Genomic DNA, 57,671 nt, shown 5'->3' on the forward strand with positions numbered 1-57,671 from the left:
TCGCCCCGAAGAAGACCGGGATCATTTGCAGGAACCGCCGGACGATGTACCAGGCCATCAGCCCGCCCCGCCGTCGGAGGGATGATACGTGTGAGTCTGCATGAGTCCTTTGCCTGTTCGCTCTGATGTGCCGCCGTCGTGGAAAAGCCCGCGGGGCCCGGCCAAAGGGCCGGACCCCACGGGCCGCTCGGGCTACTTGCGGGTGATCTGGTGGTAGATCGGGACGCCGTTCCAGGCGGTGTCGACCTTGTCCACGTTCTCGCTCCAGCCGACCTGGCGCACCTGGTACCACAGCGGCACCGCGGGCAGGTCCTGCAGCAGGATTTCCTGGGCCTCGTTGAACGCCGTGGTCCCGGCCTCCGGGCTCTTGGCGGACAGTCCCTCGCGGAGCTTGGCGTCGAACTCCTTATTGGAGTAATCGCCGTCGTTGGAACCGGCTCCCGTCCCGAAGGTCGGGCCGAGGAAGTTGTACAGCGACGGGTAGTCGGCCTGCCAGCCGGTACGCAGCGCGCCCTCAAGCTGCTTGGACGTGGCAATCTCCCGGACCTCGGCGAAGGTCGCGTAGGGCTTCCCCTGTGCGTCGATGCCCAGCTCGTTCTTGATGCTGTTCGCCACCGCGTCGATCCACTCCTTGTGGCCGCCGTCGGAGTTGTACGAGATCGTGAACGCCTTGTCGCCCCACGGCTCGATCTTGTCCGCTTCTGCCCAAAGCTTACGGGCCTCCTCGGGATTGAACTTCAGCACTTCGCTGCCCTTGATATCCGCGTCGTAGCCGTCGATCACCGGCGCGGTGAATTCGGTGGCAGGCTCGCGGCCGCCGGAGAAGATCACCTTCGTGATTTCGGGACGGTTGATCGCCATGGAGATAGCCTTGCGGCGCAGCTCGCCGGCCTCTCCCTTCCACTCGTCGAGATACCCGGGAATGGTGATGGCCTGGTTGCCCGCATACGGCTTCTCCAGGTAGCGTCCCTCGCCGAGGTCCGTCTTGAAGTTCTTCAGGGAACTCGGCGGAATCGTGTCGAGCAGGTCGAGGTTGTTGGCCAGCAGGTCCTGGTAAGCCGCCTCGAAGCCGGAGTAGATTTTGAAGGTGATGCCGTCGTTCTGGGGAGCGCGGGTGCCGGTGTAGTCGGGATTCGGCACCAAGGCGATCTCGACGTCGTGCTGCCAGGCGCCGTCACCGGCAAGCTTGTACGGACCGTTGCCCACCGGATTCTCGCCGAAAGCCTTCATGTCCTGGAAGGCGGCCTCGGGAAGCGGCGAAAAGGCCGTGTAGCCCAGGCGCAGCGGCCAGTCGGACTCAGGCTGGGCCAGCTCCACGGTGAAGGTCTTGTCATCGACAACCTTCAGCCCGGACATCTCCTTCTTCTTGCTGTCCTTGGCGCTGACCTCGTCATAGCCGGCGATGCTGTCGAAGAAGTACTCGTTCAGCTGCGCATTCTCTGCCGCAGCACCGTAGTTCCAGGCGTCCACGAAGGAACTGGCGGTGACCGGGTCGCCGTTCGTGAACTTCTGGTCCGGCTTCAGGGTGATCGTGTAGTTCTTCGAATCCTTGGTCTCGATGGATTCAGCGACCTCGTTGACCGGCGCGCCGGAAGCGTCGTAGCTGATCAGGCCTTCGAAGAGCAGGTCGACGACGCGGCCGCCACCGACCTCGTTCGTATTGGTGGGCACGAGCGGATTCTGCGGCTCGGTGGTGTTGGCGGTAATGACTGCCGAGGCATCGGCACCGTCCGTTCCCCCGCCGCCGCCCCCGCAGGCGCTCAAAGCCAGCGCGGCCGCGGCCGCTAGGCCAACAATTTTGGAAGTGCGAGCAAATCGCATTCCGCCTCCTCAGTAGCTAGTCAGTTCCCGGGCGGAATACGGCGCCGGGTGGATCGTCGCGTTTCGGTGTCCCTCCAGCGCCGAACTCGGCGGCCACGTCAGAAGTGACCCGGGTTACAGTATGTGTTTTACAGCTTGCCCGCAATTCCGGCCCGGCGGCTCGCCGGGAGACCGGATCCCTTCCCTGTGAAGCGTCGCTCCGGCCTGCAGGCCGCCCGAGGGCGGACAGGCGGAATAACGATTCATTGGGAAGGGCGGCATACGGCCCGGATCCGGATCGCGGCATGCCTTCCCCTAGGCCCGCGGCACCATGAAGGACGCTGTCCGGACTGCTGCCGTCCGTTGACGCTCGAAGGAATACATCCTGGTCAGCCCTTCGCCAGAGGCCGGAGGCGCTGGATAGTGCCCCCGGGGTTCAGTGTATCCCCGGCCTCCGGGCATCCGCAGCTAAGCCGGATGAGTGATGCCTGATCGCAATACGGGCCGGAAATTGCCGTCCGGCGGTTCGGAATGCCGTGCTCCTCGCTGCGGTACGCCTTCAACTCCCCGATTCAGCTCCCCGACCCGAGCAGCTGTTCCCGGAGCTCCCTGCGCTCGCGCTGCAAGACGGGATCAGGCAGCGGAACTGCCGCCAGCAGCCGCTGTGTGTAGGCCTCCTGGGGATTGCGCAGGATCTCGTCGCGGGTTCCTTGCTCGACGATGCTGCCGTGCCGCATGACGCAGATCCGGTCCGCGAGCACGTCGATGACCGCCAGATCGTGGGTGACGAACAGGCAGGCGAAGCCCAGTTCCCGCTGGAGATCGCGGAACAGCTCCAGCACCTTGGCCTGCACGGAAACGTCCAGCGCCGAGGTCGGCTCGTCCGCGACCATCAGCTTGGGCTGCAGCGCCAGCGCCCGGGCGATGCCGACACGCTGCTTCTGGCCGCCCGAGAGCTCGTGCGGATACCGGTTCCGGTAGGCCCGCGGCAGCTCCACCTGGTCCAGCAGGACCTCGATCTTCTTCTGCAGCGCTTCGCCCTTCGCAACTCCGGCAAGGTACATCGGCTCTCCGATGCTCTCGCCGATCGGCAGCCGCGGATTCAGCGACGACGACGGGTCCTGGAACACCATGCCGACGTTCCTGCGCAGCGACTGCAGTTGCCGGCGGCTCGCTCCGGCAATCTCATGGCCGACCACTTTGAGCGAGCCCTCGGCCACCGGCAGCAGGCCGACGGCGGCCCGCCCGATGGTGGTCTTGCCCGAGCCCGACTCGCCCACCAGACCCACGACCTGGCCCGGGTAGATCACCAGGTCGGCGCCCTCCACTGCCCTGAAGGCCGGAACCCTGCCTTGTTTCGGGTAATCGATCGCCACACCGGCCAGTTCCAGCACCGGGTCGCCGTGGACCGCTTCCTCCGCGGCGCTGGCCAGGGCGGCCTCGTTCTCTTCCTCGCGGCGCTTCATCTCGTCGTCGTCGACGACGTCCAGGGTGACACCCGTTGCCGAGGCAAGCGCCGCGGTGACGTCCACCTCCGCTTCGCCGCGGTCATGGCTGGCGCCCAGCCTCGGCACGGACGCCAGCAGCTGCCGGGTGTATTCGTGCCGCGGATTGCGGAAGATCTCCTCGGCCGTACCCGTTTCGACGATCCGGCCGTTCCGCATCACCGCGATTTTGTCCGCCAGGTCGGCGACCACGCCCATATCATGGGTGATGAGGACGATGGCGCTGTCCAGCTTGTTCCGCAGGCTGCGCATGAGGCCCAGGATTTCGGCCTGGACCGTAACGTCCAGCGCCGTGGTGGGTTCGTCCGCTATCAGCAGCTTAGGGTCGCAGGACAGCGACTGCGCGATCATGGCCCGCTGTCTCTGTCCCCCGGAGAGCTGATGCGGATAGGACTTGAACGCCTTGGCCGGGTCCGGCAGTTCCACCATCTCCAGCAGCCGGAGGGCACGCTCCCGCGCTTCCTCCGGAGAGATGGCATTGTGCAGGCGGAGCGTCTCTACGATCTGGAAACCGATGGTGTACACGGGGTTCATCGCCGTCATCGGTTCCTGGAAAATGACGGCGACGTCGTTGCCGCGGATCCGGCGCAGCTTGGCCGGTGTGATGCCCAGGATCTCCTGGCCGTTGAGCTTGACGCTGCCGCTCGCGCGGCTGTTGGGGGGCAGGAGCCCCAGCAGGGCCATGGAACTCGCGCTCTTGCCCGAACCGGACTCTCCCACCAGTGCCAGGACCTCGCCGGCATGCACGTCATAGTTCAGTCCGATGGCCGCCGGAACCCATTCCTTGTCCACGCCGAAGTCCACGTTGAGGTCGGTGACCTGCAGGACGGGCCTGCCGCGGTCGCCGGAGACATCCTCGAGCGGAGCGGGGATGACCGGGTCGATCATTTCAGTCATGGTGCTTTGTCCTTCTGAAGTTTTCCGGGAGTCCGACGGCGGCTAGTCCCGTTCGTGCCCTGGTGCCGGCGGCTGCAAGGATGGAGCCATGTCCAAGCGCAACACCGGACCCGTTGTCCTCCGAGCCAGAAGCGCGCCCTGGCTGACCGGCATCGTGTGGCTGATCGCGGCTGTCAGCGCGGGCTCCGCCTGGCTGACCCACGGCGGCACCGGCCTCCTGCAATCCTCGCCGCTTCTGGCCGCGGCCTATGTGGCGTGGTGGCTGGCCTGGTTCCCCGCCGTCGTCGTTTCGGATGACGGCGTCAGGCTCCGGAATCCGGTCCGCACCATCGATGTGCCGTGGCACTCCCTCGTCACCGTCGATACCAAGTACGCCCTGACCCTGGTGACGGCCTCGGGCCGCTACAGCGCCTGGTCCGCCCCGGCCCCCGGCCTGTTCGCGGTCCAGCGCGCGCAGCCCGACCACGTACGCGGGCTGCCCGAGACCACTTACGGTCCCGCCGGCTCGGTGCGGCCCGGGGACCTGGCCACGTCCGATTCCGGTACGGCCGCCTATCACGTCCGGCAGCGCTGGTCCGAACTGCTCGCTTCGGGCGCCGTGGAACCGGGCATGGCCCAGGCCTCCCGGGCGCGCATCAGCGTCAACTGGACGGTGCTCGCCGTGGGAGCCGCACTGGTAGCCGCGGCCGTGCTGGTGATCGCGGCCTGACCGTCGCGGGTTCGGGGCGGCGGGGAGCGTCATTTCACTGCTCCTTCGCCGGCCCCGCGGGGCGCGGCCGTCGGGCCACAACGTCCCGGGCCCGCTTGGCGTTGAACTTCTTCTGGCGGGGATCGAACGCGTCGCGCAGGCCATCTCCGATGAAGTTGATGCAGAGGCAGATGGCGACGATGAACATGCCCGGCCACCAGAACAGCCAGGGACGGGTCGAAAAGGCTTCCTGGTTCTGGCTGATCAGCAGCCCGAGGGATACATCGGGCGCCTTGACGCCCATGCCGACGTAGGACAACGAGGTCTCCAGCAGGATCGCCGAGGACATGCTGAGCGTCACGAAGACAATGATCACTCCGACGGCGTTGGGCAGGATGTGCCGGAAGATGATCCGGGCATTGGAGGCGCCGGCGATGCGGGCCGCATCCACGAATTCCCGCTCGCGCAGGGAGAGGAACTCGGCACGCACCAGGCGGGCGAGCCCCGTCCATACGACCAGCCCCACCATCAGGCCGAGGGCCAGGGGCTGCAGGTTGGACGCCACCACCCGGCTGGCCATCTGGCCCAGGACTGCCGCGAGGATGATCAGCGGGATCACGATCACGATGTCGGTCAGGCGCATCAGGACATTGTCGACCCAGCCGCGGAAATAACCGGCCAGCGCTCCGACGACCACGCCGATCGCGCCGCCCACGATGCCGATGATGAACATGACGAGGACCGAGATCTGCACGCCCCGCATGGTCTGCGCGAAGGTGTCCCGGCCGAGCCGGTCCTGCCCGAACGGGTGCTCGCCGAAGCTGAACGGAAACACCTGGAGCGTCGGACGCCCGCCGTTGATCAGGTCATTGACTTCGTTGTGTGTGTACTTCCACCAGCCGGGAATGCCCATGAAACCGCCGGCGGAGAAGGCCAGAACCAGGATCATGACGAAGATGACCAGGCTCGCGATCGCCGCAGCGTTTCCGATGAACCTCTTCCGGACGATCTGGCCCTGGCTCAAGCCCTGCTTTTCCGGGCCGGTACCTTGGATCTCCGGCGCCGAAGTCGTCATCGTGGTCATACTTTAACCCTCACTCGCGGGTCCAGCGCGGAGTACAGCAGGTCCGCGATCAAGTTGAAGACCAGCGCCATGATGCCGGTCACGAGGAAGACACCCATGACGGGATTCGGGTCCACGCGCACCAGTGCCTCGATGAAGAGCTGTCCCATACCGGCGAAAGCGAAGACGCGTTCGGTAATGACTGCGCCGCCGATCAGGCCGCCGATGTCGAAGGCCACGATCGTGGCAATGGGGATCAGCGCATTCCGGAACGCATGTCGCATGACGACCGTGCGCTCCCCCAGGCCCTTGGCCCGCGCCGTCCGGATGTAGTCCATGTTCATGATTTCCAGCATCGACGAGCGCGCGTAGCGGCTGTAGGAGGCCAGGGAAATCAGCAGCAGGGCGATGGTCGGCAGCAACAGGTGCGTGAACGTGTCCAGCCCCTGCACCCAGTAGTCGCCGCGCAGGTTGGGCGTTTCGGAACCGATCGTGGCGATGGGCCGGCCGTTGATCCGCGAGTTGCCGAAGTAGGCGGGCCAAGCCTGCATATAGCGGTCCAGCAGGACCATCCCGGCAACCAGGACCGCGGTGATGGCCGCGGCGTTGATGTTCTGCCGGCGGTCGTAGCCGCCCATCAAGTAGCCGATCCCAATCCCCACCAGGATGGTGGCTATGGCCAGGAGCGCAATCATGAGCGTGGTGGCCTGCGCCAGGAGCGGCTGGAGCGGGAAGTACAGGACCAGCCCGACTGCAACCGCGGCCAGCGCGGAGTAGAGCGCCCTGCGGTTTTTCAGCCCCGCCGCGAGGGTCGTCGCCCCGAAAGCAATAGCGACGCCGGCGATCAGGATCACCGCGAGGCCAAGACCAGGTGTGCTGAACCAACGTGTCACGGACAGCGCCCAGAGGATGCCCGCTGCCAGGACGAATCCAGTGACCGCGGCGAGGAGCCGGCGTTTGACGGTGCCGCGCGCGCAGATGTACCACAAGATCCCGCTGACCAAGGCGATCACGGCGATGGTGGCCGGCGGTATGTGGGGCTCGCGCAGGAAGTTGTTGAAGCCGATGGCGGCGTATTCCTTCAGGAGGACAGCGACCCAGAACACGGGCAGGGAGAAGAAGAGGAACGCCATGAAGGTCACCCCGTAGTCCAGGGTGCTGTACTGCCGCAGTGCGGTCACGATGCCGAGGCACACCCCGACGACGACCGCCAGGATGGCTGCACCGGTCACCAGCAGGATGGTCATTCCCATCGCGCGGCCCAGTGCTTCGGTGACGGGCTGGCCGTTGATGGCGAAACCCAAGTCGCAGCTGCCCACGAAGGGCACCAGGCACTGGGCCGCTCCGCCGAGCCAGCGGAAATAGCGGAGAGGGGCCGGGACGTCCAGGTTCAGCAGTTCGACACGCTGCTGGATCAGTTGTTCTTTGTTCGGCTGATTGCTTTCCCGGAGGTCGGCAAGGGGGTCACCCGACAGGGCCGTCAGCTGATACACCAGGAACGAAGCGCCTAGGAGAATAAGCACGGCCGTGAAGAGCCGCCGCACGATGTAGGTCACCATGGTGTTGAAAGACCTCGATTTTCACTTCTGGAGAATGCCAAGGCGCCGGGACCGTCCTGCTCGTGGTCCCGGCGCCTTCGCTTAGTTTGCTAACAGAACGCCAGGGGCCCTACTCGCCCTTGACCTTCCAATCCCAGAAGTTCCAGAACACGCCGGTCTGGTTCGGCTGGTAGACGACGCCTTCGACCCGGTCACTGTTGTAAGCGTCCAGTCCGACTGCCTGGAACAGCGGCAGCCCGTAGAAGGAGTCCCACACTATCTTGTCGATCTGGGTGATGAGCTTGTCCTGCTCGGCCGGTTCGATGGTGACCATCAGCTCGTCCATCAGCGCGTCGGCCTTCGGGTCGGAGAATCCGTTGTAGTTGGAACCGCTTCCCGTCCGGAAGATCTGCGGAACACCGGAGACGCCCACGCCCGAGTTGATCCAGCCGAAGATGGAGGCGTCGTAGCCGCCCTTGCCGAGGGCAGCACCCCAGTCGGAGGCGCCCAGGCCGCCGTCGACGACCTTGAATCCGGCCTTCTCCGCCGACTCCTGGATCAGGGAGAATGCGTCGGCGCGGTTCGGGTTGTCCTTGTTGTACATGATCCGGACTTCAGGTGTCTTGCCCGCCAGGAGCTCCTTGGCGCCGTCGATATCCGGTTCGGCGTAGGCCGAGGAGCCGTTGCCTTCCGCCGAGGGCGTGTACGCCTCCTGGGCCGGTACGAAGAACTGCGAGTTGAGCGGCGCGGCGTCCTCCTTGATCGGCTTGACGATGCGGTCGACGATGGCCTGCCGGGGCACGGACTTCATGAAGGCCTCGCGGACATCGGCATCCGCGAAGACGCCGCTGTAGTTGAGGTCGAGGTGGTCGTAGGACAGCTGGTCATCGATATTGACCGTCACGCCGTCGATGGCGTTGAGCAGTTCGACGGTGTCCGCCGACGGCTGCGGGGCGATGATGTCCACTTCGCCGTTCTTGAGCGCCTGCACCTGGTCGGGTGCTGCGCCGATGAAGCGGATAGTCACCTCGTCGATGCTCGGCTTCGGACCCCAGTTGTAGGAATCATTGCGGACCAGCGTGATGGACTGGTCCGGCGTCACGCTGTCCACGATGAAGGGACCGCTGGAGAGGTAGAGCGATGTATCCCCCGGCAGGGACTTGCTGTCGAAGCCGGTGTTCCAGAAATCTCCCACGGCTTTGAGCTCGGCATTGGGCTTGGCCGGCTTCTCGGCGTCCCCGCGTTTGAGGCCGTTGATCAGGTCGATCAAAGCCTGCTCGTCGGCAAGGCCGGCCTTCTCGGCAACAACATGGGCCGGCATGCCGATGCCGCCGTCCTGCAGGCCGCCGAAGGCGATTTCCCAGTCGGCAAAAGGCTTGGAGTAGGTCAGGGTGATCGAACGGCCGTCATCACCGATCTCGGGAATCTCTGTCAGCCCAAGGCCGCTGGTGTCGCCCGCGTAGTCGAAGTAATTGGTGCCCGAGGTGACTTCGCCTTCCTCGTTGCTCTTGGCATCGTTGGCATAACCGGACTCGGCCACCCAGTTCAACAGCAGGTCACCGGCGTCGACCGGATCCCCGTCCGACCAGGTGACACCCTCCTTGACCGTGTACTTCACGACCAGCGGATCGTCGGAGACCTTTTCGTAGGTCCCGAACTCTTCGTTCCGAACGACGTTGAGCTCATTGTCGATGTGGTAGAAGCCGCCCCGAGTCATGTAGGCGACCTTGCCATTGACATCGACGTTGCCAGCGGCGGTGTCGGAGTTGAACGAACTGAACGCGTTGACTTCCGCAACGCTGATGGTTCCGCCGGTCGCGCTGGCTTCCCCCGTAGATTCGGCTCCGCCGCCTGCCGATGCGCAGGCGCTCAGTGCCAGAGCCGCGACTGCTGCAACTCCGATTGCCTTGGAATAACGTCCGAAACGCATTCCGCCTCCTTGTATCTCACATGATGAAGATGCCTCTGCGAGGTCACCGGAGAAGGGCCACTGGCGCGGTTGAAACGATTGAGACCCCCTCCACGCCAGTGGCCCGCCTCACATGGATAAGAGAGTAGACCGAGGCCGCAAAATTGGGTATAAAAATTTTGCTTCACAACGGACTTGTTATCGAGATGCAACCAAGGCGACGGGGGCCGTCATGGTCTCAAACATGTTCTTCACAAATGGTCAACGCCCGGAAACCCCCGCGAAATAGGCGGGAAATGTGGAAGTCGCCAACCGTCCGCACACCTCTGCACGTCCCCAGGCCTCAGGAATCAGTTATTGACACCTAACTGGAAACGCGTGCGGAGTGCAGCCTCCTGCATGCCCCGGCCACCATCCCGTGTCGTGTCCCGGGTTCAGGCGATGGTCCGCCGGTTGGCGTCGAGCCGACGGGTCCAGCCGCGGCTGTCGAGGTACTCCAGCAGCGGGATGGCGACCCGTCGTGTGGTGTCCAATGCCCTGCGCGCCTCGCTGGTCGTGAACGGCTGCGGCAAGGCGGCGAGCTCCCGCATGGCCAGGGCAGGTGCCCGCGGCAGCAGGACGACTCCGTCGCCGAGCCGCAGCAGGCGGCCGCTGCGCTCGGCAGCCGCCAGCTCACGGGTGCCCAGGCCGAGGGCATTCAGGTCGTGGGCTTCGGGGGCCGCGAACGGCGCGATCTTCAGCCGGTCCTCCACCGCGCCGATCCCTGCCTCGGCCGCACCAAGGTCCCGGCGCTGCCCGGGGAGCGCGATGAAACCGGCCCGGTTCTCCAGTCCCGCGTCCCGGACCACCGCTTCCAGCAGTGCGCCGCCGGCGGGACCGATCAGGTCCCGGGCGGCTCCGCGGGAGAGCCCGGCCGCCAACGGGTCCTGCTCAGCGAGTTGCTCCACGGCGCTGCGCAGCCGCCGTCGCCACGCGTCGAAAACCGGTTCGTGCACCCACCACTCTCCGACGGCCCTTACCCCCTCTGGCACCCGGTCGAGGCCGGCAACACCCATCCGGCGCAGCTGTTCGACGCGGACCGCGGCCCGGCGGACCACTTCCGTCAGCGGGTTCCCGCCGGGTGGCATTGCGGCCAGTACACCAGCACGCCGGCCGCTGTCGCCGCGGCGGTCGAGCGCGGGCGGTTCGACGTCGAGAATCTGCGCCCCGGCCAGGACCGATCGGCTGCCGGTCGCCCGCAGCACCAGACGGTCGCCCAGTTCGAGGGGTAACCGGCGGTCGAGGGTCAGGCGGGCGTGGTCCGGACCAAACGGGCGCATCCGGCCGGGCACGGCGGCGGTGCCGATGTGGACGACGACCTGGCCTGGTGCATCTGCGAAAGAGGCACCCATGGTCCGCCGGACGTCGACCGTGTCCACTACCGGCCAACTGTCCCCGGTGACGAGCACGTCGCCGCGGTGGATGGCATCGGCCGACAGCCCGGACCGGAGGTTGACGGCGACGCGGCTTGTGGGTCCAACAGAGCCGGCGGCCACGTTGCAGCTGTGCAGGGCCCGGACCGACACCGGGCTGGCGACGTCGTGGCCGCTCAGCAGCAAACGGTCACCCTGCGCGAGCGTGCCGGCCGTCAAGGTTCCGGTCACGACCGTTCCGGCGCCGCTGATGGTGAACGACCGATCGATCCACAACCGTACACGCGCGTTTGGTTCCGGGTCGGGCAACGACGCCAGCATGGCGTCCATGGCTCCGCGCAGCTCGTCGAGCCCGGTCCCGTCGACCGCGGACACGATGACGGCAGGCGCGTCCTGCAGGCCGGTGTCCTTGAGCTCGGCCCGAACCCGCGCGAGTACACCGTCGGCGCCGCCGGGCGCGCGGTCGCTGCGGGTCAGCACCACGATCCCGCGGCTGATCCCCAGGGCTGCGATCGCATCGCGATGGTCGCTGGACTGGGCCTGCCAGCCTTCATCGGCGGCGACGACGAAGCACACGGCAGGCACCGGCCCGAGCCCGGCCAGCATGTTGCCGAGGAATCGTTCGTGGCCGGGAACGTCCACGAACGCCACATCCCTGCCCGAGGCCAGCCTGGTCCATGCGAAGCCAAGGTCGATCGTGAGCCCGCGCCGGCGCTCCTCGGCCCACCGGTCAGGCTCCATTCCGGTCAGCGCGCGCACCAGGGTGCTCTTGCCGTGATCGACGTGTCCGGCGGTGGCCACCACGAACATCTTCAGGCGCCTCCCGCCCCGAGCGGTTCTCCGGTACGCATCAGTGCTGACCGCACTGCATCGGCCAGCCGTCCATCCTCGTCCTCCGGAATGCACCGCAGATCCAGCAGGCAGGCACCGCCGTGGACCCGGGGCAGCACCGCCGGGTCGCCCGTGCGGAGCAACCGGGCCGCATCTTCGGGGAGCCGGACGGCCCACCCGGGCAGCGGCACGCCCGGCGCTCCCCCGCCCCCGACCCTGCCGTCGTGCTCGACGAGAGGAAAGCCGACAGCCTCCGCGAGCGCTTCGGTGCGTTCCCGGAGCCGCGCCGGGTCGGCGTGCAGGGCGGCGGTCACCGGAGGGGCCTCCCCGGCGATGGTCGCTTCCAGCGCGGCCAGTGCCAGCTTGTCCGCCCGCAGGGCCCGAGCCAGCGGATGGCGCGCCAGCCTGGCAATGACTTCGGCACGCCCGAGCAGTAGCCCGGCCTGCGGGCCGCCCAGGAGTTTGTCACCGCTGACGATCACGACGTCGGCACCGGATTCCAGCGCGCTGGCGACGTCGGGCTCATCAGGCAGCACGGGGTCCGGGGCGAGCAGCCCGCTGCCGAGGTCCACGACCAAGGGAACGCGGTGCCCATCAGCCAGCGAGCGAAGTTGGCTGATGCCCACACCGGAGGTGAATCCGGTGACGCGGAAATTGCTGGGGTGGACCTTGAGCAGGCAGCCGGTCTGCTCCCCCAGGGCGGACTCGTAATCGTGCAGATGCGTCCGGTTCGTTGTGCCCACTTCCCGCAACCGGGCTCCGGTCGATTCGATCAGTTCGGGCAGCCTGAAGCCCGCACCGATCTCGACGAGCTCGCCGCGGCTGATGACGACCTCGCCCGTGCCGGCCAGGACGGTGGTGGCCAGCAGCAGTGCGGCCGCCCCGTTGTTGACCACCAGCGCGTCCTCGGCAACGGGACAGGCGCGCAGCAGTGCCTCACGCGCTCCGGCTCCGCGGCGGGCGCGCGTCCCCGACGCCAGGTCCATTTCGACGTCGACATAACCGGCCGCCGTGAGCAAGGCCTTCCGAGCGGACTCCGACAAAGGGGCACGTCCCAGGTTCGTGTGCACGATGACGCCGGTGGCGTTGAGCACCGGCCGCAACGATGTGGCCGCACGGGATGCTACCGCGGCCACGACTTCCGGCTCGACGTCCCCCGGCGCAAGCTCGCCGGAGCGGGCGCGGTCCTGGATCCCCCGGACGATGGAACGGATCACGTCGTCGCCCAGACGTGCCCGGGCGCTGCGAACCTCCGCGTGCGCGAGCAATCGATCCGTGCGCGGAATAAGTCTTCGCGGGTCGTCCTTGCCCACGCTCCTCCTTCGACTGCGGCAGTTGGCGGAGGCGGACGGGAATCGAACCCGCCAGGCCGAGGTACTCGGCCTCACCGGTTTTGAAGACCGGGGGGCCCACCAGGACCCGGACGCCTCCAAAAGGATGCTAACACTGCCCTACCCTCCTACACTGGGGGCCATGGACGGGATGATGACCCTAGACCAGGAACAGTCCGGCGCGGTCCGGCTCACCGGCTTTGCGCACGGCGGGGGGTGTGCCTGCAAGATTCCCCCCGGGGAGCTCGAGGATGTCGTCCGGGGCCTGGTCGGCCAGGCTCACCCCGACGTCCTGGTGGGGCTCGACGGCGGCGACGATGCCTCCGCCGTGCTGGTCGGCGACGACCTTGCGGTGCTTTCGACAGCGGACTTCTTCACTCCCGTCGTCGATGACCCTTACGACTGGGGCCGGATCGCGGCGGCTAACGCCCTATCCGATATCTATGCCATGGGCGGGCGGCCCGTCAGCGCCATCAATCTCGTGGGCTGGCCTCGGGACACCCTGCCGATGGAGTTGCTGGCCGAGGTTCTGCGCGGCGGGCTGGCGGTTGCAGCCGAAGCCGGCTGCCCGGTGACGGGCGGACACTCGGTCGATGACCCGGAACCCAAATACGGAATGGCGGTGACCGGCATCGCCGATCCCGGTGCGCTGCTGCGCAACGATGCCGCCAGGCCCGGCCTGCCGCTCACGCTGACCAAGCCGATTGGCCTGGGTTTGCTGAACAACCGGCACAAGCAGACCGGCGAGGTATTCGCCGAAGCCATTGCCACGATGGTGCAGCTGAATCGCGAGGCCGCCGAAGCGGCCGTGCAGGGCGGCCTCCGCGCCGCGACCGATGTCACCGGGTTCGGACTGCTGGGCCACCTCTACAAGATGTGCCGGGCCTCGGGAGTGGGAGCGGTCATCTACCGGAACGCGGTGCCGCTGGTTTCCGGTGCCCGGGAAGCGCTCCGGGACGGCTTCATCTCCGGCGGGACGCGGCGCAACCTGGAATGGGTGCGCCCCAACCTGCGGCCGGGGCCCGGGGTCTCCGAGGATGACCTGCTGATGCTCGCCGACGCCCAGACCTCCGGCGGACTGCTCGTGGTGGGCGAGCTGCCCGGGCATCCCGTCATCGGGCACACGACCGGCGGGCCTGGCATCGAAGTGCGCTAGCGCATCCGGCCTTCCCGATTCGGGTCCGCCACACATCGGGGACCCCGGGCCGCTCGCAGCCGGGTCCCAGTACAGCCAGCCGGCCGGCCGTCGGGCGGCTCACTCGCTGGTCGTGATCGAATCGTGGACGACGCCTGCCTCGCGGCGTGCAGCTAGCCGCCTCTTCTGCGGCTCGATCGTGTAGCGAGGATTTTCAGTCGAGCGAATACCGGCGCGCAGGATCCCGAACCGGGTGAGCGCCGACGCACTAAGCAGCGCCACGCCGGAGACTGCAGCGGTGAGCCGGTACCGGCCGCCGAGCAGGGCCCCGACACCGCCAACGATGGCCAGCCGCTCGCTCCAGGCGAGCATCCGACCCGGCCCATCCGAGTGCAGGGGCTCGGCCGCGACCGGATCCATGTTCTTCTCCATGAGCCGGCTGGCGATCAACTCGCCGGCGACTCCGAGCACCGCCAGTGCCCGGGCCGGCCCGGCCTCCCGGACCGGGGTGGTGATCATGGCCAGGCCTCCCGCGGCGAGGCCGGCAGAACTGACGAAGACAAAGGGCAGATCCTCGCGGGCCGCGTTCCAGGTCGGATTCGCGGTGTCCGACAGCAGGACCGCGGTGTAGGCGGACAGCGGAGCCGCGAACACCGCGGCTTCGATCCCCGCCGGCCCCTCGAGCCCGCGCAGCAGCCGGCGCAGGGGCCCGAGCGGCAGCCGCGAGCCGGTCATCCGGTCGATCTCGGAAACGGCCGAGACTCCGGCGCCCGCGCTGAAAGCCGTCAGGATCCACGAGCCCAGACTCATCGGCGATGTGAGCTTGATGGTGCGAAGCATATTGAGGAACCGCTCGGGGCGGCCCAGGTCCTCCACCAGTGCCACGGCTCCCATCCCGACGGCGGCCAGCGCGGCGAGCCGGCTGTTGCGGCAGAGTATCGTCCTGCCGGTCAGCTGCGCGCCGGCTGCGAGCAGCGCCGAACCGCCGGCCACTCCCCCCAGGAAAAGGTAGGCAGCGATCGGGTCTCCCCATGGCGGCGGCTTAACGACCGGACGGCCGTAATAGGAAGTGAACTCGGCCTCGGGGACCATCGGCACTTCGCCGCGGCCCTCGCCCGTACCGGCGCGGCGGCGCTTGCTGCCCCGCTTGGGCCGGCGCGGCAGTTCGGGCGGGCGGTACTCGTCAAAGTCGGAGACGGTCAAGCCCGGCCTCCCGCCAGGAAGGCCGCGGTGGCGGCGGCGAGCATGCCTGCTGCGGCGATACCCGCCCGCTTGAACATCCGCGGCAGGTCCGCCGTGGGCACCCGAGGATCCGGCGGAAGCCCGTACACTTCCGGTTCGTCCAGCAACAGGAAGACGGAACCGGTGCCGCCCACGCCGTCGGAATCATTGGCTCCGTAGAGCCGCGCTTCCGTCAGCCCCCGCGCATGCAGTTCGGCCACCCGCTCCTTCGCCGTAGCCACCATGTCCTCGCGCTCGCCGTACTTGATCGACGTCGTGGGGCAGGCCTGGGCGCACGCGGGCGTCTGGTTGTCGACGATCCGGTCGTAGCACAGGGTGCACTTCTGGGCGACGCCGGCATTGCGCGTCGGGGCCTGCTCCCCCGGTGTGAAGTCGCGCGCCGTCTTCGGCCCTGCCGTGCCGTCGCTGCGCCGCTCGATCACACCGAACGGGCAACCCGCCACGCAGGTCCCGCAGCCGTTGCACACATCATCCTGCACGACGACGGTTCCGTGCTCCGTGCGGAACAAGGCGCCGGTGGGGCAGACGTCGAGGCAGCCGGCGTTGGTGCAGTGCTTGCACACATCGGAAGACATCAGCCACCGGAAGTCGGGGGTGTCGGGCGGCGTCGTGTCCGCGCCGGCCAGGCTCCCCGCGCGGTCCTGCCCCGGCGGTCCAAGGCCCGGCATGCCAAGACTGACGAGAGCCCGCCCGGATTCGCGGGCCCGGCCGATCTGCTCCTTGTCTTGCTCGATGAACGCGACATGGCGCCAGGTGTCTGCTCCCAGGGACCCGGTGTTGTCATAGGAAGAACCGAGCAGCTCGTATCCTGAGTCTGTTGAGTCATGGGGGTTACGGTTCCATTCCTTGCAGGCGACCTCGCAGGCCTTGCAGCCGATGCAGATCGACGTGTCGGTGAAGAAGCCCTTCCGAGGATGCCCGGTGTGCCTAACGTGGTCCGGAGATTCGGTCAGTTGGTTCATTCAGTTCTCCTCCTTCGTCCCGCGGCCCGAGGCTCGGCCGGGACTGGTGGGCTTCTGGTTACCGGTCTCCGGCGTCACCCCGGCTCGGGTCTGGTAGTCGGCGACCAGCGCCAGGAGCGCGGCGCCGCGCGGCCGGCGGCCCGGTACGATGTCGCATGACCCGGCCTTGGACTCCTGGATCTGCACGTTCGGGTCGAGGGTGACGCCGAGCAGGTCATTGGCCGCATCGCCGGAAACCACAGCGTCCTGCCCGACGCCCCAGTGGTAGGGCAGTCCGATCTGGTGGAAGGTCCGCCCGCCAACGACCAGCGGCTTCACCCGTTCGGTTACCAGCACCCTGGCCTCGATCGCCGAGCGCGGCGAGATGATGGTGGCCCATCCGTAGGGTTCCAGTCCCCTTTCGGCTGCCAGTTCCGGGGATACCTCGCAGAACATTTCCGGTTGGAGCTCGGACAGGTAAGGCAGCCACCGGCTCATCCCGCCCGCCGTGTGGTGTTCTGTCAGGCGGTACGTGGTGAACACGAAGGGGTAAACCTCGGAACCGCGCTCGCCCGCGCTGGGCGCGCTGAGGTTGTCCGGCCGCGGATAGGTCAGCCGGGCAGGATTCTGCTGCTGCCGGTAGAGCGGGTTGGCGATCGGTGATTCCTGGGGCTCGTAGTGCGTTGGCAGGGGTCCGTCCACCATGCCCTTCGGCGCGAAGAGCCATCCCTTGCCGTCCGATTGCATGATGAACGGATCGTCGCCGGCGAGCGCCGCAGCCCCGCCTGCATCGGGATCCGGAGAAGCCCCCGGTGCGCGGTCCACGGGGAAGTCCGGCACGTCCTGCCCGGTCCACCGGTTCTGCTCCGGGTCCCACCAAACGTACTTCTTGCGTTCGCTCCACGGCTTGCCGTCGGGGTCCGCCGATGCCCGGTTATAGAGAATCCGCCTGTTCGCAGGCCAGACCCAGCCCCATTCGGAAGCTACCGGGCCCTGCTCCTGCTGCGGTTTCCGGTCGGCCGCATGGTTGATACCGTCCGCATAGACTCCGGTGTAGATCCAGCATCCGCCAGCGGTCGAGCCGTCGGCGCGCATCTCGGTGTAGGACGAAAGCGGTTTGCCGGCCTGAGGTCCTGTCAGATGCCGGCCGTTGATCTCCGCGAGCACCGCCTCGGGGTCAGGCTCGCCGTGCTCGTTCAGGGGATAGTCCCACGTCAGGTCGAGCAGCGGCCGGTCCCGCTCATCGGTCGAGCCCGCCAGTTTCGCACGGATCCGCTTGCCCAGTTCGTAGAAGAAGTCCAGTTCGCTCTGGCTATCGCCCGGCGGCCGGACAGCCTGGTGGCGCCATTGGAGCATCCGCTGCGTCTGGGTGAAGGAACCTGCTTTTTCCACGTGGGTCGCTGCCGGCATGAAGAAGACTTCGGTGGCGATATCTTCGGTCTTGAGTTCGCCCGAGGCGATTTCAGGGCCGTCCTTCCACCATGTCGCCGATTCGATCAGGCTCAGGTCCCGCACGACCAGCCACTTCAAGTGGGACATGCCCAGCCGCTGCAGCCGCCCGTGCGCCGACCCGACGGCGGGGTTTTGGCCGAAGATGAAGTAGCCCTCGACGTCGTCGTCGAGCATTTTCATGACAGTCTCATAGGTGCCGTGGGGGCCGTTGATCCGGGGCAGGTATTGGTAGCCCCATTCCGAGTCCTCGTTGGCCGCGTCGCCCCACCAGGCCTTGAGCAGGCTGATGGTGTAGGTGTCGGCGGCTGCCCAGTATCCCTTCTGGGTCGGCGAGGCGATGCCGTCCAGATACTGCTGCAAGGTCTCCATTTCGGCCTTGGGCATGGGGAGATAGCCCGGCAGCAAGTTGAACAGGGTCGGAATATCGGTGGAGCCTTGGATGCTGGCGTGGCCGCGCAGGGCCATGATTCCCCCGCCAGGGCGTCCCACGTTGCCCAGCAGCAATTGCAGGATCGCCGCAGTCCGAATGAACTGGGCGCCCAGGGTGTGCTGCGTCCATCCGACGGCGTAGGCGAAGCACGTGGTCCGGTCCCTTCCGGAGTTCTCCGTGACGGCCCGCGCCAAATAGTCGAAATCCTCGAGGGAAATGCCGCAGGCCTCGCGGACCATCTCGGGCGTGTAGCGCGCATAGTGCCGCTTGAGGATCTGGAACACGGTCCGCGGGTGCTCCAGCGTCATGTCCCGTTCGAACTGTGGGTTGGCCAGCGGCGGCCCTCCGCTGCCGTATTGATGGCCGGCCGCGCGCGCCGCGGTATCGGCGCCGTGCTCGTGCCCGCCCTGTCCTTCCGCGCCGTGCTTCCGCTCATAGGCCCAGGAAGACAGGTCGTACTGCCCGGTCTCGGGATCGAACCCCGAGAACAATCCGTCCAGGTCCTCAGTGTCGAGGAAGTCTTCGCCGACCAACGTCGCCGCGTTGGTATAGGAGAGCACGTACTCCTTGAACCACAGCTCGTTGCTGAGCACGTAGTTGATCAGGGCGCCAAGCAGCACGACGTCCGATCCCGCGCGAATGGGCACATGCTTGTCGGCCACAGCGCTGGTGCGTGTGAACCGCGGGTCGACATGGATGACCTTCGCACCCCGAGCCTTGGCCTCCGTCACCCACTGGTAGCCCACGGGGTGGCATTCGGCCATGTTGGAGCCCTGGATGACGATGCAGTCGGCATTTGCCATGTCCTGGAGCGATTGCGTGGCGCCGCCCCGGCCAAACGAGGTTCCCAAACTGGGAACCGTGGCGGAGTGTCAAATGCGGGCTTGGTTCTCGAGCTGGATTGCTCCGGCCGCGGTGAAGAGCTTCTTGATCAGGTAGTTCTCTTCATTGTCCAGCGTCGCCCCGCCGAGGCCGGCGATGCCCATGGTGCGGCGCAGCGGCCGGCCCTGCTCATCGTTCTGCTGCCAGTTGTTCCGGCGCGCCTCAAGGAATCTGTCCGCCACCATCTCGATGGCGGTGTCCAGGTCCAGCTGCTGCCAGTCCTTGGCGTACGGTGCCCGATAGAGCACCTTTGTCTGCCTGCCGGGTGCGTTGACCAGTTGCTCGCTGGCCGATCCTTTCGGGCAGAGCCTCCCCCGGGAAATCGGCGAATCGGGGTCCCCTTCAATCTGGACGACTTTTTCGTCTTTGACGAAAACGCGCTGGCCGCAGCCGACGGCGCAGTAGGGGCACACGCTTTGGACCATCCGGTCCGCAGTTGACGTCCGGGGCGCGATCCCGCGGGTCTTCGGCGATGTCACGGCTTCGCCGCGGCCGAGTGCATCACCCGACGCGAATTGCCGGACAACCGGCCATCCCAGGAAGCTGAACCGCGACATGGGCCCACCATAGCCCATCGCCCCTCCCCTACAATAGGGGTGCAGGCATTTGGATCCGGTGCATCTACTAAGCCGTTATTCTCGAACCAAGCTGCTGGTAACCCTGCACAAAATACGCGTCAGTAACGCTTGAGGTTAAAGCGGAACTCACCGCGCTTCGTAGAGGAAACGCCTCTATCGCTTGTTTCCTAGCAGCGACAGCTGGAGCCGACCCATGATCCGCGTAGCCCCTCCTTCGCCGCGGCGTAAGGGATCACCGCAGGGCCGGCGGTTACAGCGGCGGCACCTCGCATTCATTACGCCATCGACTATGTCATTTGCTTGCATTCCCGCGACCCGAGAACGCCGCCCGCAAGCAGGAACAATTTTTCGGCGTGCCCAGTTGCAGCACAAGGGCCGCGAGCGCATTGAATGTTGAGTGCAGCAGGGAGCCGAACACTCTGGCGGCGGCTGCACCGGGTCAACCGATCATGTAGGCGAATCCGCGCCCCTCCGAGGCCACCGCACGGACGAAGAGCCTGGCTCGATGGAGGAACTGGGCCGCATAGGCCAGCTCGGATTCCAGTGCCTGATGACTCGAGCAGAACCCGCCTAAGCTCGCTTCGACGTCGTCATCGCTGATGGTGTCCAGGTCACGAGCGATCAGTGGGACCTCTTGAGGTGGGAGTGCGCGTACCCAGGGGCTCCATGTGAGACCGCCGTCGCTATATGTCACCCGCCCTTCGAACATTCGGTAGGCCGCCCTGGCCCCAGCACCCGAAGACGGCGGAGCAGTGATCCTCTGTAAGTGTGGCCAAGCCTTGTCGAGGTAGAGAAAGTCGCGCTCGGGCAAGGATTGCCGGAAATCTGTAACACCCATCATGAAGCCCGGCTCGAGACCCAACGCGTCCGCGAGCGGGTCAGTGCCAATTACGGTGAGCGGGGCAGCGAGTGCCTCCACGGCCCGATCATCGTCGAAGGCGTATGCGTAGTATCTGATTCCCATACGACGATTCTGAGACGGCAGTTCGCTGTACAGAACCGGCATCCTGCCGTCTGTGGATAACTGGAATCAACGGACCCGGGTCGAGAAACGTTGAACCGGAACTCCATCACCTTCCGTTGCCGAATTCCGTTGCCGAAGCTGGCCGACGAGCACATGGAGAGGGTTTTCCTGCAGCGTGTCTGTCTTCCGGTCGAGCGTGATGATGATCCCCAGGAAACCGTGCATTGTCAGTCGCCCCGTGTAGATTTACGGCTACCGACAGGAAGGCTGATCCCCCATGGACGTCCCCGAAATCGAGACAGGGATCTTGCAGAAGGAGGAGGATCTGAAGACCTGGTGCCCGTCGAGCGGCGAGGACGTCGGACGAATGATCCCGCTTTCCTGGTCAGACGACTGGAAGGTCGAGTGCCCGGCGTGCGGTCGATGGTGGCACGGCGGCAGCACGGTACTAGCTGACCACGAACGGCCATGAACAATGACCGACACCTCACATGATCCTTGAAATGCTCGTGGACCGGGCAGCGTGCCTCGACGTGATCAGTGTCTGGCCTCAGAAGCTCCGATCAGGCGAATACCTCGAAGAACACGCCGTGATGCCGCCATCCACTATCTGTCCTAACTGTCAAACGTTGAAGCGGAACTCCACCGCGTTCAGTAACTGAATAACGTGGCACCTCCGTGAATGGTTACGCGAAGGGCCTCGGGGCTGTCGAACGGCGTCCGCTCTGCCGATGCACCGGTCGGCGGCGGTGCAGGGCCAACATCGCAATGAACCTCATGTGCCTAAAATACTGACATGCCCACACGTGTTCACGAGTTTGCGTGGCCCGATCGGGTCGTCGTTGGCACCGTTGGCCCTCCTGGGGCGCGTACGTTCTATCTGCAGGTGCGTGCGGGGACTCAGATCGTGAGTATTGCCATGGAGAAGCAGCAGTCGGCTCTGCTCGCGGAGACGATCGACGAAATTCTCGACCAGCTCATCACCGTCGAGGGCAACCCTTTCAGCGTTCCCACGAGCACTCCCATCGAGCTAGTCGACAATGACCAGCTCGAGGCGGTTCAGGAGCAGTTTCGCACCGGCTCCATGAGCCTGGGTTGGGACCCGACGACGGCGCAGGTCGTGATAGAGGCCTATGCCATCACCGATGCCGACGACGACGAATCGCTTGACGAGGGCAGAGCCAACGCGACGGAAATGCTGCTGGTGCGCATGCCCGTCGGCACCGCCCGCGCATTCGCCAAGCGCACCCGTGAGATCGTGGACGCCGGACGTCCGACGTGTCCGCTCTGCGGTTACCCCATAGACACTAGCGGGCACATCTGCACCCTTCCCGAGGCCTGATTCCAGAGACGGACCTGGTGACCGCCTAGCTGACGCTCACCGGCCGCATCACGGCAGACGCCTGCGGTGCCCTGCCGCTGTTCGAATTCGTTATGCAGAAGTAAGCCGCCGGCATCATTTCGGCTCGGCGACGGGTAGCCGAAAAAGCGAATAGCCGCCAAGAACACATGTTCCGGGCGGCTACGCGCAAAAGGTCTCAGGGAAATCAGGAACTACACATTGAAGCGGAACTCCACCACGTCGCCGTCGGCCATGACATAGTCCTTGCCTTCGATCCGCACCTTGCCGCGGGACTTGGCCTCGGCCATCGACCCTGCCTCGACGAGGTCCGCGAAGGAAACCACCTCCGCCTTGATGAAGCCACGCTGGAAGTCCGAGTGGATCACCCCTGCGGCCTGCGGTGCGGTGTCGCCCTGGTTGATCGTCCAGGCGCGTGCCTCCTTTGGTCCCGCGGTGAGGTAGGTCTGCAGTCCGAGGGTGTGGAAGCCGACGCGGGCCAGCTGGTCGAGACCGGACTCCTCCTGGCCGTTCATTTCCAGCATCTCCCGGGCCTCTTCGGGCTCCAGTTCGACCAGGTCGGATTCGAGCTTGGCGTCGAGGAAGACGGCATCGGCCGGAGCCACGAGCTTGGCCAGTTCGGCCTGCCGCTCCTGGCTGCCCAGGATCTGGTCGTCCACGTTGAAGACGTAGATGAACGGCTTGGCGGTCAGCAGGCTCAGTTCTTTGAGGTGCTCCAGATCCAGCTTGTCGCTCTCCGCGGAAGCGTAGATCGTGTCGCCGCGCTCCAGCACCTTGCGGGCCCCCTCGAGGGCGGCCAGCTCGGCGGCGTCGCGCTTCTTGATCTTCACTTCCTTCTCGATGCGCGGGAAGGCCTTCTCGATGGTCTGCAGGTCCGCCAGGATCAGCTCGGTATTGATCGTCTCCATGTCGGAAACCGGATCCACCTTGCCCTCGACATGGACCACGTCGGGGTCATCGAAGACACGGATGACCTGGGCGATGGCCTGGGCTTCGCGGATGTTCGCCAGGAACTGGTTGCCGAGCCCCTCGCCTTCCGAGGCGCCGCGGACGATGCCGGCAATGTCCACGAAGGAGACGGTGGCGGGCAGGATCCGGGCGGAGCCGAAGATCTCGGCGAGCTTGTCCAGCCTCTGGTCCGGCAGCGGCACCACTCCGACGTTGGGTTCGATGGTGGCGAACGGATAGTTCGCCGCCAGCACCTGGTTGCGGGTCAGCGCGTTGAAGAGGGTTGATTTGCCGACGTTGGGCAGTCCGACGATGCCAATAGTAAGAGCCACGGTAGTCAAGGATACCGGTGCGGCCGCGTAGGGCGCGATTCGTCCCGGCAGGGCCTTGGGCTAAATTGTCATACCCCGCTGGCAAGCTGGAGCCATGGATGCTTTTCAGGTTGTACTGGTGCTGCTGGCGCTGCTCCTCGGAGCCGCAGCCGGTGCGTGTGCCGTCGCCGTGCCGTTCCGGCGCAGGGTGCGGGACCTATCGGAGGAAATCGACGACGCCGGGGCCCGGCTGGGTGCCGCGGCGGCGAGCCTGGCGGCGGCGGAGGCGGAGAACCGGCTGCTCAGCCAGCACAACCGGCAGCTCTCTGCGCAGGGTGAGCAGGAGAATGTGGTGCTCCGCGCCCTCGGGCCGGTTGGCGAGAAACTCCGCAGCGTCCAGCAGCAGGTCAGCCTGCTGGAGCGGGACCGGGTGGAGCACTACGGCCAGCTCCAGGAACAGCTGCGCGCAGCCCGGCTCAGCGACGAGCAGCTGCTGCGTTCCACGCAGACCCTGACCGCGGCGCTGCAGTCGAACTCGGCGCGCGGCCAGTGGGGCGAGGTGCAGCTGCGGCGCGTAGTGGAGGCCGCCGGCATGCTGGCGCACGTCGACTTCTCGGAGCAGGTCCATCTGGCCGGTTCGGACCGTTCGATGCGGCCGGACATGCTGGTGCGGCTGCCCGGCTCGAAATCGCTGGTGGTGGATGCAAAGGTACCGCTGCGGGCCTACCTTGAGGCGCAGGAGCTACCGGCCCACGGGGATACCAATGTGGAACGCCAACGGGCCCAGCTGCTGGCGGCCCATGCCAAGGCCGTCAAGGCGCACGTGGACGCCCTTGCCGGCAAGAAGTACTGGGAGGGCGTTCAGGCCTCGCCTGAACTGGTGCTGTGCTTCCTGCCTGCCGAGTCCGTGCTGTCGGCTGCGCTGCACAGCGACCCCGAACTGCTCGACTATGCCTTCGCCCGCAACGTCGGGCTGGTCTCCCCCGTGTCGCTGCTGGCCTCGCTGAAGTCTGTGGCCTTCAGCTGGCGGCAGGAGGTGCTGACCGAAAACGCCCGCGAGATCTTCGAGCTCTCCCGCCAGCTGTACGAGCGGCTGGGAACGTTGGGCGAGCATGTCACGCGGCTGGGTTCGTCGCTCAAGGGCTCGGTGGAAAAGTACAACTCCTTCGTCGGCACCTTGGAATCGAGGGTGCTTCCGACCGCGCGCAAGATCAACGCCTTCGATCCGTCCGCACTGGAGCCGGCGCCGGGCCCGACGGTGCTGGAGAGCACACCGCGCCTGCTCTCGGCGCCGGAACTGATATCGGGACAGGAACGCAGCGCCTAGGGATGCGGGCCGGGCCTTGCGCTCCGGGCCCGCGGGAACCTGCCACCGGTTCCAGCGGGCCCGTCAGCCGTTTAGCGCGAACCCGCTACGGGTTCCCGCGCGAACCTGCTACCGGTTGGGGCGGGAGCCGCGGCCGCCCAGGCCGCGGGAGACATCGCCCTTTTCCTTCAGCGTTGCCCGGAGCTCTTTCGGCAGCGAGAAAAGGATGTCCTCTTCGGCCGTAACCACTTCTTCCACGTCGGCGTAGCCGTACTCGGCCAGCAGCGCGAGGACCTCCCGCACTAGGACCTCGGGCACCGAGGCTCCGGAGGTCAGCCCGATCGTCGAGACGCCCTCGAACCAGGACTCGTCCACCTCGTTTGCGAAGTCCACGCGATAGGACGCCTTCGCGCCGTACTCGAGGGCGACTTCCATCAGGCGCACCGAGTTGGACGAGTTCGCGGAGCCGACCACGATCACAAGGTCGGCCTGCGGGGAAATCTTCTTGATCGCGGCCTGCCGGTTGGAGGTGGCGTAGCAGATATCGTCGCTGGGCGGGTCCTGCAGCTTCGGGAACCGCTCGCGCAGGATGGAGACGATCTCCATGGTCTCGTCGACCGACAGCGTGGTCTGGGACAGCCAGATCAGCTTGTCGGGGTCGCGGACCTGGACCGTCCGCGCTTCCGCAGGGTTGTTGACGATAGTCGTGTGGTCCGGGGCCTCGCCGTAGGTGCCCTCGACTTCCTCATGCCCCTCGTGCCCGACCAGCAGGATCTCGTTGCCGTCACGGGCGAAGCGGACCGCCTCGCGGTGCACCTTCGTGACCAGCGGGCAGGTCGCGTCGATCGTGCGCAGCCCGCGATCGTCGGCGGACTTGACCACCGCCGGAGAAACACCGTGCGCCGAGAAGATGACGAGGGCGCCCTCGGGAACCTCATCCGTCTCTTCGACGAAGATCGCGCCCTTCTCCTCCAGCGTGCCGACCACGTGCAGGTTGTGCACGATCTGCTTCCGCACGTAGACCGGCGGCCCGTAGTGCTCCAAGGCCTTTTCGACGGCGATCACGGCCCGGTCCACGCCCGCGCAGTATCCGCGCGGCGCGGCGAGGAGGACCCGCCGGGGGCCTTCCACTTCGGCAGCTGCGGCGATTTCCTCCGGGCTGCGGCGCTTGCGCGGGATGCTGGGCATGGGAACAGAGACAGCGGTGCTCGTCATGCCCTCCATGCTAGCCGCTTCCACCACGGGTACCAGCTCGGCAGTAAGCCCCGTCACGGGGTGCGCGCGGCTGCGGCAGGGCGGGTGGCGGCCGGGCAGGAATCAATACTGTCGGTGATTGCTGATAAGAATGTATGGACTTGCTCTACCGATCGGCATGGCCCCGCATGGGCCGAGAGGGGCTCCTGACGTGAACCACAACCATGGACTTGTCCACGGCGAAGTGGGCCCCCCCGCCGCAAAGACGACCCTGCCTGCCACGGCCATGGAGACGACGGCGGAAAACCCGTGGCCGCTGCGGATGCTTTCGCAGAAGCTGAAGACCCATATCGAGCGGGTGCCGCCCACCTGGGTTGAAGGCCAGGTCATCGAGCTGAACCGGCGCAACAGCGTGACCTACCTGACCCTGCGCGATACGGAGGCCGAGGCGTCGTTTAGCCTGATGGCGTTCAACAGCGTCATGGCCCGGCTCGAACTCCCGCTGGAACCGGGATCCCGCGTCGTCGCCCAGCTCAAGCCCGAGCTCTATGTCAAAACCGGCCGGCTCTCGATGCAGACGCGGGACATCCGCCCGGTTGGCCTGGGCGACCTGCTGGCCCGGCTGGAACGGCTGCGGCAGGCGCTGGGCCGCGAAGGCCTGTTCGACGCCGACCGCAAGAAGCCGCTTCCTATGCTGCCGCACCGCATCGGGCTGATCACCGGCCGGGATTCGGACGCCAAGAAGGACGTGATCCGCAACGCCTCGCTGCGCTGGCCCGCTGTGGCATTCGAGGTCCGCGAGGTGGCAGTGCAGGGCGTCAACGCGGTATCCCAGGTCATGAAGGCCCTCGCCGAGCTTGACGGCCGTCCGGACGTCGACGTCATCGTCATCGCGCGCGGCGGCGGTTCGCTGGAGGACCTGCTGCCGTTCAGCAGCGAGGACCTGATCCGCGCCGTTGCGGCGGCGGCCACGCCCGTGGTCAGCGCCATCGGACATGAGGCAGACCGCCCGCTGCTCGACGAGGTGGCCGACCTGCGCGCGTCTACTCCTACCGATGCGGCCAAGAGGATCGTCCCGGACGTCAACGAGGAGCTCACCCGCATCGGCCGCGCACGCCAGATGCTGGACCGCCGCGTCGACCACCTCATCCGGGTGGAATCCGAGCGGCTGGCCGCCCTGCGCAGCCGCCCGGTGCTGTCCGCTCCTGCCACCATGGTCGCTTCCCGGGCCGAGGACATCACGCGCCTCACGCAGCGGGCGCGCAACTGCATGACGTCGGCCCTCCATCGTGATGCAGACCGCGTCGGCCATTTGAAGGCACAAGTCCGCGCGCTCTCCCCGCAGAACACCCTTGATCGGGGCTACGCCGTCGTCCAGTTGCCGGACGGCAGCATTCTGCGTGACAGCGCGGACGCCGCGCCGGACACCCGGCTGCGGATCCGGGTGGCGGTCGGCGAAGTGGCGGCCAAAGTCATCTAGGCCCGGCCGGGCCGTCCCCCGGCATTTTCCATCCCCTTTGCAGAAATGAGCGAACCCATGACCGAAACCCCGACGCCCGGCACCGGCAACGGCGACAACACCGACGTGGCGGCGATGAGCTACGAGCAGGCCAGGGAAGAACTGGTGGCCGTGGTCAACCAGCTGGAAGCGGGCAACACCAGCCTTGAGCAGTCCCTGGCTTTGTGGGAGCGTGGCGAAGCGCTGGCCGCCCGGTGCGAAGCGTGGCTCGAAGGGGCACGCCAGCGTTTGGACGCCGCCCGCGCGGGCGCCGAAGACGGCGCTACGGACTAGCTCTCCTCCAGCCGCCGCTTCTCCGACTCGACGTCGAAAGTCGCCTTCGGCCACTGCGGATCAATCGCGGCCAGCGTGCCGATCAGCAGCTGCTGTACCGCGATCCGCGCATACCATTTGCGGTCGGCCGGAACCACGTACCAGGGGGCCACCTCCGTGCTGGTCCGCTCGAACACCAGCTGGTAGGCGTGCTGGTACTCGTCCCAGAAGGCCCGGTCATCCACGTCGCCGGGATTGTACTTCCAGTACTTGTCCGGACGATCCAGCCGTTCCTTCAGCCGCTTCTCTTGCTCTTCCTTGCTGATGTGCAGCATCACCTTGATAATGCGGGTGCCGCTGGCAGCAACCTTCGCCTCGAACTCGTTGATCATGGCGTAGCGCTGCTCCACCTCGGCCAGCGGCGACAGACCGCGCACGCGGTGGATCAGGACCTCCTCGTAGTGGGAGCGGTCGAAGACGCCGATGATCCCGTCCGGCGGCAGTGCCTGCTCGATGCGCCAGAGAAAGCCACGCGCCCGTTCTTCGATGGTCGGCGCCTTGAACGCCCTGTGCTTCACACCCTGAGGGTCGACCGAGCCGATCACGTGCCGGACGATGCCGCCTTTGCCGGCCGTGTCCATCGCCTGCAGCACCAGCAGGACGGAATCCGTGGCCCCGAAGCGGCTCTGGGCGAACAGTTTTTCCTGGAGCTCGGACAGCGCGTCGTCTGCCGAGGCCAGCAGCTGCGCGCCCTCGTCCTTGCCGCCGTCGAAGCCCGGGGCCGAATTCGGGTCCACGTCGGCCAGGCGGAAACCCTCGCCCACGCGCAGCAGGCCCGCCGGGTCGAACCCCGCGGCCCCCTCCGCTCCCGCTTCCCCGTTCATCCTCTTCATGGCCGGTAGGTGCTCAGGAACTCGCCGATACGGCTGACTGCTTCTTCGAGGATGCCAAGGTTCGGCAGCGTGACCAGGCGGAAGTGGTCCGGCTTCACCCAGTTGAACGCCCGGCCGTGCGAGATCAGGATCTTCTGCTGCTTCAGCAGGTCCAGGGCGAAGGCTTCGTCATCCTTGATCGGGTAGACGTCCGGATCCAGCTTTGGGAACAGGTACAGCGCGCCCTTTGCCTGCTGAGTGCTCACGCCGGGGATGGCGTTGAGCATCTCGTACGCCTTGTCCCGCTGCTCCAGCAGCCGACCCCCGGGCAGGATCAGGTCGTTGATGCTCTGGTAGCCGCCCAGCGCCGTCTGGATGGCATGCTGCGCGGGCACGTTCGCGCAGAGGCGCATGTTCGTGAGTAGGTTGATGCCCTCGATGTAGTCCGAGGCCAGGTGCTTCGGCCCGGAAACCGCCATCCAGCCGCTGCGGAACCCGCAGACCCGGTAGGCCTTGGACAGCCCGCTGAAGGTCAGGATCAGCACGTCGTCCGCCAGCAGCGCGGTGTTGGTGTGGACGGCGTCTTCGTAGAGGATCTTCTCGTAGATTTCGTCCGAGAAGACCACGAGGTTGTGCCGGCGGGCCAGCTCCAGCATGCCCTCGAGGATGTGGCGCGGATAAACGGCGCCGGTGGGGTTGTTCGGATTGATGATGACCAGGCCCTTGGTGTTGGGCGTGATCTTCCGCTCCATGTCCTCCAGGTCCGGCAGCCATCCCTCTTCCTCCACACAGAGGTAGTGGACGGGATGGCCGCCGGCGAGGCTGACGGAGGCGGTCCACAGCGGGTAGTCCGGCGCCGGGATCAGCACCTCGTCGCCGTTGTTGAGCAGCGCCTGCAGGCTCATCGTGATGAGTTCGCTGACCCCGTTGCCCAGGTAGACGTCGTCGACGCCGATCTCCTGGATCCCGCGGGTCTGGTAGTACTGCGACACCGCCGTGCGGGCCGAGAAGATGCCGCGCGAATCGCTGTAGCCCTGCGCATTCGGAAGGTTCCGGATCATGTCCACGAGGATCGCGTCCGGCGCCTCGAAGCCGAACGGCGCGGGGTTGCCGATGTTCAGCTTCAGGATCCGGTGTCCCTCCGACTCCATCCGCTGGGCATGCTCAAGCAGCGGGCCTCGGATGTCGTAGAGGACGTTATGGAGCTTGTTGGACTGCTTGAACTCGGCCATTCAAGAATCTTCGCATACTGCCTGCAGTTACTCCGCGAATCCCTTTTCCTTCAGCCAGTCCGCGGCGGCATCCTCCGCGTTGCGCTTCTCGTCGCCGCTGACCTGCCGGTTCAAGTCGATGAGGTCCTCCGTGGTGAGCGCGGCCGACACCTTGTTGAGCACATCCGCGGCTTCCTTGCCCACCGAGTCGGAGGACACCAGCGGCAGCACCTGCTGGGCGATGAAGTTGTTCTTCGGGTCCTCCAGCACCACCAGGTCGTTGTCCTCGATGGAGGGCGTGGTCGTGTAGATGTCGGCGACCTGGATCTCGTCCGTGATCAGCGCCTTCACGGTGGCGGGACCGCCGCCGTCGTTAATGGGCTCGAAGGACTTGGGCTCGCAGCCGTAATTCTCCTTGAGCCCCTTCAACCCGTACTCACGCTCGGCGAACTCCGGGTTGGCGCCGAGCACCAGGTCCTTGCACACCGGCCCCATATCCTCGATGGAGGTCAGCTTGTATTTCTCCGCCGTGGCCTTGGTGACGACCATCGCGTCCTTGCTCTCGGCCGGCGCCGGTTCAAGGACCCCCAGCCCCTCCGGCAGCGCGGCGGGAAGGGCATCCTTGATCTCGCCGGCTGAGGCAGCCGTCGCCTCGGGATCCACCGCCAGCAGCAGGTTTCCGCTGTAGTCCGGAACCACGTCCACAGAGCCTTCTTCGACGGCCTTGAGGTAGACCTCGCGCGAGCCGATGCCGGGCTTCGTGCTGGCCTGGATTCCTGCCGCGTTGAGCGCACCGGCGTAGAGTTCGCCGATGATCTGGCTCTCCGGGAAGTTGGCCGAGCCCACCAGCAGCGGGCCCGCGGCACCCGAGCTGGCGGCGGGGCCCGAGGCGTCTTCTTCCAGCGGGTTGGAGCCGCCGCCGCAGGCGCTCAGCGTCAGGGCCAGGGCGGACGCTGCGGCAGCCGTCACGATGCTGCGGCGGACCGGGAACAGGTTCTTCATGCTTCTCCTTTAACTGCCGCCTTGGACGGCGCCAACGGTTGGTGTTCGACGCCGCTGCCGGTGCGGGCGGTCGGCCAGCCCGGGCGAAACGGCGAATTTCTGCGCGAGGGCGAGGAGCCCGTCGACGACCAGGGCCAGCAGCGCAATCAGGATCGCGCCGCCGAACATGCGGACCGGGTCGCTGACGGCCAGGCCATCGATCAGGAACCGGCCCAGACCGCCGAGGTTGATGTAGGCGACGACGGCGACCGTGGCTATCACCTGCAGCACCGCCGCGCGCACTCCGCCGAGCAGCACCGGCAGGGCGTTCGGCAGTTCGACCTTCGCCAGCACCTGCCATTCGGTCATGCCCATCGCCCGCGCGGCATCCACGAGCGTCCGATCCACTGCGGCGATCCCGGAGTAGGATCCGGCGAGCAGGGGCGGGATCGTCAGGATGACCAGCGCCCAGATGGGCGGCATGAGTCCGAGCCCCAGCAGGATGACGAACAGCGTCAGCAGGCCGAGCGTCGGCAGGGCGCGCAGCGCGCTCGCAACGCTAACGACGGCGATGCGTCCTTTTCCGGTGTGGCCCACGTACAGGCCGATCGGCAATGCGATCGCCGTGGCAATCAGCAGGGTCAGGACGGTGTAGCCCAGATGCTCGGCGAGGCGCGCCGGGATGCCGGCAGGACCGCTCCACTGGGCCGGATCCGCGAACCACGCGGTGACCTCTGCGAAGATGTTCATGGCAGGACCGCCGCCTCTGCCGGGTCCGGCCGCTCCCCCGCGGACGGGCGCGTAGCGAAGCCGCCGCCCCCGGGAGGCTGCTTGGAGCCGGCACGGAGCCAAGGCGTCAGTATGCGCTCGATGGCGACGATGATCAGGTCCATCACCACGGCCAGCAGCAGCGTCAGCACGATCCCGACGACGATCTCGGTGACGAAAAACCGCAGGAGCCCGTCAGTGAAGAGGGTGCCGAGGTTGCGGACGCCGATCAGCGCGCCGACGCTGGCCAGCGAAATGTTGCTCACCGACACCACCCGCAGCCCGGCGAAGAGCACCGGCAGCGCCAGCGGCAGGTCCACGCCGAAGAAGCGCCGCAGCGGGCGGTACCCCATGGCCACCGCGGCCTGCCGAACGCCGTCGTCAATGGACTCGAGGGCGTCGACGACGGACCGCACCAGCAGCGCCACCGCGTAGATGGTCAGCGCGACAATCAGGTTCAGCGGGTCGAGGATCCGTGTGCCCAGCACGAAGGGCAGCAGCACGAAGAGTGCGAGCGACGGAATCGTATAGAGCACCGAACTGACCGACAGGATCGCCCCGCGGATCGGCCGCAGCCGCCAGGCCACGTAGCCCAGCGGGAGGGCCAGCAGCAGGCCCAGCAGCAGCGGCAGCACGGCCTGGATCCAGTGCAGCCAGGTGAGCTCCAGAACGAAGGGCAGGTTGGCCTGCAGCCACGCCATGTCAGCCGCTCCTGCCCGCTTCGAGCCGCTTGAGCACGTCCTCGGCATCGACCAGGCCGGCCACCCTGCCCTGGCCGTCCACGGCGACGCCGCGCCCCGAGGGGGATGACAACGTCGCATCCAGTGCCTGCCGCAGCGACGACCCCAAGGTGAACAGCGAGCCGCCGACCAGCAGCCGGTCCGGGGACCGCTCCCCGGGAGGCAGCCAGCCTGCCGGGGCGCCGCCGTCGTCCACGATGAGCAGCCACACGCCGCCCGGCGCGTCCCCGAGCGTCGCCAGGGTGGCTGTGGCGGCCGAATGCAGCGGCAGCTCGCCCGCCTCGCGGAAGGAGAGCGAGCGGAACCCCCGGTCGCGCCCGACAAAGCCCGCGACGAAGTCGTCCACCGGGGCACGCAGCAGCTCCTCCGGCGGGGCGTACTGGGCCAGCCGGCCGCCCGTGGCGAACACGGCCACCTTGTCGCCGAGCAGCGTCGCCTCGTCGATGTCGTGGGTGACGAACACGATGGTCTTGGCCAGCTGCTGCTGCAGGCGCAGCAGTTCCTGCTGCAGTTCGGCGCGGACCACCGGGTCCACGGCGCTGAACGGCTCGTCCATCAGCAGGATGGGCGGATCCGCGGCGAGCGCCCGGGCCACGCCGACACGCTGCTGCTGCCCGCCGGAGAGCTGCGAAGGATACCGGGAGCCGAGTGCGGCGGGCAGGCCCACTGTTTCAAGCAGTTCCTGCGCGCGGACCCGGGTCTCACGCTTGGAGGCACCGTTGAGCCGCGGGACGGTGGCAATGTTGTCCAGCACCGTGCGGTGCGGCAGCAGGCCGGCCGACTGCAGCACGTACCCCATGGAACGGCGCAGCTTGGCCGGCGCCTGCCCGGCTATGTCCTTCCCGTCCACCAGCACGGTGCCCGAGGTGGGTTCGACCATGCGGTTGATCATCCGCAGCGAGGTCGTCTTGCCGCAGCCGGAGGGGCCGACGAAGACGGTGATCGCGCCGCGGTCCAGGTCCAGCGTCAGATTGTCGACGGCGGGGTTCCCGGCGGCGTAGCTCTTGGTCACGTTGCGGAAGCTGACCATAGGGTCGGCGGCCGCCGAACGCCCGCGGGGCTCTTCCATGCGGGGCTCCCTCCGGGCTCTGTCAGGCAGGACTGCCATCGCGGTCTCGGGCAGGTGGGGCCCGATGGTCCAAAACTGTGCCGGCCCTGGGGCCGGGTGGAACTCTTGGACCGAGTCTAATCACATCCCGGGGGCTGCAACACATTCCGGGGCACGGCCGTGTCCTCAGGTATTCTCCGAGCCCAGGAGGCGAAGGCCTTCGTCGACGAGGTCGAGCCGGTCGAGCGCGGCCACCTCCTCCAGCGCGAACCAGCGCGCCTCGTCGGTGGAACCGTCCAGTTCGTGGGCCAGTTCACCGCCGGTGACGGTGGCCGAATAGATGATCCGCAGGGCATGCAGCGGCCGGCCGGCCCCATGCAGCCGGCGCTCCGCGGGGATGAATTTGCTGTCAACGCCGAGGAGCCGGCCGAGTTCGGCGGTGTAGCCGGTCTCCTCCGCGATTTCGCGCACCGCCGCCGAGGGTGCGTCCTCTCCGAGCTCCAGGCCGCCGCCGGGCAGCGTCCAGCGAGGGATCCCCGACTCCGTCCAGCGGGCGAGCAGGACCGCGCCGTCCCTGACGATCACGCCATAGGCGCCGACCCGGGTGTCAAAGTTCATGAGGATCAGTCTAGGGCGCACGGCCCGGCCGGCCGCGCACAGCAGTGCCCGCCACGGAGCATTCGGCCGGTCGGGCGGGGCGCTCGGCCGGCCGCCCCGCGGCACATTGCGCGGCTCCTCCGCGGCGACTACAACTGGAACCATGGGGATCAGGCCAGCAAGGCATCGTGCGGAGCCCGCCCCGCCGGATTGGAGTTTGGCGCTGCCCGCGACAGAGCGCCGGCTGCTGGACGTCCTGGCCGGGGCGGGGCCGGACCCGGCGGCGGTTCCGGCCAGCGCCCGCGACTGCCTCGACCGCGCGTACGAGGCAGCCTACGCGGAGGACAACCACGGAGCGATGCTGCTGGCCCAGATGGGGCTCGATAAGGCCGGCGAAAATGAGGCCGACGTCGTGCTTGCCTTGTATTCAGTGATGATCGCCGTCGCTCAGATCCAGGGCGACCAGGACAAGGCCGAAGAGTACCTGCAGGCGCGCATCGCCACGCTGCGCAGGACCGGCCGCTCGCTCCAGGCAGGGGTCGAGGCGGACCTGGGCACGGTCCTGTTCCGCGAGGCGACGGAGCCGGAGCTGCCGGTGCTGGAGGCGGCGCTGGAGGAACTCGTTGCGGACAAGGCGGGCCCTGGGGTGATCGCCGACGTCAAACTGGCTGTCGCCGTCGCCCTTTCACAGCAGGGAGCGCGGCCGCGGGCGCTGGAACTGCTGGAGCAGGCCGTCGACGGATACGCTGCGGGCGACCGGACCGACAGCATGGCGGGGGCCCTCATGTACCTCGCCCACACTTACCTGCAGGCCGAACATCCGCGCCGCGCCATCGCGGCGGCGGACCGGCTGCTGTCCCTGCCGGCCAACCGCGCCCTGGCCGCGTCGATGTGGCTGCTGAAGGCCAACCTCGCAAGCACCGGGGAGCATGTCGAAGACGCCATCGAATACGCACTGACCGCCCTGGAGCTATACGCGGCCTGCGGGGTCCGCAAGGGCGCGGTGTCGGCCGCGGTCGTGGTGGCGCAGCTCTGCGCGGCCGCCGGCGACGACGAGAGCTCGGTGCTGGCCTGGCGCGCCGCCGTCCAGCAGGCCGAACGCGGCGAGGTGCGCGAGGAGTCCACGCTCCGCCTGGCTTTGGGCAACCAGCTGCTGGAGGCAGAGGAGTACGAACTGGCCGTTGCGGTGCTGTCCAAGCTGCTCCAGCGGCAGCGGCTGGCGGCGGCACCGCCCTCGGAAGTGGCGCGGACGCTGATGAGCCTGGGGCATGCGCACCGGCACGCGGAGCGCACGGCCGAGGCGCTGGACAGCTGGCGGAAGGCAGTTGCCGCCTTCAACCGGGCAGGCGAATTCGGCGAAGCCGCCAGGTCGCTGCTGGCCATCGGGACGCTGCTCTCCCGCGAGGACCGCGACGCGGACGCCATCGTCTGCTTCGAAGCCGCGGTCGCGGCCGCCCGCAAGGAAACCGAGGACGCCGCCGTGCTGCCGCAGGCTCTGCACGCCCTGGGCCACGCGCTGTGCGAAGCCGGCGATCCGGACGGCATCACGCAGCTGGACGAAGCCATCCGGCTGGCAAGGGACTACGGGGCCCACTGGTACGAGGCCGACTACAGCGACACGCGCGCCCGGGGCCTGTGGGCCCTGGATCACGGTCCCGCGGCCGTATCCGCGGCCCTGCAGGCGGCGGACCTGTATTCGGCAGCCGACGACGCGGCCTCCGCCGGCAACGCCGAACTGTTCGCGGCGCACATCCTCTCCGAGCTGGACCGCCCGGGCGACGCCGTCCCCATGTACCGCATGGTGCTCGACCAGCCCGGCATCAGCCGGATGCTGCTGGTTGCCGCAAACCTGGGGCTAGCGGCCGCCCTGGACAGCCTGGGCCGCAAGAACGAGGCCAAGCAGGCCCGGCAGGCGGCAGAAGAGGCCGCCGAGGAGTAGGCCGGCTCTCATCTTCATCTCATTTTCGGCTTGGATAATCGTGGCATGCAGCGAGCCACCCTCCGATACACGCTCATCGGCCTGGCCGTCGTGCTGGGCATGGGCCTGGCCGGTTATGCCGTGGCGAGCACCTTCAAGGAGCCTGGTTCTTCCGACCTCGGCCCCTCCATCGTGTTCACGCCCTCGCCCGCGGCCAGCGAACCGCGGAAGTCCGCCCCGGACCAGGGCGCCGGGCCCGTGCCCGAGCCGAAGGAGACGTCGGCACCGCCCAAGCCCGCGCCGGACAAGACTGCGGCAACGTCCCCGCCCGCACCGGCACCCGTCCCGGTCCAGCCGGCGCCGCCCGTGGAATACGACAATGACGACGAGGATGACGATGCCGCTGAACCCGACGAGGACGATGACGGCATCGATGACTAGACTTTCTCCGGTGGGGCCCGATGCGATTGTTTAGCCGGCCCGGCGGGCTCTCCGTACGGACGCGTGTCCTGGCCGCCGTCGTCGCACTCTCCGCGCTTGGCCTGGCGGCCGCCGGCGGCGTTGCTCTCGGACTGCAGCGCGGCGAGATCACCCAGAACATCGACGACTCGTTGCGCCGGTCGGTCGAGGAATTCAATACCCTCGCTGAAATCGGCGTGGACCCGGACACGGGCCGCGATTTCACCGAGGCAGCGCAGCTTGTGCGTACGGCGATGGCCCGCACGTCGCCGGCTGCCAACGAAGGCATGGTCGGCATCGTGGACGGCCGCGTCCAGCTCGCCGCAAGTTCCGCGGTTCCGCTGCGGCTGGAACAGGACGCGCAGCTTATGGAGCGGATCCTGGCGATGCCGCCGGGCGACCGCATCCAGCTCAGCTCGGTCGAGACCGAGCAGACGACCTACCGCGTGGTGACGGTGCCGGTCCAGCTCTCCTCCGATCCGGCCCAGAGCACTTTCGTGCTGGCCTTCGACTACGAGGCGGAGCTGGAGGAGCTGAACGGCATCTTCCGCACCTACGGGCTGATTGCGCTGATCGCGCTGATCCTGATTGCCGGGGTCGGCTGGCTCGTCGCCGGCAGGCTCCTGGCCCCGGTACGGCTGGTGCGGGAGACGGCGCAGAAGATCACGGAGACCGACCTGTCGCTTCGGATCCCGGTGGGCGGCAACGACGATCTCTCGGAACTCTCCCGGACCTTCAACGAAATGCTGGACCGGCTGCAGACCTCGATGACGGCGCAGCGGCAGCTGCTGGACGACGTGGGGCACGAACTGCGGACGCCGATCACCATCGTGCAGGGCCACCTCGAACTGCAGGACCCCGGCGATGCCGCGGACGTCGAATCCGTCCGTTCCATCGCCCTCGACGAACTGGACCGGATGCGGCTGCTGGTCGACGACCTGGTGACGCTGGCGGCGGCCGACCGGCCGGAGTTTGCCACCCGGCGCCCGCTGGAGGTCGGCCGGCTGACCGACGACGTGCTGGACAAGGCGCGTTCCCTCGGCGACCGCTGCTGGAGCGTGGATGCCCGGGCGGAGGAATGCTGGCCGCTGGACCCGAACCGCATCACCCAGGCCTGGCTGCAGCTCGCGGTCAACGCCGTGAAGTTCTCCGCCCCGGGTTCGCGGATTGCCCTGGGGTCGCGCAGCGCGCAGGGCGAGCTGCGCCTGTGGGTCCGTGACGAAGGCGCGGGCATCGCGCCCGAGGACCAGAAACGGATTTTCGAGCGGTTCGCCCGCGGCGCCAACAGCACCCGCGCGGAGGGATCCGGTCTCGGACTGCCGATCGTCAGCGCCATCGCCGCGGCGCACGGCGGCCGGGTGGAGCTCGCCTCGGCGCCGGGCCGCGGTTCCACCTTCACCATCGTCATCGCAGAGCAGCAACCCGAGCAGGAGGAGGCAGCGTGAGCCGGATTCTGGTGATCGAGGACGAGGAGCGCATCAGCTCTTTCGTCGCCAAGGGACTGAAGTCGGCCGGCTATGTGCCCAGCGTGGCCGCCACCGGCCGCGAGGGCTACCACCTGGCGATGACGGGAGACTTCGAGCTGATCGTGCTGGACCTCGGCCTGCCCGACCAGGACGGATTCACCGTGCTGCGGCGCATCCGGGAGGCCCGCAACGGTACCCCCGTCATCATCCTGACGGCCCGCAGCTCCGTGGACGATACGGTGGCCGGCCTGGAAAACGGTGCCGATGACTACATGGCCAAGCCGTTCCGCTTCGAGGAACTGCTGGCCCGCGTGCGCCTCCGCCTTCGGACCGACCCTCCGTCCGTGGACCTGGGCCTCCTGTCCAGCGGCGACCTCCAGCTGGACCTGCGCATGCGCCGGGCGACCGTCGGCGGCAAGGAAGTCGATCTGTCGGCGCGCGAATTCGCGCTGGCCGAAGCCTTCCTGCGCAACCCCGGCCAGGTGCTGAGCCGCGAGCAGCTGCTCTCCAGGGTCTGGGGCTACGACTTCGACCCGGGTTCGAACGTCGTCGACGTCTACGTCCGGTACCTGCGCAACAAGCTCGGGGCCGAGCGTTTCGCCACCGTCCGGGGCGTGGGCTACCGCCTGGCGGCCGACAGCTGATCGGCCTGCGCGGCCAGTTCCTCCGCGGCCTGCAGCCGTTGCAGCGCGTCCGCCTCCCAGCTCCCGCCGGCTGTCTTGGCGCCGGCGATCAGGGACAGCGCGACCCCTGCCGCCCGGCCGCGCAGGCCCGCCGGGTCCACCTCGGTGTCGAATGCCCGCAGGAATCTCTCCATCGCCTCGGGCACGTGCACGTACGCGCTGTGCACGGCCGGCAGGACGGCCACGTGCCCGATGAAGCAGGCGAGATCGTCCACCAGATGTCCCGGGCCGAGCGAGTCCACGTCGAGGAGGCCGGTGATCCGGCCGCCGTCAACCAGGATGTTGGCTTCGTAGAAGTCGCCGTGCGTCGGCACCAGGGGGCCGGCGTCGGTCGTCGACAGCAGGTTCCGGACGCTTTCGGCCAGCCGGAAGATGCGGTCCTGCTCCCCCGGCAGCACCGCCGCCGCAGCCTTCGCGTAGTCCGCGGCCCGCTCGGCCCACGCCGGCCTGCGGGACAGGCCGAGCACGTCTTCCGGCAGCCTGCGCAGCAGCGAGACCAGGGTTTGCGGATCGAGGTCCTGTGCTCCGTCGTCCATCAGGGCCTGGGCCAGCGGAGTACCTGCCGCCTCGCGCAGGATGGCGACTCCCGCGCCCGGTCCGGGCAGCGCCTCCGGAGCGGGAATGCCCGCCTCGATTAGCATCCGGTGGCGGCGCAGCAGGGCCTGCGCGCGGTCCGGCCGGACCACCTTGATGAACACCCGGTTCTGTCCCTGCGCCGCAGTCAGGACCGCACGGCGCAGCGGCCGGTAATTGACCATATGCAGATCCGCGGTTCCACCGCCGAAGGCCGCCGCGGCCACCGCGGCGGGATCGCACGCGGCGGGAAGCCCGGCCAGCACCGGATCCGCCGGATACAGCCACGCCGTGAGGTTGATGCCTTCCTTCTGCAGGCGCACCATGGGCAGCCCGCATTCGGGCACGTTCGAACTGGTGATGCAGACGTACTCGGTCCGGTTGGGCCGGTCCGCGAACGCCACGTCGACACTGTAGATGCCGGTCGCCCCTGCTCCCGGCCGGTGCTGGAGTTTGGCCAGATGCCAGGATCGGACAGAGCCACCGAGGGAGTTGACGGCCAGCTCGAGGGGCTCCTCCATGGCAGGGCTCTCCAGGAGTTCGATCCCTGCCGTCTCGTCAGCGACGGCCCCGAGGCCCTTGATGTCCATAGGTTCCGTCTTACCATCCCCGGGACGGGACGGCAGCACCTGCAAGCGGGTGGAAATCAGGCGCGCCGGCGCTGCAGCACGTCGTCCAGGTTGAGCCGGTTGGCACGCTCCTCGCGGGGCGCGGCAGCGGGCAGTTCAACCTTCGGCGCGACGGCTGCCTGCTTGATCGGAGTCTTCAGCGTCGGCTTTTTCTCTTCCGGCACCGGGAGCGGTTCCGGAGCCGGCCGTTCCACCTTGGCCGACTGGGTGTAGGTGGGCTTCGGAACCTCCACCGGCTGCCACGGCGTACCGGATTCCGGCTCGGGGCGGCGGGCTGCTTCCGCCTCCACAGCAACCTTTCGGGCTTCGGCGCGCAGGACCTCCGCGGTCAGCGGCGCCGGCGCTGCGGGTTCCTCGACCCCCGCCGCGGCGTCGAACAATACTGTCTCGCGGCGCGGAGCGGCGGGCACCTGTTCGGGAACCACGGGGCCCATCGCCTCTTCGAAGGCGCGGGACACGCGTGCTTCCGCTTTGCGGCGGCGATCCCTGCGGGCCAGAGTGCGCAGGACGACGACGACGGCGGCCACCGTCAGCAGCGCAAAGCCCGGAACGCTTCCGGAGACGGCCCCGAACAGTGCCAGTCCGCCGCCGATGACCAGGGTGACGAGTGCCGCAGCTCCCAGCAGGGCCAGGGCTGTACGACCATAGCGGATCTTCAGCGGCGCCGGTGCGGCCGGCCGGGCGGCAGCCGCCGGCGCATGGCTGCCGCGCAGCGGCGCTGGGTGCGTGTTTCCGGTATGGGCGGTGTTTTCCATGATGATCCCCTGTGGGCCACTTCCCGTGGCGATTGCGGGCACTGGTTCAAAAGTCATTGACGGGCCGCCGGCTTCGGCGAGGCTGCCGGCGCGTTGGAAACGAAGCAGGTACGGCCCTACCCAGACAAGCCAGAGCCCCACGATCGCTACAAAGATCACTGAGCTCTGAATGTCCATTCTCACACCGTAGGAGCCAAAACATGCCCCGCGCGGCATTGCCCCCGGTGTGTCGGCCAAACGGGTCGAAAGCGGGCAAATCAGCAGGTCAGCGGTGCTGGCCGCCGTCGTGGAGCCAGCGGGTCAGCAGCCCTTCCGGCACCTCTTCCGCGGTCAGCGCGAAGCTGCGGTGGTCCGCCCAGGCACCGTTGATGTGGAGGTACCTTGGCCGCAACCCCTCGTCGCGGAAACCGAGCTTCTCCACCACGCGCAGGCTGGCCGCGTTCTCCGGCCGGATGTTGATCTCCATCCGGTGCAGCCCAAGCACCCGGAAGCAATGGTCCGTTGCCATCGCCACCGCCGTCGGCGCGATTCCGCGGCCCGCCGAGCCCTGATCCACCCAGTATCCGAGCGTAGCCATCAAGGCCGACCCCCAGACGATGCTGGAAACCGTCAGCTGCCCGACAATCACCGGCTCGCGCGCGGCTCCGCGGCGCTCGGCAATCACCCATGGCAGCGCCGTCGCCAGTTTTGCCTGCCGGTTCAGGGAACGCACCATTTCCCCGAAGCCGGGCAGCTGGCCGCCCGGCTGGGGATTGGATGCCTCCCAGGGAGCCAGCCACGCCGCATTGCGCTGGCGCAGCTGTAGCCATTCCCGCTTGTCCCGGTGATAAATGGGCCGCAGCAGCAGGTCCCCGCATTCGACCGTCGCAGGCCAGATGGCAGAACTCAGCACTGCGGCACCCTGCGGCCCTAGGCCTGGGAACCCTCGATGAACTGCTTCAGCCAGGACCGCAGGTCCTCGCCGATATCCGCACGGTCCGAGGCAATGGTGACGACGGCCTTGAGGTAGCTGAGCTTATCGCCCGTGTCGTAGCGGCGGCCGCGGAATACCACGCCGTAGACCCCGCCGCCTTCACCTTCGGACGCAGCCAGCGTCTGCAGTGCATCGGTCAGCTGGATTTCGCCGCCGCGTCCCGGGCCGGTCTCTTCGAGGACATCGAACACCGCCGGGTGCAGCACGTAGCGGCCGATGACAGCCAGGTTGGAGGGAGCCTCATCGGCCGAGGGCTTCTCCACCATCTTGTTGATCCGGACGAAGTCTTCGCCGTCCACCGCGGTCACGTCGGCGCAGCCGTAGGCGCTGATTTCGGATGGCTCCACCTCCAGCAGGGCCACAACCGAGCCGCCGGTCTTCTCCTGGACCGCAATCATGCGGCTGAGCAGCCCGTCATTCTCGTCGATCAGGTCGTCGCCGAGCAGCACGGCGAAAGGCTCGTCGCCCACGTGCTGGCGCGAACGCAGGACGGCATGCCCCAGCCCCTTCGGGTCACCCTGCCGGACGTAGTGGATATCAGCCAGCTCCGAGGCCTCCCGGACGGCTGCCAGCTTGTCCAGGTCGCCCTTCTTTTCCAGCGTCTGCTCGATGAAAGGCACGCGGTCAAAGTGGTCTTCCAAAGGCCGCTTGTTGCGCCCGGTGATCATCAGGACGTCGTTGATCCCGGCCCGGACGGCTTCCTCGACCACGTACTGGATGGCGGGCTTGTCCACCACCGGCAGCATCTCTTTGGGCATGGCCTTGGTGGCGGGCAGGAATCGTGTCCCGAGGCCGGCGGCCGGAATGACGGCTTTGCGTACAGTGCTTGGAGACTTCATGAGCTCAAGCGTACCCAAGGGCCCTGAGATTCAGCACCACTATGACGATTCCGGCGCCTGTCGGGGCGGCAGTTCAGCGGCTGTGGCAGGATCGACCCATGACCACGATGGACAAGGAAACAGCCCGCCGGCATTTCCGCGACTTGCGCCGCGGCATGACCGAATACGAGCGCCAGGAAGCAGCCCGGGCGCTGTGCGACGTCATCATGGAGGGGCTGGCGCCGCTCGGGATTGCCCCGGGCCGGACTGTCGCGGCCTACTTGTCCACCGGGCCCGAGCCGTCCACGGACCTGCTCCTGCCGGCGCTGGAAAAGGCGGGGTACGACATCCTCGTACCGGTCTGCGAACCCGGGTACCAGTTGAGCTGGACCCGGTGGTACGACGGCGTGGAACTGGTCCGCAGCCCGCGGGCCTGGGTCTATGAACCGGTAGGTGAACGGCTGGCCAACAGTGTCATGGCCGGGGTCGACCTGCTCCTGATCCCGGGCCTGGCCGTGGACAGCAACGGCAACCGGATGGGCCAGGGCGGCGGTTACTACGACCGGTTCCTTGCCGCGCTCGAGACCCTGCCGTCCAGGCCGCGGAAAGCCGGCGTGTTCTATTCCCATGAAGTCGTGCCCGCCGGCACCTTCGAAGTCACGAATCTGGACGCCCCGCTCGAGGGCGCGGTCTCCACGGACGGGTGGACATGGTTTGATCCGCAGACGGTGTAGAATTAGCACTCGGAATCTCCGAGTGCCAACACTGGCCGCCCGGAGCGTCCCGGACCAAGATTTTTTCCAGGAGGATAACCGTGCCTACCTACGCCTATGCGTGCAAAGACTGCGGCCATGCGTTCGAGATCCAGCAGTCCTTCAGCGATGACTCACTGACCGTCTGCCCGGAATGCTCGGGAACACTGCGCAAGAAGTTCAACAGCGTGGGCGTGGTCTTCAAGGGATCCGGTTTCTACCGGACCGATTCCCGGGACTCCAAGAGCACCAGCACGGTGCCGGCTGCCTCGGCCAAGAGCGAGGGCGGCTCCGCTTCGGATTCCTCGTCGTCCTCGTCGGCCGCATCGAAGGCACCGGCTTCGACCGCGCCGGCGGCCGCCGCCAGCTAAAACCGCCGGGGTTTCCCGCCTTAGCTGTTCCTCCACAGCACCTGCAGCCGTCCCGCTTGCCCACAAGCGGGACGGCTGTCCTGTTGCAGGCCCGTGCGGCCGAAATAATCTGGCGCCATGCAGCGTACTTCTCCGGCAGGAATGGCCCGCCTGGTGCGGCGCACCGTCAGACGGCACTACCGCCTCCTCGCGGCCATTTGTTTCTGCGCCGCCGCGGGTCTCGCCGTCCAGGCCCTGACGCCCGAACCGGTAGCGACCGTGCCCGTCATGGTTGCGGTCAGCGACCTTCCCGCAGGTACCGTCCTGGCGGACTCGGATCTGCGCGCGGCCAGGGTGCCGGCTGCCGCCGTGCCACCGGGCGCGTCTGCATCCGCCGTCCAACTGGCCGGCCAGCGGCTGGCCTCGGCCCTGCGTGAGGGTTCCCCCGTGCTGGATACCTCGGTGGTCGGTCCGGGGTTGCTGGCCGGGGCCCCGCCGGGCACGGCCGCAGTGCCCGTGCGCCCCGCCGACAAGTCGACGGTCCAGCTCGTGGCTCCCGGCCAGTTGGTGGACATCGTCCTGAGCACCGGCAACGGCTACGAGGACCCTGAAGAGACGCTGGTGCTGGCCGATGCCGTGCCGGTCCTCTGGAAGGCGGACACGGCCGGAACGGACGAAGGCCTGCTCGGCCCCCAGGAAAGCGACGGCCTCGTTGTGGTCGCGGCCTCACCATCGGAGGCCGCCGCGCTGGCCAGCGCGAGCAGCCGGGGCAAGGTCTTCCTGGTGCTGGTCGGCTAGTGCCGGCGCAAGGCTCAGCCCCAGTGCGGGGGCCGCTGCTCCTTCAGCCACGCATCCCGGTCCTGCTCCCGCTCGCCCCACGAACGGGGGTCGTCTTCGGCAGCCTTCGCGGGGATGGCACGTTCGCGCAGTGCCTTGCGGGTCAGCATCTCCCGCCTGTCGGACGCTTCTCCAGCGCCTGCTTCGACTGCCTCGTCGCCGCCCTCCGCGGCACCGTCCGCTTCATCGGCACTGTCAGCGCCCTCGGCGCCCGCAGAGCTGTCACTAACCTCAGCGCTGTCACCGCCGTCAGCACCGGAGGGTGTTCCACCGCCTGCCGGCTGGGCCCCGTCTTCGGGCACCGCCGCGGCATCCTTCGCTGCATGGTCGTGCGCAGGCGCCTCCCCATCCCGGCCGGCAGCGCCGAACGGACGCTTCGGCGCCTCGTCGGCGCGCGCGGCCGCCGGCGAAGTCCGGCGTCCGGCCTTGGCCTCGTCCGGTTCCCGCAGTCCCAAGTATCCTCCGATCAGCCGGGCGCACTGGTTCGGATCCGTGAAGACCTCGATCGTCCACAGCGTCAGGGGGCGCCAGCCCAGCCGTTCGAGCTGCTGCGGACGGAGCCGGCTCCGCTCACGCACGGTCATATTCAAGTATTGCTCCGTGCCGTCCGATTCGAGCGCCACGGGCAGGCCGGGATCCCGGTCGTTGGCGACGTGGTCCGGATCGGCGGCCGCGACGATGTCCAGCACGCCGTGGTAGTGGTCCTTCACCCGGGCGCCGTGGCTCCGAATGCGCTCCACGAGGTCGGCCACCAGCGGATCCTCGATGCCGGCCGCGAACCGCTGTTTCTGGCCGTATCCGGGCAGCATCGCCCTGCTGATCAGCTCGAGGAAGTCGGCCGCGCCGTGGCTGAGCCGGTCTGCATCGAGGTCCTCGGGGCGGAAGCAGGTGAGCACGTGCAGGTTGTGCCGCGCACGGGTCATCGCCATGGCGAACCGGTTCCGGCCGTCGGGTTCGGACAGCGGCCCGAAGTTGTGGACCGCACGGCCATGGGGCGTCCGGCCGTAGCCGAGGGAGAAAATGATGTCGTCGCGGACCAAACCGGAGGCACGTTCCACCGGGACGACGCGGAACGACTCGTCCGCCCTCTGGAAGAACTCCGCCGCGTCCGGATGGTTGGGCAGCTGGAGCCGGATCGCTTCGCCGATCCGGGCGGCGTGCCGCAGCGTGGCGGTGACGACGGCGAGGGACCTCGCCGGCCGCAGCCGGGCATGTTCGAAGACCATGTCGACGACGCGGCTGATTTCGGCCGGGACGCTTTCGACCCCCTCGTGGCCGGCCCCGGGCAGGCCCGTGCCGTCCGGTAGGTACTCGACCGTCAGTCCTCCGCCGCCGGTCAGTTCGGCGGCCGAGGGCAGCCGGGTCAGGGAACCTCCGTAGAAGCCTTCGCTCAGGGACTCCGCGAGGGCCAGATCCACCGCACGGTAGGCCGTGGTCAGCGGAAGCACCGGCAGGACCCTTTCCAGCGCATGGAATGCGCTGATCAACGGTTCCGGCTGGTCAGCGCCGCCCGCGGCCGGGCGGCGGTCCACGTTGACTTCGAATGGTTCGGCCGAGCCGAGCTGGCCGTCGCCGAAGGCGATGATCTGCGTCGCCCGGCAGATGGCTCCAACGGCCGACTGCAGGCTGGTCGCCTCGGCATCGAGGATGATCACGGCATCGAACCGCTGGCCTGCGGGCAGCACCGCGGGCAGCACGAGCGGCGAGGCCGCCCACACAGGCACCAGGGTCGTCAGCAGCGAGCCCGACTGGTCGTTCAGGGCCGCCAGGGTCGGGTCGCCGGACTTGAGCAGTTCGCGCAGCCGTTCAGCTGTCTTGGGCTTGCTCTTGATGGCGTCGCGCCAGTTCTGCGCCAGTTCCCAGCGCAGCCTTGCAGGACCCGAGGCGATGTGGGCGTTGTCGGCCAGCCGGTAGACCGCTTCAAGCTTCCGCAGGTTGTCGCCGTCCGACATGGCCAGGTAGTCGTCGCCGCTGATCATGGCTTCCAGGGCGGACTGCCACCAGGCCAGATCCAGCTCCGAGCCTACGGCGGCCGCATCAACCTCGCGTTCGGCAAGGTCATCGAGCAGCTCGCCCAGACCCTGCTCACGCATCTGCTCGAGCAGCAGCGTCCGTTCAGGCAGGTGCACCAGCGTCTCGCGGTCGCCCGCCAGCGACTCGAGGTGGCTGGCGAGTTCACCCAGCTCCAGGTCCATCAGCCGGGCGACGTCCCCCGGCTCTGCCAGGACGGACCCGAGCTTGCCGAGCCGCTGGCGCACGTCGAGGTAGAAGCCGTTCAGTTCGGCCAGCCCGGAGGGCACGGACGGATGGCGCTGCGTGGTCGCGTAGTCGGTCCACTGGGTCCGCTGTTCCTGAACCTCGATCAGGGATTGGTGGAGGTCGGCGATATGGACGCCCGGCCGCACGTATTCCTTCGCGACGCGGCGAAGCCTGGAGCGGGTCATCGAGCTCATCTCGATGCCGCGTTCCCGCCTCCAGCCGGAGGACGCCGTCGCCGAGATCAGGTCCGTGACCGGCCGGTCGAAAATGTCCGGAGTGAACTTGTCCAGGCTGCTGCGGACGGAAACCAGCAGCAGCAGCTGCTCGCCCCACTCGCGGAAGGTCACGCCGAGGGCGATGTTCGAAAGCTCGGCCGCACGCTCCATCTGGGTGCGAAGCTCCGGCAGGTCGCGGGCGAGGCCGGCGGCCAGCTCGTGGGCGTCCTCGGTTTCTTTCCTGTTGTGCAGCTTGGCGCCGAACCACGGGCTCGTCGTCGACGCTTTGCTGAAGCTGCCCAGTTCCGCAGCCCGGCGCAGCCGCCCCGTCAGCTCCGCGCGGTCCGTGATGCTGTCCAGGACGGAGCGCTTCAGCCGCACCGTCGTCGCGGGAGCCGGATCGAGGGAGGTCAGCTTGGCCAGCGACTGCATGGCCTGGTACGGCGAACAATTCCAGCGCTTGCGGACGTTGTGCAGCGACTTGACGTGGTCCTGCAGCTGGTGCCGGTGGCCGGCCAGCGTGCTGTGCAGCTTCTCCAGCTGGGGGGCGGCGGCCTTTTCGTTCCGGATGATGGCGCGGACCAACTGGTCCTTCAGCTGCTGCCCGGTAAGGTTCGGATTCAGCTGCAGCACCATGGAGCCGAGCTTCAGGTCGTCCAGCTGCTTGGCAAACTGGTTCAGCGTGGCCCTGCGCTCGGCGACCACCAGCACGGATTTGCCCTCGTAGGCAAGCAGCGCCGCCGCGTTAAGGGCCGTCTGGGTCTGGCCGGTGCCCGGCGGGGCCGAGACCACCAGCGAGTGGCCTTCCTGGACCAGGTCCAGGACATCCTGCTGGGCCGAATCGGCGTCCAGCACGAGGAATTCGTCCTGCGGCGCCCGCTCATCCAGCGGAGGCAGGCCGGTTTCCGGCACCGGGATGTGCACCTCGGTTTCGGGGTCCATCTCGGCAGCCATGAGCGCGTTCAGCACCGGATGGTCGGGCTCGACGGTGGCATGGGCGGCGGTGTGGGCAACGTCGGCGAACGTCGATACGAGCAGGTGGTGCTCGATCGTCATGCTGCGGACGTCCTCGGTCAGGGCGCGCAGCCGGTCCAGCACAGGGTGCGGGTCGAAGCGGGCGGTGCTGTAGGCGAGCCGGGCCACCGCATCCGGGTCGATGTCGATGCCCTGCTCGTGCCGCAGGTGCCGGACCATCGCCGGGTTCAGCCTGGCCTTGTCCATCAGCTGGAGTTCGTAGTCGTCCTGGCTCGGGCGGACCGTCAGGGCGATGGGGATCAGCATCACCGGCGCGTACAGCGCTTCGGAGCGTCCAACGTCCGGGACCCGCCAGGAGGCCGTGCCTGCGGCCAGGTAACCCACGTCGATCCCGCGGTCATTGCCGAGCTCGAAGATCTTGGCCCGAAGCGCGCGCGCCGTCTTCATCGCGGCGCCGTAATGCGCCGGGTCGCGCAGCAGCGTGGAAATCCGGGTGCGGCGGCCGGTCAGCAGCTGCGCCAGGCCGGAGGGGTGCGCATGGGTCAGATCGATGCTGTTGGCCGGGGTCGGCGCGTAGTACAGCAGAGTGTCCGTTCCTGCGTGCTGCCCCAACTGCTGCAGCCAGTGGGTCAGGATATCCTCGTCCGCTTCGACAGCGCGGTTGCGGGACACGGCTACCTTCTTCTCTTCACTCTGGGACATAAGCCTGGACCAAATCGGCATGCCACTCAAGCTATCCGATTCAAAGACGGAAACGAGTGACCGCAACACTGGCCGGGGCAAATTGCCCGTGGGTCATGCACCCGGCGCTGTTCGTGCTGCGGCCACCCGTCGGGAGGCCTACTCCCACTCGATGGTTCCCGGCGGCTTGCTGGTCACATCCAGCACGACCCGGTTGACACCGTCGACTTCATTGGTGATGCGGTTGGAGATGCGGGCCAGGAGGTCGTACGGCAGGCGGGACCAGTCCGCCGTCATCGCGTCCTCGCTGGAGACCGGCCGGAGCACGATCGGGTGGCCGTAAGTGCGGCCGTCTCCCTGCACGCCGACGCTGCGGACGTCGGCCAGCAGTACGACCGGCATCTGCCACACCTCGTTGTCCAGTCCGGCGGCCGTCAGTTCGGCACGCGCGATCGCGTCCGCCTTGCGCAGCAGCTCGAGGCGTTCGGCGTTCACCTCGCCGACGATGCGGATGCCGAGTCCGGGACCGGGGAACGGCTGGCGGCCGACAATCTCGGCCGGCAGGCCCAGCTGGGCACCGACGGCGCGGACCTCGTCCTTGAACAGGTTGCGCAGCGGCTCCACCAGTTCGAAGCGCAGGTCCTCGGGCAGGCCCCCGACATTGTGGTGGCTCTTGATGTTGGCCGCGCCTTCGCCGCCGCCGGATTCCACGACGTCCGGGTACAGCGTCCCCTGCACCAGGAATTCGATGCTCTCGCCCTCTGCCGCGGCCTCCGAGATGATGGCGCGCTCGGCCTCTTCGAAGGCGCGGATGAATTCGCGGCCGATGATCTTGCGCTTGGTCTCCGGATCGCTGACGCCTGCCAGCGCCTTCAGGAAGCGTTCCTGCTCGTTCGCCACGTACAGCTTGACGCCGGTGGCGGCCACGAAGTCCCGCTCAACCTGCTCGGCCTCGCCCTCGCGCAGCAGCCCGTGGTCCACGAACACACAGGTCAGCTGCTCGCCGACCGCACGCTGGACCAGCGCCGCCGCAACGGCGGAATCGACGCCGCCGGACAGGCCGCAGATCACGCGGGAGCTGCCGACCTGGGCGCGGATGCGTTCCACCTGCTCTTCGACGATGTTCCCGGTGGTCCAATCCGGCGTGATGCCGGCGCCCTTGAACAGGAAGTTCTCGAGGACCTGCTGGCCGAGGTCGGAGTGCTTCACCTCGGGATGCCACTGGACGCCGTAGAGGGCCTTCTCTTCGTTGGCGAAGGCAGCCACCGGAGCCCCGGCCGTGCTGGCCAGGACTTCGAAGCCTTCCGGGGCCTCGTGCACCGAGTCGCCGTGGCTCATCCAGGTGATCTGGGTTTCCGGCATTCCGGCGAGGATGGAGCGGGCCGCGCCGACCGTAGTGGCGTTCGTGGCGCCGTACTCGCGCAGCCCGGTCTTCGCGACCTTGCCGCCCAGCGCGTTGGCCATGGCCTGGAATCCGTAGCAGATCCCGAAGACCGGAACGCCGGCCTGGAACAGCTGCGGCTCTACCGCGGGGGCGCCTTCGGCGTAGACGCTGGACGGCCCGCCGGAGAGGATGATGGCAGCCGGGTTCTTGGCCAGCAGCTGCTCGGTGGTATAGGTGTGCGGGACGACTTCCGAATACACGTTGGCCTCACGTACGCGGCGCGCGATCAGCTGCGCGTACTGGGCCCCATAGTCAACGACGAGTACCGGCCGGTGGTCCGTGGCGGCGGCGGGGGGAGGATTAGTCACCCACCTAGGATAGTCGCCGCGCGCAGCCGGGCGCACATCGGCTCCCCGCCAGCGGAAACGCTAACGACGGCGGCCGCAGACCGCCGTCGTTAGCGCCCCCTCCCCCGGGTGCCGGCTCAGTAGCGCTTGGCGGCTTCCGGATGGGCGGCCAGATCCTCTTCGACCTCGCGGTGGACCTTCTTCTCGAGGATGACGGACAGCAGCGGAATTACGCCGCCGAGCGCGATCAGGATGAACCGCGTGAACGGCCAGCGCATCAGCGACCACAGCCGGAAGTCGGCGATCAGGTAGAGCACGTACAGCCAGCCGTGCGCGATCAGCACGGCGATCGAAAGGTTCACGCCGCCGCCCACCGCGGCAGGCTCGGCCTGGGCGAGACCGAAGCCGAACGGCTCGCCGGTCACCGTGTTGGTGCCGCCGGCGAACAGGAAGAGGTTGAACCCGTAGCGAAGGATCATCTCGACGCAGAGCAGCAGCAGCATCACGCCGGTGATCCACGAGGTCACCTTGTAGAAGGTCAGGGCCGAGCGGATCTGCGCGTGCGTGCCGCCGTAGCGGCGCTTGACCGGCCGTTCGGGGCGCTGGCCGGTCTGCTGGGGCTGCGGGTTGGGATTGTCTGTCACGGGGATACCTCGTTCCTGGGCGCACCGTGCGGTGCACCGTCCTGCGTCCCGCCGTCGTCCAGGCCGGCCTGGTACCGGGCCTCGGCGGCGGCGAATTCCTGCTCCTCGAGCGTGCGGCGGTAGTCATCGGCCACCAGGCGCCACCAGAGGAAGATGGCGAAGCCGGCGAAGACGACCCATTCGACGGCATAGAACACGTTCATCCAGTTGACCGGGGTTTCCTGCGGCTGGGCGCCAACGATGACGCCGCGCATCTGCGTGCCGGCGGTCCCGTCGCCGAGGTCCTTGCCGCCCACGGTCAGGTCGGTGGCGGTGACGAACGCGGAGTAGGACGGCATGTCCCACAGGTTGATCAGCTGCGCCACGGACAGCGTGGGCACCTGGCCCGGTACCGGGTGTTCGGCCTCGGGGGCTTCGCTGGGCAGCAGTCGTCCGACGACGGTCGCGTCGCCTTCCGGCGCGGCGGTGGCCTCGGCCGGATCGGCGACCCAGCCGCGGACCACGGGAATCATCACCGCTTCGCCGTCCAGCTTGGGCGCGTCCGCGACGGTAAAGCCGGTCACGACCCAGTAGCCCTTGTCACCCTCGTTCAGGCGGTCGCGCACGAGGACCTGGTGCGACGGATCGAACCGGCCGTCGAAGGTCACCATCTGGTCCGCCTCGGTGGCCAGCATGGGCACACCGGGCTTGAAGGATTCAGTCAGCGGCCGGACCGTTTCCGTCTGCGACGTCGGCGGCGGTGCATCGCTTTTGGATGCCGAAAACTGCCACTGGCTCAGGAGCACGAAGACCGTTGCGACGGCCAGCGCCAGCACCAGCGCCGCTATCCAGCGGGGCTTGAGGGCAGTTTTCAACACCCATTAACCCTACTTCGTCCCGTTGTAGAAAACCGAATCCGCAGGCCGGGGTCAGCCGAGCGGGACGATGTCCTCCACGGCCATCCGGGCGGTGTCCGCAGCGGCGTCATCGGGCTGCTCCTGGCTCAGCCGCTCGGCGTCGACGCGCGCCAGGTAGTACTTCGTCTCGCGGTCCCGCTGCTCGTCGGCCCAGCCCAGCAGGGGCGCCATCAGCCCGGCCACCACGGGAGCCGCGGAGACGCCGCGGTCCCAGGCCTCGATCGAAATCCGGGTCCGGCGGGTCAGGACGTCGTCGACGTGGCGTGCCCCCTCGTGCGTGACGGCATAGACAACCTCGGCGCGGAGGTAGTCGTCCGCTCCGGGCAGCGGCTCGGCCAGCTGCGGGTCCGCGGCGATGAGCGCCAGGACTTCCTCGGCGAGCGAGCCGTAGCGGTTGAGCAGGTGCTCCACCCGGGCCACGTGCACGCCGGCACGCGAGGCCAGGCGGCTGCGCTTGTTCCACTTCGCTTTGAAGCCCGGGGCACCCAGCAGCGGCACGCTCTCGGTGCAGCTGGGCGGGACGCGTTCGTCCAGCGCCCGGACCGCCTCGTCCACCGCGTCCCTGGCCATCACGCGGTAGGTGGTGTACTTGCCGCCCGCAACGACCACCAGTCCGGGTACCGGGTGCGCCACCACGTGCTCGCGCGAGAGCTTCGCCGTCGAATCGCTCTCCCCCGCCAGCAGCGGGCGCAGGCCGGCGTAGACCCCCTCTACGTCCTCGCGGGTCAGCGGCGTGGTCAGGACCTGGTTGACGTGGTCCAGCAGGTAGTCGATGTCCTTCGCCGTCGCCGCCGGGTGGGCCTTGTCCAGGTTCCACTCGGTGTCCGTGGTGCCGATGATCCAGTGCCGGCCCCACGGAATGACGAAGAGCACGGACTTCTCGGTGCGCAGGATCAGGCCGACCGTGGACTGGAACCGGTCGCGCGGGACCACCAGGTGGATGCCCTTGGAGGCCCGGACCTTCAGCTGTCCGCGGTCCGTAACCATTGCCTGCGTCTCGTCGGTCCACACTCCGGTGGCATTGACGATCTGCCTGGCCCGGATGTCGAACTCCGCGCCGTCGTCCTGGTCCTGCACGCGGGCGCCGACCACGCGTTCGCCTTCGCGCAGGAACTTGATGACCTTCAACCGGTTGGCCGCATGGGCGCCGTAGTCGGCCGCCGTCCGGACCAGGTTCACGACCAGGCGGGCGTCGTCCACCTGGGCGTCGTAGTAGCGGATCGATCCGACCAGCGACTCCTTCTTCAGGCTGGGGGCCGCCCGCAGGGTCCCGTGCCGGGAGAGGTGCTTGTGGAAGGGCACTCCCCTGCCCTGGCCGGTGGCGACCGAGAGCGCATCGTAGAGAGCGACGCCGGCGGCGACGTAAGGGCGCTCGACGAACCGTTTGGTCAACGGGTACAGGAACGGGACGGGCCTGACCAGGTGCGGCGCGATCCGCTGCAGCAGCAGGCCGCGCTCCTGCAGCGCCTCGCGGACCAGCCCGAAATCAAGCATCTCCAGATAGCGCAGGCCGCCATGGATCAGTTTGGATGAGCGCGAGGAGGTGCCCGAGGCCCAGTCCCGGGCCTCGACGATGCCGACGTCCAGGCCGCGGGTGACCGCATCCAGCGCGGCGCCGGCGCCGACCACGCCGCCGCCGACGATCAGGACATCGAGTTCACGTCCGCTGGTTCCGGTGGCCCGGAGGGCGGACAGCGCCTCGCCGCGGCTCTCCGGGCTGAGGGCGGCGGGCGTGCTCACGGTAGGTCCTTCCGAGGTTTAGTCGTTGAACTGGTACGGCGCCAGGACGACCTCGCACCGCTGGAATTCCTTCAGGTCAGAGTAGCCCGTGGTGGCCATCGAGCGGCGCAGTGCGCCAATAATGTTGGAGGTTCCGTTGGTGTGGTGCGAGGGCCCGTAGAGCACCTCCTCCAGCCGACCGACCGTGCCGATCCGCACGCGGTCGCCGCGCGGAAGTTCGTGGTGGTGGGCTTCCTGGCCCCAGTGCCAGCCACGGCCCGGTGCCTCTTCCGCCCGGGCCAGGGCGGCGCCGAGCATGACGGCGTCCGCGCCCATCGCGACAGCCTTGATGATGTCCCCGCTGCTGCCCAGGCCGCCGTCGGCGATCACGTGGACGTACCGTCCGCCGGACTCGTCCATGTAGTCCCGGCGCGCCGCAGCCACGTCCGAAATGGCCGACGCCAGCGGCGAGTGGATCCCCAAGGCGCGCCTCGTCGTCGTTGTTGCCCCGCCGCCGAAACCGACCAGCACGCCGGCCGCGCCGGTCCGCATCAGGTGCAGCGCCGGGGTGTAGCCGGCAGCGCCGCCGACGATGACCGGGACGTCCAGCTCGTAGATGAACTGCTTCAGGTTCAGGGGTTCATGCTCGCGGGAGACATGTTCCGCGGAGACGGTGGTGCCGCGGATGACGAAGATGTCGACGCCGGCGGCCAGGACGGTCTTGTAGAACTCCTGCGTGCGCTGCGGGGTCAGCGAACCGGCCACCGTCACGCCCGCTTCCCGGATCTCGGCCAGACGCGACGTGATGAGTTCGGGCTGGATCGGGGCGTTGTAGATTTCCTGCATCCGCTCGGTCGCGGCCGGGCTGAAGTTGTCCTCGCTCAGGCCGGCGATTTCCTCGAGCAGCGGCTGCGGGTCCTCGTACCGCGTCCACAGGCCCTCCAGGTTCAGCACGCCGAGCCCGCCCAGCCGGCCCATCGCGATGGCGGTGGCCGGGGACATCACGGAGTCCATCGGGGCAGCCACGACCGGCATCTCGAACTCGTAGGCGTCGATCTGCCACTTGACCGAGACGTCCTTGGGATCGCGGGTCCGGCGGGACGGGACGATCGCTACATCGTCGAGGGAGTAGGCACGACGCCCACGCTTGCCACGGCCAATTTCAATCTCGTAAGTCACGGCTCTAGGTTATCCCACCGGCGCGCGTCCGCCCCGCCGGCCGGAGCGGGGTGTGGACAGGCGGACGTGGGTTAACGGCAGCGGCGGCCCGGCATTGTGCCAGGGCCGCCGCTGCGGGTGGTTCGGTCAGCGCCGGTAGTTGGGCGCCTCGGCCGTGATCATGATGTCGTGCGGGTGGGACTCCTTGAGCCCGGCGGAGGTGATCCGCACGAACTTGCCCTTGGCCTTGAGCTCTTCGATGGTGCGGGCACCGGTGTAGAACATCGTCTGGCGCAGGCCGCCGACCAGCTGGTGCGCGACGGCGGACAGCGGGCCGCGGTAGGGAACCTGGCCCTCGATGCCTTCGGGGATAAGCTTCTCGTCGTCCGGCACGTCCGCCTGGAAGTAGCGGTCCTTCGAGTAGGAGGTGTTCTTGCCGCGGGTCTGCATGGCTCCGAGCGAGCCCATGCCGCGGTAGGCCTTGAACTGCTTGCCGTTGATGAAGACCAGGTCGCCCGGGCTTTCGGCGGCACCGGCCAGCAGGGAGCCGAGCATCACGGTGTCGGCTCCGGCCACGAGGGCCTTGCCGATATCGCCGGAGTACTGCAGGCCGCCGTCGGCGATGAGGGGCACGCCGGCGGGGATGGCCGCCTTGGCGGACTCATAGATCGCGGTGACCTGCGGAACGCCGACGCCTGCCACCACGCGGGTGGTGCAGATGGAGCCGGGGCCCACGCCGACCTTGATGGCGTCCGCGCCCGCGTCGATCAGGGCCTGGGCGCCCTCGCGGGTGGCGGCCTGGCCGCCGATGATGTCCACGTGCGCCGCCGCCGGGTCCTTCTTGAGCCGGGCGATCATGTCCAGCACGCCGTTGCTGTGGCCGTTGGCCGTGTCCACCACGAGCAGGTCGACGCCGGCGTCGATCATGGTCATGCCGCGCTCGTAGCCGTCGCCGAAGAAGCCGATGGCGGCGCCGACGCGCAGGCGGCCTTCCTCGTCCTTGGTCGCGAGCGGGTACTGCTCCGCCTTGTCGAAGTCCTTGACGGTGATCAGTCCGCGGAGGATGCCCGCGTCATCGACGAGGGGGAGCTTCTCGATGCGGTTCTTGCCGAGCAGGTCGATGACCTCGGGGCGGCTGATCCCCACATGTCCGGTGATCAGCGGCATGCGGGTCATGACCTCGTCGACCTTGACCGTGTCGTAGTCGGCCTTCGGGACGAAGCGGGTATCGCGGTTGGTGCAGATGCCCAGCAGCTTCCCGTTGGGGTCCACCACGGGCAGGCCCGAGACACGGTAGTTGCGGCACAGGTCGTCCAGTTCGGCCAGGGTGGCCTCGGGCGCGATGGTTACCGGATTGGTGATCATGCCGGATTCGCTGCGCTTGACCCGGTCGACGTGCTCGGCCTGGTCCTGGATGGACAGGTTGCGGTGGATCACGCCCAGCCCGCCCTGGCGCGCCATGGCGATGGCCATGCGGGACTCGGTCACGGTGTCCATTGCGGCGGACAGCAGCGGGGTCTGCACGGTGATGCGCTTCGACAGCCGCGAACTGGTGTCGGCTTCGGACGGGATGACGTCCGTCGGGCCGGGGAGCAGCAGGACGTCGTCGTAAGTCAGGCCCTCAAAGGCAAACGGGTTGAATTCTTCAGACACTCTGGGGCCTTTCGCGACATGCCGGCGCAGCGGGAATCTCGAACGGAGCAGCAGCCGGGATGGGTTTGGGTGTGTAAATACATCCTAGAACCATTCGCGACCCCGCTCTATTTCAAGCGGACGGATATGTGGCCGACGTTACTCGCCGCCGTCGTTCCGTCCGCCAAAACAGGCGGAGGGGATCCGGCCGAAGCCGAATCCCCTCCCCTGTGTTCCGAAACTTCCGGAGCTTCCGAAACGCCTGTCCTAGTGGCTGTGGCCGGCGTGCTCGTCCTCATCGGCGGGCTTTTCCGCAACGAGGGTTTCGGTGGTCAGCACCAGGGCCGCGATCGACGCGGCATTGCGCAGTGCCGAGCGGGTCACCTTGACGGGGTCGATGACGCCGGCGTCGACCAAGTCTTCGTACTCTCCGGTGGCGGCGTTGAAGCCCTTGTTGACCTCGAGCTCGGCGACCTTGGAGACCACGACGTAGCCTTCGTAGCCGGCGTTCTCGGCGATCCAGCGCAGCGGCTGGACCAGCGCGCGGCGGACCAGTCCGACGGCGGTCGCGGCGTCGCCTTCGAGGGCGAGGACCTTCGGATCCGTGTCCAGGGCCTGGGAAGCGTGGACGAGGGCGGTTCCGCCACCGGCCACGATGCCCTCTTCGAGGGCAGCGCGGGTGGAGGACACGGCGTCCTCGATGCGGTGCTTCTTTTCCTTCATCTCGACCTCGGTGGCGGCGCCGACCTTGATCACGCCGATACCGCCGGCGAGCTTGGCCAGCCGCTCCTGCAGCTTCTCGCGGTCCCAATCCGAGTCGGTGCGCTCAACCTCGGCGCGGATCTGGGCCACGCGGTCGGCCACGTCCGACTCGGAGCCGGCTCCGTCGACGATGGTGGTGTTGTCCTTGGTGACGGTGATCCGGCGGGCCGAACCCAGCACCTCCAGGCCGACCTGGTCCAGCTTGAGGCCCAGGTCCGGGGAGACAACCTGCGCTCCGGTGAGCGTCGCGATGTCCTGCAGCATGGCCTTGCGGCGGTCGCCGAAGCCCGGCGCCTTGACGGCGACCACGTTCAGGGTGCCGCGGATCTTGTTCACCACGAGGGTGGACAGGGCTTCGCCTTCGATGTCCTCGGCGATGATGAACAGCGGCTTGCCGGCCTGCAGGGCCTTCTCCAGCAGCGGCAGGAATTCCTGCACCGAGGAGATCTTGCCCTGGTTGATCAGGATGAGCGCATCTTCGAGGACGGCTTCCTGGCGCTCGGCGTCCGTGACAAAGTACGGCGAGAGGTAGCCCTTGTCGAACTGCATGCCCTCGGTGAGGACCAGCTCGGTCTGCAGGCCGGAGGCCTCTTCGATGGTGATGACGCCATCCTTGCCGACCTGCTCGAAGGCCTTGGCCAGCAGTTCGCCGATTTCGGGGCTCTGGGCCGAGATGGTGGCGACCTCGGCCACCTTGCCCTCAACCTCGCGGGCGTTCTCCAGCAGGCGCGCGGCAACGGCCTCGACGGCGACCTCGATGCCGTTCTTCAGGGTGCCGGGAGCCGCGCCCGCGGCAACATTGCGCAGGCCTTCCTTGACGAGGGCCTGGGCCAGGACGGTGGCGGTGGTGGTGCCGTCGCCGGCGACGTCGTTGGTCTTGGTCGCCACCTCCTTCGCGAGCTGGGCGCCGAGGTTCTCGTACGGATCCTCGAGCTCGACTTCGCGGGCAATGGTGACGCCGTCGTTGGTGATGGTGGGAGCGCCCCACTTCTTGTCCAGCACGACGTTGCGGCCGCGCGGGCCGAGGGTCACCTTGACGGTGTCGGCCAGCTTGTCAACGCCGGCTTCCAGGGCTTTGCGG

General features: G+C 67.8%; 46 protein-coding genes and 1 tRNA gene (2 of these 47 cut by a window edge). 13 read left to right on the forward strand and 34 right to left on the reverse strand.

Going from position 1 to position 57,671, the window contains the following annotated elements; genetic code table 11:
* From AHIS1636_RS07305 to AHIS1636_RS07315, 3 genes are all read right to left on the reverse strand, one after another.
* Positions 1-58, reverse strand: partial view of an ABC transporter permease gene (locus tag AHIS1636_RS07305; protein ID WP_264795151.1) — the 5' portion only. It extends 869 nt beyond the left edge of the window; only the first 58 of its 927 coding nucleotides appear in the window; the start codon lies at positions 56-58; its stop codon lies off the left edge, out of view.
* A 134-nt stretch (positions 59-192) separates the two neighbouring features.
* A complete protein-coding gene (locus tag AHIS1636_RS07310; RefSeq protein WP_264795152.1) occupies positions 193-1,821 on the reverse strand; it encodes a peptide ABC transporter substrate-binding protein in 1,629 nt (542 codons plus the stop codon).
* A gap of 551 nt (positions 1,822-2,372) precedes the next feature.
* Entirely contained in the window at positions 2,373-4,202 is a 1,830-nt protein-coding gene (locus tag AHIS1636_RS07315) for an ABC transporter ATP-binding protein (protein WP_373875798.1), read from the reverse strand.
* Between the two features lie 88 nt (positions 4,203-4,290).
* On the opposite strand from AHIS1636_RS07315, the gene AHIS1636_RS07320 reads away from it, so the two are divergent.
* Complete coding sequence (locus AHIS1636_RS07320) at positions 4,291-4,911, forward strand: PH domain-containing protein (protein ID WP_264795153.1); 621 nt, start codon at positions 4,291-4,293, stop codon at positions 4,909-4,911.
* 34 nt (positions 4,912-4,945) lie between these two features.
* Here AHIS1636_RS07320 and AHIS1636_RS07325 read toward each other — a convergent pair whose 3' ends face one another.
* The 6 genes from AHIS1636_RS07325 to AHIS1636_RS07350 form a co-directional block, all read right to left on the reverse strand.
* Positions 4,946-5,974: an ABC transporter permease gene (locus AHIS1636_RS07325; RefSeq protein ID WP_264795154.1), complete on the reverse strand. Its 1,029-nt coding sequence runs from the start codon at positions 5,972-5,974 to the stop codon at positions 4,946-4,948.
* Complete coding sequence (locus AHIS1636_RS07330) at positions 5,971-7,512, reverse strand: ABC transporter permease (RefSeq protein WP_264795155.1); 1,542 nt, start codon at positions 7,510-7,512, stop codon at positions 5,971-5,973. The genes AHIS1636_RS07325 and AHIS1636_RS07330 overlap by 4 nt, the downstream gene beginning before the upstream one ends.
* A gap of 109 nt (positions 7,513-7,621) precedes the next feature.
* Positions 7,622-9,421, reverse strand: coding sequence for an ABC transporter family substrate-binding protein (locus tag AHIS1636_RS07335; protein ID WP_264795156.1), 1,800 nt, complete (start codon positions 9,419-9,421; stop codon positions 7,622-7,624).
* A gap of 413 nt (positions 9,422-9,834) precedes the next feature.
* Entirely contained in the window at positions 9,835-11,622 is a 1,788-nt protein-coding gene (gene selB, locus AHIS1636_RS07340; RefSeq protein ID WP_264795157.1) for a selenocysteine-specific translation elongation factor, read from the reverse strand.
* 2 nt (positions 11,623-11,624) lie between these two features.
* The gene (gene selA / locus AHIS1636_RS07345; RefSeq protein WP_264795158.1) at positions 11,625-12,956 is read right to left on the reverse strand and encodes an L-seryl-tRNA(Sec) selenium transferase; all 1,332 of its coding nucleotides are present in this window, start codon (positions 12,954-12,956) and stop codon (positions 11,625-11,627) included.
* Between the two features lie 23 nt (positions 12,957-12,979).
* A tRNA-Sec gene (locus AHIS1636_RS07350) sits at positions 12,980-13,074 on the reverse strand.
* Positions 13,075-13,125: 51 nt separating this feature from the next.
* Between AHIS1636_RS07350 and selD the strand changes: the two genes are divergently transcribed.
* Positions 13,126-14,130: a selenide, water dikinase SelD gene (gene selD, locus AHIS1636_RS07355; protein WP_373875804.1), complete on the forward strand. Its 1,005-nt coding sequence runs from the start codon at positions 13,126-13,128 to the stop codon at positions 14,128-14,130.
* Between the two features lie 99 nt (positions 14,131-14,229).
* On the opposite strand, the gene nrfD is transcribed toward selD, so the two are convergent.
* From nrfD to AHIS1636_RS07375, 4 genes are all read right to left on the reverse strand, one after another.
* Positions 14,230-15,312, reverse strand: coding sequence for an NrfD/PsrC family molybdoenzyme membrane anchor subunit (nrfD, locus tag AHIS1636_RS07360; protein WP_264795160.1), 1,083 nt, complete (start codon positions 15,310-15,312; stop codon positions 14,230-14,232).
* A complete protein-coding gene (locus AHIS1636_RS07365) occupies positions 15,309-16,313 on the reverse strand; it encodes a 4Fe-4S dicluster domain-containing protein (protein ID WP_264795161.1) in 1,005 nt (334 codons plus the stop codon). The genes nrfD and AHIS1636_RS07365 overlap by 4 nt, the downstream gene beginning before the upstream one ends.
* The gene (gene fdh, locus AHIS1636_RS07370) at positions 16,314-19,613 is read right to left on the reverse strand and encodes a formate dehydrogenase (protein WP_264795162.1); all 3,300 of its coding nucleotides are present in this window, start codon (positions 19,611-19,613) and stop codon (positions 16,314-16,316) included.
* 460 nt (positions 19,614-20,073) lie between these two features.
* Positions 20,074-20,598 carry a hypothetical protein gene (locus AHIS1636_RS07375; RefSeq protein ID WP_264795163.1) on the reverse strand — a complete coding sequence of 175 codons (525 nt, stop codon included), beginning with the start codon at positions 20,596-20,598 and terminating at the stop codon, positions 20,074-20,076.
* A 796-nt stretch (positions 20,599-21,394) separates the two neighbouring features.
* Between AHIS1636_RS07375 and AHIS1636_RS07380 the strand changes: the two genes are divergently transcribed.
* The gene (locus AHIS1636_RS07380; RefSeq protein WP_264795164.1) at positions 21,395-21,940 is read left to right on the forward strand and encodes a DUF3090 domain-containing protein; all 546 of its coding nucleotides are present in this window, start codon (positions 21,395-21,397) and stop codon (positions 21,938-21,940) included.
* A gap of 212 nt (positions 21,941-22,152) precedes the next feature.
* Here AHIS1636_RS07380 and ychF read toward each other — a convergent pair whose 3' ends face one another.
* Complete coding sequence (gene ychF, locus AHIS1636_RS07385; protein WP_264795165.1) at positions 22,153-23,238, reverse strand: redox-regulated ATPase YchF; 1,086 nt, start codon at positions 23,236-23,238, stop codon at positions 22,153-22,155.
* 94 nt (positions 23,239-23,332) lie between these two features.
* Between ychF and AHIS1636_RS07390 the strand changes: the two genes are divergently transcribed.
* Positions 23,333-24,544, forward strand: a complete 1,212-nt coding sequence (locus tag AHIS1636_RS07390) for a DNA recombination protein RmuC (protein ID WP_264795166.1) — start codon at positions 23,333-23,335, stop codon at positions 24,542-24,544.
* Positions 24,545-24,652: 108 nt separating this feature from the next.
* On the opposite strand, the gene AHIS1636_RS07395 is transcribed toward AHIS1636_RS07390, so the two are convergent.
* Positions 24,653-25,738, reverse strand: a complete 1,086-nt coding sequence (locus AHIS1636_RS07395) for a 4-hydroxy-3-methylbut-2-enyl diphosphate reductase (protein WP_264795167.1) — start codon at positions 25,736-25,738, stop codon at positions 24,653-24,655.
* A 190-nt stretch (positions 25,739-25,928) separates the two neighbouring features.
* Here AHIS1636_RS07395 and xseA point away from each other — a divergent pair, with 190 nt between their 5' ends.
* Entirely contained in the window at positions 25,929-27,197 is a 1,269-nt protein-coding gene (gene xseA / locus AHIS1636_RS07400) for an exodeoxyribonuclease VII large subunit (RefSeq protein ID WP_264795168.1), read from the forward strand.
* Between the two features lie 57 nt (positions 27,198-27,254).
* Entirely contained in the window at positions 27,255-27,509 is a 255-nt protein-coding gene (locus tag AHIS1636_RS07405) for an exodeoxyribonuclease VII small subunit (RefSeq protein ID WP_264795169.1), read from the forward strand.
* Here the strand turns inward: AHIS1636_RS07405 and AHIS1636_RS07410 are convergent.
* The 7 genes from AHIS1636_RS07410 to AHIS1636_RS07440 all read right to left on the reverse strand — a co-directional run bounded on the left by AHIS1636_RS07410 (position 27,506) and on the right by AHIS1636_RS07440 (position 33,726).
* Positions 27,506-28,372, reverse strand: a complete 867-nt coding sequence (locus tag AHIS1636_RS07410; RefSeq protein WP_264795289.1) for a PPK2 family polyphosphate kinase — start codon at positions 28,370-28,372, stop codon at positions 27,506-27,508. The genes AHIS1636_RS07405 and AHIS1636_RS07410 overlap by 4 nt on opposite strands.
* Positions 28,373-28,377: 5 nt before the next feature.
* A complete protein-coding gene (locus AHIS1636_RS07415) occupies positions 28,378-29,592 on the reverse strand; it encodes a pyridoxal phosphate-dependent aminotransferase (protein ID WP_264795170.1) in 1,215 nt (404 codons plus the stop codon).
* Positions 29,593-29,619: 27 nt separating this feature from the next.
* The gene (locus AHIS1636_RS07420) at positions 29,620-30,573 is read right to left on the reverse strand and encodes an ABC transporter substrate-binding protein (protein WP_264795171.1); all 954 of its coding nucleotides are present in this window, start codon (positions 30,571-30,573) and stop codon (positions 29,620-29,622) included.
* A gap of 9 nt (positions 30,574-30,582) precedes the next feature.
* Positions 30,583-31,302, reverse strand: coding sequence for an ABC transporter permease (locus AHIS1636_RS07425; protein ID WP_264795172.1), 720 nt, complete (start codon positions 31,300-31,302; stop codon positions 30,583-30,585).
* Positions 31,299-32,021, reverse strand: a complete 723-nt coding sequence (locus tag AHIS1636_RS07430; RefSeq protein WP_264795173.1) for an ABC transporter permease — start codon at positions 32,019-32,021, stop codon at positions 31,299-31,301. The genes AHIS1636_RS07425 and AHIS1636_RS07430 overlap by 4 nt, the downstream gene beginning before the upstream one ends.
* Position 32,022: 1 nt before the next feature.
* Entirely contained in the window at positions 32,023-33,129 is a 1,107-nt protein-coding gene (locus AHIS1636_RS07435; protein WP_373875799.1) for an ABC transporter ATP-binding protein, read from the reverse strand.
* Positions 33,130-33,294: 165 nt separating this feature from the next.
* On the reverse strand, positions 33,295-33,726 hold the full coding sequence (locus AHIS1636_RS07440; RefSeq protein ID WP_264795174.1) for an NUDIX hydrolase: 432 nt from the start codon (positions 33,724-33,726) through the stop codon (positions 33,295-33,297).
* A 142-nt stretch (positions 33,727-33,868) separates the two neighbouring features.
* Between AHIS1636_RS07440 and AHIS1636_RS07445 the strand changes: the two genes are divergently transcribed.
* From AHIS1636_RS07445 to AHIS1636_RS07460, 4 genes are read left to right on the forward strand one after another with little or no spacing between them, the layout of a single operon-like run.
* The gene (locus tag AHIS1636_RS07445; RefSeq protein ID WP_264795175.1) at positions 33,869-35,644 is read left to right on the forward strand and encodes a tetratricopeptide repeat protein; all 1,776 of its coding nucleotides are present in this window, start codon (positions 33,869-33,871) and stop codon (positions 35,642-35,644) included.
* Positions 35,645-35,689: 45 nt separating this feature from the next.
* A complete protein-coding gene (locus AHIS1636_RS07450; protein WP_264795176.1) occupies positions 35,690-36,064 on the forward strand; it encodes a hypothetical protein in 375 nt (124 codons plus the stop codon).
* A gap of 20 nt (positions 36,065-36,084) precedes the next feature.
* A complete protein-coding gene (locus AHIS1636_RS07455; protein WP_264795177.1) occupies positions 36,085-37,527 on the forward strand; it encodes a sensor histidine kinase in 1,443 nt (480 codons plus the stop codon).
* Positions 37,524-38,192 carry a response regulator transcription factor gene (locus AHIS1636_RS07460; protein ID WP_264795178.1) on the forward strand — a complete coding sequence of 223 codons (669 nt, stop codon included), beginning with the start codon at positions 37,524-37,526 and terminating at the stop codon, positions 38,190-38,192. Before AHIS1636_RS07455 ends, AHIS1636_RS07460 begins: the two co-directional genes overlap by 4 nt.
* On the opposite strand, the gene AHIS1636_RS07465 is transcribed toward AHIS1636_RS07460, so the two are convergent.
* From AHIS1636_RS07465 to galU, 4 genes are all read right to left on the reverse strand, one after another.
* Complete coding sequence (locus tag AHIS1636_RS07465) at positions 38,168-39,394, reverse strand: phosphotransferase family protein (protein ID WP_264795179.1); 1,227 nt, start codon at positions 39,392-39,394, stop codon at positions 38,168-38,170. The genes AHIS1636_RS07460 and AHIS1636_RS07465 overlap by 25 nt on opposite strands.
* A gap of 56 nt (positions 39,395-39,450) precedes the next feature.
* Positions 39,451-40,188: a hypothetical protein gene (locus AHIS1636_RS07470; protein WP_264795180.1), complete on the reverse strand. Its 738-nt coding sequence runs from the start codon at positions 40,186-40,188 to the stop codon at positions 39,451-39,453.
* Positions 40,189-40,453: 265 nt separating this feature from the next.
* The gene (locus tag AHIS1636_RS07475; protein WP_264795181.1) at positions 40,454-41,080 is read right to left on the reverse strand and encodes a GNAT family N-acetyltransferase; all 627 of its coding nucleotides are present in this window, start codon (positions 41,078-41,080) and stop codon (positions 40,454-40,456) included.
* A gap of 17 nt (positions 41,081-41,097) precedes the next feature.
* Positions 41,098-42,000 (reverse strand): UTP--glucose-1-phosphate uridylyltransferase GalU, encoded by a 903-nt coding sequence (gene galU, locus AHIS1636_RS07480; protein WP_264795182.1) that lies wholly within the window; start codon positions 41,998-42,000, stop codon positions 41,098-41,100.
* 98 nt (positions 42,001-42,098) lie between these two features.
* Between galU and AHIS1636_RS07485 the strand changes: the two genes are divergently transcribed.
* From AHIS1636_RS07485 to cpaB, 3 genes are all read left to right on the forward strand, one after another.
* Positions 42,099-42,713, forward strand: coding sequence for a 5-formyltetrahydrofolate cyclo-ligase (locus tag AHIS1636_RS07485; protein ID WP_264795183.1), 615 nt, complete (start codon positions 42,099-42,101; stop codon positions 42,711-42,713).
* A gap of 80 nt (positions 42,714-42,793) precedes the next feature.
* Positions 42,794-43,102: an FmdB family zinc ribbon protein gene (locus AHIS1636_RS07490; protein ID WP_264795184.1), complete on the forward strand. Its 309-nt coding sequence runs from the start codon at positions 42,794-42,796 to the stop codon at positions 43,100-43,102.
* A gap of 117 nt (positions 43,103-43,219) precedes the next feature.
* Positions 43,220-43,879 (forward strand): Flp pilus assembly protein CpaB, encoded by a 660-nt coding sequence (gene cpaB, locus AHIS1636_RS07495; protein ID WP_264795185.1) that lies wholly within the window; start codon positions 43,220-43,222, stop codon positions 43,877-43,879.
* 14 nt (positions 43,880-43,893) lie between these two features.
* On the opposite strand, the gene AHIS1636_RS07500 is transcribed toward cpaB, so the two are convergent.
* From AHIS1636_RS07500 to groL, 8 genes are all read right to left on the reverse strand, one after another.
* A complete protein-coding gene (locus AHIS1636_RS07500; RefSeq protein WP_264795186.1) occupies positions 43,894-48,069 on the reverse strand; it encodes a DUF4011 domain-containing protein in 4,176 nt (1,391 codons plus the stop codon).
* Between the two features lie 138 nt (positions 48,070-48,207).
* Entirely contained in the window at positions 48,208-49,800 is a 1,593-nt protein-coding gene (guaA, locus tag AHIS1636_RS07505; RefSeq protein ID WP_264795187.1) for a glutamine-hydrolyzing GMP synthase, read from the reverse strand.
* Positions 49,801-49,916: 116 nt separating this feature from the next.
* Positions 49,917-50,423, reverse strand: coding sequence for a DUF3817 domain-containing protein (locus tag AHIS1636_RS07510; protein WP_264795188.1), 507 nt, complete (start codon positions 50,421-50,423; stop codon positions 49,917-49,919).
* Entirely contained in the window at positions 50,420-51,280 is an 861-nt protein-coding gene (locus AHIS1636_RS07515; protein WP_264795189.1) for an SURF1 family protein, read from the reverse strand. Before AHIS1636_RS07515 ends, AHIS1636_RS07510 begins: the two co-directional genes overlap by 4 nt.
* 51 nt (positions 51,281-51,331) lie before the next feature.
* The gene (locus AHIS1636_RS07520) at positions 51,332-53,059 is read right to left on the reverse strand and encodes a glycerol-3-phosphate dehydrogenase/oxidase (protein ID WP_264795190.1); all 1,728 of its coding nucleotides are present in this window, start codon (positions 53,057-53,059) and stop codon (positions 51,332-51,334) included.
* A gap of 18 nt (positions 53,060-53,077) precedes the next feature.
* Positions 53,078-54,217 (reverse strand): GuaB3 family IMP dehydrogenase-related protein, encoded by a 1,140-nt coding sequence (locus tag AHIS1636_RS07525; RefSeq protein ID WP_264795191.1) that lies wholly within the window; start codon positions 54,215-54,217, stop codon positions 53,078-53,080.
* Positions 54,218-54,343: 126 nt separating this feature from the next.
* Entirely contained in the window at positions 54,344-55,849 is a 1,506-nt protein-coding gene (gene guaB, locus AHIS1636_RS07530) for an IMP dehydrogenase (protein ID WP_264795192.1), read from the reverse strand.
* Positions 55,850-56,095: 246 nt separating this feature from the next.
* Positions 56,096-57,671, reverse strand: partial view of a chaperonin GroEL gene (gene groL, locus AHIS1636_RS07535; RefSeq protein ID WP_264795193.1) — the 3' portion only. Its footprint extends 32 nt past the window's final position; 1,576 of the gene's 1,608 nt are visible here — the last part of the coding sequence; the start codon falls outside the window, past its right edge; the stop codon is at positions 56,096-56,098.

The sequence above is a fragment of the Arthrobacter mangrovi genome, from assembly GCF_026011795.1.
Taxonomy (GTDB): domain Bacteria; phylum Actinomycetota; class Actinomycetes; order Actinomycetales; family Micrococcaceae; genus Crystallibacter; species Crystallibacter mangrovi.

Excerpts from the sequence above, each read along its gene's own strand:
- AHIS1636_RS07365 (WP_264795161.1), bottom strand. The coding sequence starts at position 16,313 with ATGAACCAACTGACCGAATCTCCGGACCACGTTAGGCACACCGGGCAT.
- AHIS1636_RS07500 (WP_264795186.1), bottom strand. The coding sequence starts at position 48,069 with ATGTCCCAGAGTGAAGAGAAGAAGGTAGCCGTGTCCCGCAACCGCGCT.
- AHIS1636_RS07485 (WP_264795183.1), top strand. The coding sequence starts at position 42,099 with ATGACCACGATGGACAAGGAAACAGCCCGCCGGCATTTCCGCGACTTG.
- AHIS1636_RS07330 (WP_264795155.1), bottom strand. The coding sequence starts at position 7,512 with ATGGTGACCTACATCGTGCGGCGGCTCTTCACGGCCGTGCTTATTCTC.
- AHIS1636_RS07415 (WP_264795170.1), bottom strand. The coding sequence starts at position 29,592 with ATGGCCGAGTTCAAGCAGTCCAACAAGCTCCATAACGTCCTCTACGAC.
- AHIS1636_RS07455 (WP_264795177.1), top strand. The coding sequence starts at position 36,085 with ATGCGATTGTTTAGCCGGCCCGGCGGGCTCTCCGTACGGACGCGTGTC.
- AHIS1636_RS07450 (WP_264795176.1), top strand. The coding sequence starts at position 35,690 with ATGCAGCGAGCCACCCTCCGATACACGCTCATCGGCCTGGCCGTCGTG.
- AHIS1636_RS07425 (WP_264795172.1), bottom strand. The coding sequence starts at position 31,302 with ATGAACATCTTCGCAGAGGTCACCGCGTGGTTCGCGGATCCGGCCCAG.
- AHIS1636_RS07430 (WP_264795173.1), bottom strand. The coding sequence starts at position 32,021 with ATGGCGTGGCTGCAGGCCAACCTGCCCTTCGTTCTGGAGCTCACCTGG.
- AHIS1636_RS07410 (WP_264795289.1), bottom strand. The coding sequence starts at position 28,372 with ATGAACGGGGAAGCGGGAGCGGAGGGGGCCGCGGGGTTCGACCCGGCG.
- AHIS1636_RS07335 (WP_264795156.1), bottom strand. The coding sequence starts at position 9,421 with ATGCGTTTCGGACGTTATTCCAAGGCAATCGGAGTTGCAGCAGTCGCG.
- AHIS1636_RS07325 (WP_264795154.1), bottom strand. The coding sequence starts at position 5,974 with ATGACCACGATGACGACTTCGGCGCCGGAGATCCAAGGTACCGGCCCG.
- AHIS1636_RS07465 (WP_264795179.1), bottom strand. The coding sequence starts at position 39,394 with ATGGACATCAAGGGCCTCGGGGCCGTCGCTGACGAGACGGCAGGGATC.
- AHIS1636_RS07320 (WP_264795153.1), top strand. The coding sequence starts at position 4,291 with ATGTCCAAGCGCAACACCGGACCCGTTGTCCTCCGAGCCAGAAGCGCG.
- AHIS1636_RS07445 (WP_264795175.1), top strand. The coding sequence starts at position 33,869 with ATGGGGATCAGGCCAGCAAGGCATCGTGCGGAGCCCGCCCCGCCGGAT.
- AHIS1636_RS07470 (WP_264795180.1), bottom strand. The coding sequence starts at position 40,188 with ATGGAAAACACCGCCCATACCGGAAACACGCACCCAGCGCCGCTGCGC.
- AHIS1636_RS07420 (WP_264795171.1), bottom strand. The coding sequence starts at position 30,573 with ATGAAGAACCTGTTCCCGGTCCGCCGCAGCATCGTGACGGCTGCCGCA.
- selB (WP_264795157.1), bottom strand. The coding sequence starts at position 11,622 with ATGTTCGTGGTGGCCACCGCCGGACACGTCGATCACGGCAAGAGCACC.
- AHIS1636_RS07435 (WP_373875799.1), bottom strand. The coding sequence starts at position 33,129 with ATGGAAGAGCCCCGCGGGCGTTCGGCGGCCGCCGACCCTATGGTCAGC.
- AHIS1636_RS07405 (WP_264795169.1), top strand. The coding sequence starts at position 27,255 with ATGACCGAAACCCCGACGCCCGGCACCGGCAACGGCGACAACACCGAC.
- AHIS1636_RS07310 (WP_264795152.1), bottom strand. The coding sequence starts at position 1,821 with ATGCGATTTGCTCGCACTTCCAAAATTGTTGGCCTAGCGGCCGCGGCC.
- AHIS1636_RS07440 (WP_264795174.1), bottom strand. The coding sequence starts at position 33,726 with ATGAACTTTGACACCCGGGTCGGCGCCTATGGCGTGATCGTCAGGGAC.
- AHIS1636_RS07390 (WP_264795166.1), top strand. The coding sequence starts at position 23,333 with ATGGATGCTTTTCAGGTTGTACTGGTGCTGCTGGCGCTGCTCCTCGGA.
- cpaB (WP_264795185.1), top strand. The coding sequence starts at position 43,220 with ATGCAGCGTACTTCTCCGGCAGGAATGGCCCGCCTGGTGCGGCGCACC.
- AHIS1636_RS07395 (WP_264795167.1), bottom strand. The coding sequence starts at position 25,738 with ATGACGAGCACCGCTGTCTCTGTTCCCATGCCCAGCATCCCGCGCAAG.
- AHIS1636_RS07375 (WP_264795163.1), bottom strand. The coding sequence starts at position 20,598 with ATGGGAATCAGATACTACGCATACGCCTTCGACGATGATCGGGCCGTG.
- AHIS1636_RS07380 (WP_264795164.1), top strand. The coding sequence starts at position 21,395 with ATGCCCACACGTGTTCACGAGTTTGCGTGGCCCGATCGGGTCGTCGTT.
- galU (WP_264795182.1), bottom strand. The coding sequence starts at position 42,000 with ATGAAGTCTCCAAGCACTGTACGCAAAGCCGTCATTCCGGCCGCCGGC.
- selD (WP_373875804.1), top strand. The coding sequence starts at position 13,126 with ATGATGACCCTAGACCAGGAACAGTCCGGCGCGGTCCGGCTCACCGGC.
- AHIS1636_RS07315 (WP_373875798.1), bottom strand. The coding sequence starts at position 4,202 with ATGACTGAAATGATCGACCCGGTCATCCCCGCTCCGCTCGAGGATGTC.